This is a genomic window from Pelomonas candidula (assembly GCF_043555985.1).
GTDB classification, from domain to species: domain Bacteria; phylum Pseudomonadota; class Gammaproteobacteria; order Burkholderiales; family Burkholderiaceae_C; genus Pelomonas; species Pelomonas candidula.
In genome coordinates this window covers 1-54,044 of the sequence record NZ_JBIGIC010000019.1, presented here as the reverse complement: position 1 = coordinate 54,044, position 54,044 = coordinate 1, and the positions used below count along the sequence as shown (strand labels likewise).

The window sequence follows — 54,044 nt, the reverse complement described above, 5'->3', positions numbered from 1 at the left end:
CGGCCACATTGGCGCGCTGAAGAAGGCCGGCATGGAGATCGCGCAATGACTGCTCGCATCAACCTGCAATCGCACGCCCACTGGCTGCTGCTGGTCACCGTGCTGGTGCTATGGCAGAGCGTGTGCGGGCTGTTCGACGTGTCGGAGTTCCTCTTCCCCAGCCCGGCCCGCATCGCGCAACAGTTCTGGGAGCATCACGCCGTCATCCTGGCCCATGCCTGGCGCACCTGGTGGGTCACGATGCTGGGCTTCGCGATCTCCATCGTCGTCGGCGTGCTGCTGGGCTGCCTGATGGGCAGCTCACGGCTGGCCTACGCCGCCATGTACCCGCTGATGACAGGCTTCAACGCCCTGCCCAAGGCCGCCTTCGTGCCCATCCTCGTCGTGTGGTTCGGCATCGGCGTGGGCCCCGCGGTGCTGACGGCCTTCCTGATCAGCTTCTTCCCCATCATGGTCAACATCGCCACAGGCCTGGCCACGCTGGAACCGGAGCTGGAGGACGTGCTGCGCGTGCTCGGCGCCCGGCGCACCGACGTGCTGTGGAAGGTGGGCCTGCCACGCTCCATGCCCTACTTCTTCGGCGCGCTGAAGGTGTCCATCACGCTGGCCTTCGTCGGCACGACGGTGTCGGAGATGACGGCCGCCAACGAGGGCATCGGCTACCTGCTGATCTCGGCCGGCTCGTCCATGCAGATGGGCCTGGCCTTCGCCGGCCTGCTGGTGGTTGGCGCGATGGCCATGGCCATGTACGAGCTTTTCGCCCGGATGGAGCGACGGCTGACCGGGTGGGCGCACCGGGGGCAGGCATAAGGAAAGTAACCAGCGGCGTGCGACAGTTGTCCGCGCCCGCCCACCTTCCTGGACTCCGATGAACTTCCAAGCCAAACGCAAGGCCCCGAAGCCTGTCGCGCCGCTCGTGCTGGCGGGCGTGCGCTACGAGGCGCCGCTGGACATCCATCCTCTCGGCTACAGCGGGCATGGCGGCGTGATTGCCGCCTTCGATGACCTGACCGGTGCGCCCCTGTGGCACCTGCGCGTCTACCAGACCGTGTACGACCCGCATATGGAAGGCGATGTGCGGGACGTCTACATCACCCAAATCGCAGCGATCGACGGCGGCCAGGCTTTGCGCGTCACCAACGAGCGAAGCCGCAATTTCCGCGTGGATCTGGCAGATCGCTCGGCGCAGCCGCTGGACTGAGACCCGCATGACGCCGGCCACGACGGGACAGGTGTCGGCACGGCGATCAAGGCGACCTCACCGGCGCCTACCCGGACCTGGGTCTCGGCGCTGAAGCTGGCTGCCCCCGAGCACCTGGGCGACAAGGGCGGGCTCGATCAGCCCCCCGCGGCGCTGGCGGCTCGGCCTGCAGCCAGCGCGCCGTTGACGTGCGTGATGATGTCTTCGAGGCAGCCGCTCTCGCACCAGCCGGACATCGTCTTCGCGATCGTGCCGTCCCCGCGCACCACCACCGTGTAGGGCACGCCGTCGGCCTTGGCAAAGGCCTTGGCGCTCACGCCCTCCGGGTCGTAGAGGTGCAGCATCTGCATCTTGTCCGACAGCCCGCGGTGGAGCTTGCGGAAAATGTCCCGGTCCTCGACGTTGACGGCCACGACGCGCACGCGCTCCTTCCTGGCGGCGAGTTGCAGGCGCTCCAGCTGGGGCAGCTCGTTGCGGCAATGCGGGCACCACGAGGCCCAGAAGAACAGCACGACCGGTTTGCCCTCGAAGTCCGACAGGCGCAGGGTATTGCCATCCAGCGTGCGGCCCACCGGCACGTCCAGCGGCACACGTTCCAGCGGCGGCGGCGCGGGCTTGTCGTCGGCTTTCGCGGTGCCCGCCAGCGCGGCCAGGCAGGCCCAGGCCAGCAGGCGCCGGCGTTGCATCTCGTCGTTCTCTTTCATGAACTCTCCCTGGGGCTGGCGCGTCAGGCGCTTGACCTGCAGCAATCCTAGGCGACCCACCGGCCTCATAGAATCAAAAAGTGTCCCGCCTGACCCACGCCCGCGCGCGCCGCCACTCCTGGTGGCTGCTGGCCGTGCTGGTGCTGGGGCTGCTGGCGCCGGGCATCAGCGCGGCACTGGCGCATGCGCGCGGCGACTTCTCGGCCTGGCAGGACATCTGCCGCGCCCCCGGCGCCACCGGCAAGACCGCCGAGCCCAAGCCCATCGAGAAGGCGCTGGACCTGCTGGCGCACGGCCATTGCGCGGCCTGCCACATCACGGCGGCCAACGTCGCGCCGCCGCCAGCGGTGCCGTTCGTGTCCGTGAGGCTCGACCTGGGCTTCGAGGCACCCGAGCGCTTCTGGACCGCGCCGGTCACCGCCCACGCGTGGCGCCCGGCGAGCGCACGCGCGCCCCCCGTCGCGATCTGAGTCAACCGCTCCGCCACGCCCCACCGGCCTGGCGCCTGCCGTCGCACCTGCGTGCGGCGGCCCGACTTGGATTGCTGCCCTTTCATGAACAAGATGCCCCTAGCGCGCGCGGCTGCCGCCTGCGCCGCCCTGTCCAGCCTCGCGCTGGCCCACGCCCCTGCCCTCGCCTGTGAAGACTGTGACTGCGACGACGCCCCCGTGGCGGCCGTGGCGGCCGTCGCCAGCGCCACCACGCTCTCCACCGCGGCCACGCCTGCCGACGACACCCCCCCGGCCCCGCGCACGAAGCTGGGCCTGGTGCGGGTCCAGGGCGCCGCGCCCTCCTCGCTGCCGACCAACATCCCCACCACGCGCGAGACGGTCACGCGCGAGGACATCGAGCGCAACATCAACGCGACCGATGCCGAAGACGCGCTGAAGTACCTGCCCAGCCTGTTGGTGCGCAAGCGCTACATCGGCGACTACAACCACGCCATCCTGTCCAGCCGCGCCTCGGGCACCGGCAACAGCGCGCGCTCGGCGGTCTACGCAGACGGCATCCTGTTGTCCAACTACCTCGGCAACGGCGTGAGCGGCCTGTCCTTCCCGCCGCGCTGGGGCCTGGTGACGCCCGAGGAGATCGAGCGCGTGGACGTCATGTACGGTCCGTTCTCGGCCGCCTACCCGGGCAACTCGGTGGGCGCGGTGGTGGACTACCAGACCCGCATGCCGACCCGCTTCGAGGCCCACGCCAAGGTGGGGTTCAGCAGCCAGTCCTCGGAGCTCTACGGCCACAGCAACACCTACCGCGCTTGGGCAGCCAGCGCGTCAGTGGGCAGCCGCGAGGGGGCCTTCAGCTGGTGGCTCAACCTCAACCACACCGACAGCGACGGCCAGCCGCTGACCTTCGCGACCCGCGTGGCCAGCACCGGCACCGCCATCCCTTCGGGCAGCACCGCCACGCCAGCGACGGGCGCCGTCCTCGTGCCCAACAGCAGCAACGCGCCCTGGTACCTGCTCGGCGCCGGCACGCGCTACAGCACCGCACAGGACCACCTCAAGCTCAAGCTGGCCTACGACCTCAGCCCCACGGTGCGCGCCAGCTACGTGCTGGGCCTGTGGCGCAACGACTCGGACGGCAACTCCGAGAGCTGGCTGCGTGATGCGGCCGGCCAGCCGGTGTACTCGGGGCTCATCGCCATCGACGGCAAGCAGTTCACCAAGCTGACCGCGTCGGACTTCGCCGTCACCCGCGAGAAGCTGCAGCACGTGATGCACGGCGTCTCGGTGAAGAGCCACAGCGGCGGCGAATGGGACTGGGAGGTCGCCGCCAGCCTCTACGACTACCAGAAGGACAGCAAGCGCCAGAACGGCCTGACCGTGAACGGCGTACTGACCGACAACCCGCAGCCCGGCGCGCTGAGCGGCGGTGCCGGCACGCTGGCCGACGGCAGCGGCACCGGCTGGAACACGCTGGCCGCCAAGGGCATCTGGCGCCCCGCGGGTACCGATCACGTCGTGGACTTCGGCCTGCAGCAGGACAGCTACAAGCTCAGCTACCTGACCTCGGGCATCACCGGCAACTACCTGACGGACAGCCCGGGCGCCATGGTCAACAACGTCGCCGGCAAGACCCGGCTGCAGGCCGCCTACGCGCAGGACGCCTGGCTGCTGAACGCCGACTGGAAGGCCGTGCTGGGCCTGCGCGCCGAGCACTGGCAGGCTCGGGACGGCCGCACCGACTTCTCCGCCACGTCCGGCCAGGCCTACCCGTCGCGCAGCGAGAACTTCCTGTCGCCCAAGGCCGCGCTGTCCTGGCAGGCGGCACCCGAGACGGTGCTGAAGGCCTCGGTGGGTCGCGCGGTGCGCATGCCGACCGTGAGCGAGCTGTACGGCGCCACGTCGACGACCAACTCGCTGTACGTCAACGACCCCGACCTCAAGCCCGAGAAGTCGTGGACGGGCGAACTCAGTGCCGAGCAGGGCTGGGGCGCGCTGCAGTCCCGCGTGACGCTGTTCGCCGAGACCACACGCGACTCGCTGTACTCGCAGACTGTCGTCGACGCCGTGCTGAACAAGAACGTCACCCGCGTGCAGAACATCGACAGGATCGGCACCACCGGCCTCGAGGCCACGCTGGCCACGACCGACTGGGGGCTCAAGGGACTGGACCTGTCGGCCAGCGTCACCTACACGGACTCCAAGATCAAGGCCAACGCCGGCTTCGTCTCGACGGCGGGCGACACCGTCGGCAAGTGGCAGCCCAACATCCCGCGCTGGCGCGCCACCGCGCTGGCCGCCTACCGCCTCGACGAGCACTGGAGTGCCAGCCTCGCCGCGCGCTACAGCGGCCGCCAGTACCGCACGCTGAACAATGCCGACGTGAACGGCTTCGCCTACATGGGCGTCAGCAAGTACGCCACCGCCGACGTGCGCGTGCTGTGGAAGATCGACAGGCAATGGAGCGCCGCGTTCGGCATCGACAACCTGAACAACTATCAGTACTGGAACTTCCACAACTATCCGCAGCGCAGCTATTCCGCCGAGCTGAAATTCGACCTGTGAGGACTCACCCCATGAAAGCCATCACCCCTCTGCTGCTGTGCACGCTGGCCGGACTGGCCCAGGCCCACATCACGCTGGACCAGCCCGAAGCGCCGGCCGGCACCAGCTACCGCGCGGTCTTCAAGGTCGGCCACGGCTGCGAAGGCGGCGCGGCGACGAAGGAGATCGTCGTCACGCTGCCCGAGGGATTGCGCGGCGCCAAGCCCATGCCGCACGCCGGCTGGACGCTGACCACCAAGCGCCGCGCACTGAAGACGCCCTACGAGAGCCACGGCAAGCCCGTCACCGACGAGCTCGCCGAGGTGCGCTGGACGGCCAACGGCGAGGCCAACTATCTGGACGACGCCTGGTACGACGAGTTCGTTCTGCGCGCCTCGCTGCCGGCCGAGCCCGGCGAGCTGTGGTTCAAGGTGCGGCAGGTCTGCACGCAGGGCGAGTGGAACTGGGCGGACATCCCGGCCGCCGACAAGCCCGCCCCGCGCGCGCCGGCCGTGAAACTGACCGTCAAGCCGGCCGCCGCGACAGCCGGGCACATGCACTGAGCCGAACGGCGCATCCACCCCGTCTTTGCGCGCGCGGCGTCATCGCGTCGCGATGCAGCGAAAAAAGGGCCGCCGGCCCGCGCTGATCGTGGCTTTGTTCACGGCGGCCTGCACCGATGATTCATCCCGTCACCAGTGCACGGCCCCCGGCAACGTTGCGGCCCCTGGCGAGGCGGAACGCGAACCGCCCGCGACCATGAAAGCACGAAAGTTCCGGCCCGCCAGCAGCACTCCCGTGCCGCCCGCGATGCCTGCCTGCGCTGTGATGATCACCGCAGCCCCACGCACCCTCACCGGTGTGTCCCGGGCGGTGTGAAGCGCTCTTGCGCCCCGACGGCTCACGCCGTCCGGGGCGCTCTTGTTTTTCCGCGGCCGGTCATGGCCCGGCTCATGGTGCGGCTGTCGCACGGCGGTCAAACGCCGTCGCGATAGTGGCGGCCACACCACCGAGGCCAATCACCATGGGTCGTCCCAGCAAAGTCCAGCCCGCGCGCACCGGCAGCAGCCGCCGCGACTTCTTCAAGCGTTCCGGCGCCGGCGCTGCGGCCCTCGTCGCCGCACCGGCCCTGCTGCCGCTGGCCGCCGAGGCCGCGAGCACGGTGTTCCAGCACGGCGTTGCCAGCGGCGACCCGCTCGCCGACCGTGTCATCCTGTGGACACGCGTGACGCCCGCGACGGCCAGGCCCGCCGTCAGCGTGACCTACGTCGTCGCCACCGACCCGGCGCTGACGCAGGTCGTGCAGCGCGGCAGCGCCAAGACCAACCCGGGCCGCGACTACACGGTCAAGGTCGACGCCACCGGCCTGCAGCCCGCGACGACCTACTACTACCAGTTCACCGCGGAAGGCGCCACCAGCCCCGTCGGCCGCACGAAGACGCTGCCCACCACCGGCGCCAGCAGCCTGCGCATGGCTGTCGTCAGCTGCTCCAACCTGGCCGCCGGCTACTTCAACGCCTATGCCCGAATCGCCGCGCGCGCCGACCTGGACCTGGTCATGCACCTGGGCGACTACCTCTACGAGTACGGCACCGGCCAGTACGGCAGCGTGCGCACGCCCGAGCCGGCCAACGAGATCGTCACGCTGACCGACTACCGCCAGCGCCACGCCCAATACAAGCGCGACGCCGACGCCCAGGCCATGCACCGCCAGCACCCGCTGATCGCGATCTGGGACGACCACGAGACCGCCAACAACAGCTGGAAGGGCGGCGCCGAGAACCACCAGCCCGCCACCGAGGGCGACTGGAACGCCCGCGTCGTCGCCGCCCTGCAGGCCTACTACGAGTGGATGCCGGTGCGCCCCGTCGACGTGGCCAACCTGCGCGACAACCACCGCAGCTTCGCGTACGGCGACCTGGCCGAGCTGCTGATGCTGGAGGAGCGCATCAACGCACGCTCCGAGCAGCTGACGACGGCCGTGCACGCCACCGCCTTCGGCGCCGGCTTCGCGACGACCGACCCCGGCTACGGAGACCCGAGCCGCACGCTGCTGGGCGACGCCGAGGAGGCCTGGCTCGTCAAGCGCCTGCGCACGACGCCGGCGCAGTGGAAGCTGCTGGGCCAGGGCGTCATGTTCGCGCAGCTCAAGGCGCCGGGCAGCAACCAGGCGACGGACCCGGGCCTGTACTTCATCAACAGCGACCAATGGGACGGCTACGAGCCGGCGCGCAACCGCCTGTTCACGGCCATCAAGGGCGACGCGGCCAACGCGCAGGTCAACAACCTCGTCGTGCTGACCGGCGACATCCACAGCAGCTGGGCCGCCGACCTGAACCCCAACCCATACAGCCCCGCCAGCTACGACAAGACCACCGGCGCCGGCTCGCTGGGCGTGGAGTTCGTCGGCACGTCAGTCACGTCACCCGGCATCGACACCGACACGACCGGCGCCATCGCCGGTGCGATCAAGTTCTACAACCCGCACTTCAAGTACGTGCAGCTGACCCGCCGCGGCTACATGCTCGTCGACGTGAACCGCGACCGCGTCGTCGGCGAGTGGTGGTACGTGGACACGGTCGCCAGCCCGAGCAACGTGGAGGTCTTCGCCGCCGCGTTCGAGGTGCGCCAGGGCGAGAACCACCTGCGCCCGTCGGCCCAGACGCCGTCGCGTGCCAACCCGCCGCTGCCGGCCCCCTGACACCTGCAAGGACCCGTCATGAAGAAGCATCTCCTCGCGCTGGCCCTGCTGGCCACGCTCTCCGCGCTGCCGCTGGCCGCGCAGGCCGCCGACCTGAGCTTCTCCGGCCAGGCGGTCAACCACAACGACAAGATCGTCATCGACTTCCAGGTCGCCGCCGGCAGCACGGTCAGCCTGTGGACCGACTCCTGGCAGTCGGGCCTGAACTTCGACCCGCAGCTCTACGTGGCCAGGGGAGGTGTCATCGTCGACCACAACGACGACAACGAGATCGCCAGCCTCGCCAGCGCCGGTGCCGGCTACTACGACGCCGGCCTGCAGTTCACCGCCACGGCGCCGGGCGGCTACCGGCTGGTGCTGAGCGCCGCGTCCAACGACGCGCGCGGCACCACGCTGGCCCAGGGCTTCGCCTACGACGGCAGCACGCCGATCAAGCTCGCCGACTGGAACCAGCCCAGCTACGACGTCAACGCCAACGACCAGAAGGGCGGCTTCTGGCGCGTCAACCTCAGCGGCGTCGAAACCGCCACCGTGGTGCCCGAGCCGGGCCGCATCTCGCTGATGCTGGCGGGCCTGCTGAGCATCGCCCTCGTCGTACGCAAGCGGCAGGGCAAGCGATAGGGCGGCAACGGCGCACCAAACGGCGCGGCTGATCGACGCGATGCAGGCCCGAGACTTGGCCCGTCAACGTCGGCCGCTGACCTCGCGGCCCACACTGGCGATATACAGCTGCGCCGGCTCGACGTCGGGAGGGTCGAGCGTGAGCTGCACGCGACGGCCGTCAGCCCCCTCCCACCAGACGACACGATTGCTCCCGGCCTGCGACCACTCCTGCGCCGTGCCGAGCGAGCTCGCCAGTGCCGCACGCACCCGCGCGGCGTCGATCGCGTCTTCGGGGCTGAACATCAGCGTGATGTTCGTCAGCCGGGCGCTGCTGCGCTCGAAGTAGACCGCCGCCCGGCGGCCAACGGGCTGGAGATCGATGTAGAACGTGCGCAGCGCCACGCCGCCCGCCGCCAAGCCGCCTTGCTTGTCCTCTTTCAACCGACCGAACGGCGCCAGTTTGTCGGCAGCCGATTTCGGTGTCAGCGCGAAGATCTGCGGGTCTGCCAGCAGGCTGACGAGCGCGCGCTCCATGCCTGCGCCCTCGGCCGAACGCGCTGGCATGGAGACGACGCACAGGCTCACGACGGCGAGCAAGGCGATCAGTGCGCGGCGGTGCAGGTTGGCGAGAAATCGGGCGGCCACAACGGATGGTTGATTGGATATGGCAAGTGCGTTCATCGAGGGCCTCATGAAATTCAAAACAAGGTCGGGCTGTCAATTCAGCCGGGATATGCACCAGCACAGCTGAAATGGTGGAGCCTGACGTTGGAGCCGAAGCGCAGAAGCCGACTGGCCATGCGAGGCGCTGATGGAGCGCAGCGGAGGCTGTGGCGTGGTTTTATGCGGCAAAACGCCCAAGATAGGCGGCGCCAGAGCACCGCAGGTGCGGAGGGCACCAACACTGGCCATGACCATGCCGAAGGCATGGTCAGTTTTGGAATCCGCTTGACCGCCAAGTTAGTCCGCGCGGATGGAGAACGAATGCATTCGCTGGCATTCAAGCTACCAAGCTTTCTACCGCCTGCTTGGCCGCCCTGAGGGAAGTCTGGTGGACGTCTCGGTGGCAGCGAATGGCCTCAACCTTGTAGCCACTCTTCAGTAGGCGCATCACATCTGCATCTGAGGCTTGGCCCTGCTGCGGATAGATGCCCTGTTTGCGAAGTTGGTGGATGCGCAACGAGGCATAGGCCTGGGCGAGGACCACGCCTAGAACAAGCCCAGTAGCGACGATAAGTAGACCATTCATTTATCTATCCCCATCTTGCTTTGACGCTTGCCTGCGGAGCATAACGTCTAAGTTATGCGGGTGTCGAAGCCGTCCGCTGCAGCAAAAGTGGAGCTCACTCGCGTCCCCGCATGTTGACGACCTTAACAAGCCGTGTGACCGTCAAGATGCGCTCGCAGACCCCAAGGTTCCCGTAGTGCCCTTCTGGCCCTAACGTGCCCTCGACCACAACACGCGATGTTCCCCAACGATCCGGTCGTTCTGCGCGAGACATGTCGCCTTTGATGCACCACCGCTCGTCTATTCCATCAGGCGTCAGGTAGGCGAACTCAAAGTTGTAGAAATACTCGCCGGCATATGCGCTCTGGTCCTCCGCCGCAGCAACGGCCGTCGCGGCGAGAAAGATCGCAAGCACTCGGAAAGTACGAGAAGTAGTCACTGAGCGCCTCAACGAATGAAGGGCACGTCCCCGTCCCTAACCAGCTGCGCTGCGGCGAACGGCAACCAGGTGCCACGAGGGGAGGTGCGGTTTCTCATCGACTCATTCGGGAGGGCAAGCCGGGACCATTCTGGGCGTGGATATTGATCTCGCCAAGAACGTGTTTGCCCTGCATGGGGTCAACGAGCCCGGCAAGGCCGAGTCGATCCGTCCGGCGGTGGCGTCTTCCAGAGGCCACTCGGCGTTGCATCGCTGGCCGCATATCAATGCGAACGGCGCGCTGCGCCTGACTCCCCCGGCAGATGGCCTTCGCGACCTACTCCCGTGGCGCCACAAGCCCCGGCGCAAGCTCGTCGCCACACCACCCGCAGCTGGCAGCCGCATTGCCGGGCCTTGAGCTCACCGTGCGCGACTGCAGTCGCCCTCAACCGTTCACGCGCTGGCAGGTCGCGGGGGCCAACGCGCCCGACGGCCCCCGCGGGCGCGTGAGCGTGGGGTCGGCCTGGCACTGCAGCCGCGGGTTGCGGGCGCGGTAGTCGTCCTCCAGCGTCTGCAGCGCAGCCGACTCGGCCTCGGTCAGCGCGCGGTAGCCGCGGCCATAGGGCCAGGCGTAGCCCCAGCGGAACGGCGTGTTCAGTTGCGGGCCGCCGCCGGCGCGCACGCCGACGAACATGGTCTCGGCGAGCGCCTGGTTGCCGGTCTTGCGCGCGACGCAGGCGCGCAGCTCGCGGTCGGCATCCAGGCGCTGCGACTCGGTGCCACCGCGCCAGTAGGCGAGGTCATGGGCGAGGCAGCAGTCGCACCAGTCGGCGCTGCCGACGAGTGCGCGGTCGGGGAAGAGACTGCAGCCGTCCGTGGCGAACCGCGCCGGCTGGGTGGTCATGGACACGCAGGACGCCAGCAGCACCGGCGCGAGCAGTGCCGCCAGCATGCGGCGGAAGGGACGGGTCATCGGCGGGCCTGCGAGGTGGAGCGAGCCCGGCATTCTCGCCAGCCCGCAGCCCCGGCGACTCAGCCAGGCGACGGCCTCGCCGCTGGCGCACGGCGGCGCGCCAGGTTGGCCGCGCGGCTGCGCCGCCACCACAGCCACAACCCGGTGCCGAGCAGCAGTGCCGGCACCAGCCCGAAGGCGCTCCACAGCACGCGGGCTGCCAGGCCGAAGGCCTCGGCGCTGTGCAGCGGGAACAGCCAGTTCAGCACCACGTTGCCGGCCGGTGCGTGCAGCGGGTCGTAACGCTGCACGAGAGCGCCGGCCAGGGTCAGGCGCACGCGGGTGTTGCCGGTGTCGGCCCGCGGTTCGCCGGGCTGCAGCAGCCGCACTTCCACGGCGGCGCCGCCGCGCGGCAGCGTGAGGCGACTCCAGCGCGCTTGCGGGAACTGCCGCTCGGCCAGCGCGACCCACTCGTCCGGTGCGAGCGCCGGCCCGGCCGGGGCCAGCTCGGTGGCTGCAGCAGCGCGCGCCGCCTTGGGCAGGCGCTCCAGCGGCAGCACGGCCGACACCCAACTGCGCGCGGCGTCGCTGAACACCATGGCCGCGCCGGTCACGGTCATCAGCATCAGCAGCGGCGCCAGCCACAGGCCGACGGCGCGATGCACGTCGTACCAGCGCCGCGCCGGCGCGGCCCGCCACTGGATGCCCAGCACGCGCCGCCACGAGGCCAGGCGCCGGGCCTGGCGCGGCCAGGCCAGCACGACGCCGCTGAGGCTCAGGCCCAGCAGCACGAGGCCGCCCGCGCCGACGACCAGCGCGCCCGCTTCGCCCTGCCACAGGTAGCGGTGCAGCTCGTAGACGGTGGGCACGAGGTGGCGCGCATCCCAGGCCACGCGGCCGCGCTCGCGCATGCCCAGGTAGCGGCCGCAGGCGGCGTCGATGAAGTGCTCGCGCCGCAGGCCATCGGCATCGCGCCGCTCCCAGACCTGGTAGGCCGCGCCGGGCTGGTGGGGCGCCACGACGATGGCGGCCTGCCGGCCGGGTGCCTGCTGCTTCAGCACGGCCAGCACGCGGGCCACGGGCGGCTGTGCGGCGTCGTCACCGGCCGGAGCCTCGCAGGCGGGCAGCGGGCGGAACCAGTCGGGGTTGAGCGCCGCATCCAGCTCCGCCTGCCACACGAGCAGGCTGCCGCTGAGGCCCAGCACGGCCAGCAGCAGCCCGGCGATCAACGAGACCCAGCGGTGCAGCCAGGCGAGCACGCGGCGCGTCATCGTCGGCCTCAGAAGCTGCGGCGCCAGCTCAGCGTCACGGTGCGGCCGCGGCCGGCGTAATAGTCGTCGGCCGTGCCGGAGTAGTTGGCCTGCGCGTAGTAGGTCAGGTAGCTGCGGTCGAACAGGTTCTCCAGGCCGACACCCAGGCGCCCCCACGGCGACTCCCAGCTAGCGGCGAGGTCGGCGACGGTGTAGCCCTTGAAGTGCTCGTCCAGCGCCGTCTTGCCCGAGAACTTGCCGACGTTGGCGTCACGCGAGAAGTAGGCCGACTGCGTCCACTGCACCGACCACGCCGGCGCGGGCTGCCAGCGGGCGCCCAGCACGAGCTTGTCGGGGCCTTGCGAGCGGGCACCAAGGTCCAGGTCGAGGCTGCCGCCGGCCGCGCTGGCGGTGCGGCCCCGCGTGATCGCGTAGCTGCCGGTGAGCTGCCAGGCGGCGGCCGGGCGCCATTCGCCGCTGACCTCGACGCCGCGCACGGTAATGGGCACGCGCTGCAGCGAGCCGATGCCGTTGCTGACCACCAGCTGGCTGCCCAGGTCGGAGTGCGAGCGGTAGACCGAGGCCGAGACGCTGCCCCGCGCACCGCGCCAGGCCACGCCGACCTCACGGTTGTCGATGAGGATGGGCTGCAGGTCCACCAGTGTGCTGACCGAGCGGCCGGCCGTGTTGACGGCGCGCAGGATCAGCCCGACGTCCGGCGAGCCGAAGCCCTCGTTGTAGGCCACGAAGCTGGACCAGCCGCTGGACCCGAAGCGCCACACCGCGCCCAGGCTCTTCACCACCTTGCTGGCGCTGCGCTCGCCGCCCTGCACCGAGGGGCTGCCGTAATAGGCCAGCGTGCGGTAGTCGTCCACCTGCAGGCGGCTGCGCTCGTCGCGCAGGCCGCCGCGCACGGTCAGCGGGCCGGCTTCGTATTCCAGCTGCGCGAACGGCGCGAGACTGCGGTAGGTCATCGGCGGCACCCAGGTGCGGCCGGTCTGCGTGAGGCGCTGTTGCGACTCGTCGTCCAGGTAGTCGGCGCCCAGCGTCAGCTCCAGGCCCGGCGTCCAGACATCCGGCCGCACCCAGCTGGCGCGCAGTCCCCACTTGCGCGCCTTGATCTCGCTCTGGTCCACCAGCGTGCCGACCGGCGCGAGGCTGGCGTCCTGGAAGGTGGCGATGACGCCGCCGCTGTAGCGCGCGGAGAAGTCCTGCTTGAACAACTGCACCGAGGCCGAGCCCTGGGCCAGGTCGGCATGCGTCCACTCCAGGCTGGCCGAGCGCACCTCGTTGCGCGGCGCGTCGTAGGGCAGCTTGCCGGGTGCCGACGTGGTGGGCAGGCCCGTCGCACGGTTGCCGGAGACGTCGACGCGGTCGTCGAAGCCGTCGGCGTGATAGCGGTTGACCATCAGCTGCACGCGCTGGGCGCCGAAGTCCTTGCCGATCTTGAGGAAGCCGTCGGCCGCCTGGTGCAGCGACTCCGTGGCCAGCGGCCGGCCGGCGCCGTCCACGCCGATGTCCTGGCTGCGCAGGCCCACGTAGGCCAGCAGGTCGAAGTCGCTCTTGTGCTCCACCATGTAGCCGGTCTTCCAGCTGTCGCTGTCGCCGTGCAGCTGGCTGCCGTAGCGCAGCTCCACCGTCTGGCGCGTGCCCGGCTCGGTGGGCTTGCGGGTCAGCGTGTTGATGATGCCGCCGGTGGCGCCCAGGCCCTGCGCGGCTGACGCGCCGGATACGACCTCGATGCGAGACACGATCATCGGGTCGGCGAAATAGCCCTCGCGGCCGCCCAGCCGCAGCGGGTTGGTCTGCGGGATGCCGTCCAGCAGCAGCAGCGCGTTGCGGCCGCGCAGGCCCTCGCCGAAGTTGGTGAGCTTCTGCCGCGCCGGCGCGTAGCCCGGGATCTGCACGGCCAGCAGCGCGCTGGGGTCCTCGCTGACGAGGCCCTGCACCTCGATCTCGCGGGCGCTGATGACGCTGACCGCGCCGGGGATCTTCTCCAGCGCCTTGGCGCCGCGGGTCGCGGTGACGACCACCTGATCCAGCGACTGGCGCTCCTCGGAGGAGGCCGGCGCGGCGGTATCCGCCGGTTCGGCATGGGCGCAAAGGCTGAGCACGAGGCAGGCGCTGGCCTGTGCCAGCGCATGGAGACGAGGATGCATGAGGAGAGAAGACAGCGGGAGTGACGTCGAACGCCCGACGGGCGCTCAGGAAGCTTTGCATTCTATTTGCAAATGCGAATCACTCTCGTTATCAACAACTTCTCAAAACACCTCACCCTCGAAGCTAGGCCGCCAGCAACTGCTCCAGCCGCTGCTCCCGCAGCCCGTAGAAGCGCTTGATCTCGGCGATCTGCGCCAGCAGCTCGGGCCGGCGCGCGGCCAGCGCCTCGGCCGCGGCGCCCTGCGCCTTCACGGCCAGAATCATCTTGTTCTTGCTTGTGTGCTCCAGCGCGATGAACTCGAACACCTGCGTGCGGTAGCCCTGGCTCTCCAGCAGCAGGGCGCGCAACGAGTCGGTCACCATCTCGGCTTCCTGGCCCAGGTGGATGCCATGCTGAAGCATCGGCCGCAGCACGGCCGGCAGCGTCATCTGCGGGCGCAGCTCCTTGTGGCAGCAGGGTGAGCTCATGATGACCCTGGCACCCGACTGCAGGCCGACGTGCAACGCATGGTCGGTGGCGATGTCGCAGGCATGCAGCGCGATCATCACGTCCAGCGGCTGCACGGCCTGCGTACGCACATCGCCCTGGTCGAAGCGGATGCCGCTGAGCTGCTCGCCCTCGATGACGGCATTGCACAGCTTCACCATGTCGTCGCGCAGCTCGATGCCCGTCACGCGAGGCTGCAGGCCGTGGGCCAGCAGCCAGTCATGCACGGCAAAGGTCAGGTAGCCCTTGCCCGAACCGAAGTCGGCCACACGCACCGGGCCCTGCAGGCCGGCCTCGTCGACGGCCGACGACAGGATCTCGACGAAGCGGTTGATCTGCTTCCACTTGCGCGCCATCGCCGGCACCAGCGCCGCCTCGCCCTTGACGAGATGGGTCAGGCCCAGCGAGGACCACACCGGATGCGCCATGTCCAGCGGGCGCTGCTTGGCCTTGTCATGCGCGGCGGGTGCCTGGGCCTCTGCGCCGTCGACGCGCGTGACCCGCAACGTCTCCCGGCCCTTGCGGCTGACGGCGAACTGCACCTCCTCGGCGGCCGTGTGCAGGTGGGCATTGCGAAAACGCGCGCCCAGCAGCGTGGCGATCTCGGCCAGGCCGGCCTCGGGGGCGTGGTTCTTGGTCACGTCCTTCGTACGGTGCCGCCACAGAAAGCTCAGCGCCGGCTCGCCGCGCAGCTCGATGGCGCGCACGGTCAACCGCTCGACGTCCTCGTCGTCTCCCACCGGGCCGGACAGCAGCAGCTTGCCGAACTGGCCGCTGGCGAGAGCCAGGCGGACGAGATGCAGGAAGCGGTCGCGCGCGGGCGCCGTGGCGGCGGGGGGCGGGTTGACGAGGGAGGTGAAGAGGGGCGCGGACATCGGCGCGATTGTCGGACAGCGGCCCGCGCCCGCCGGAGCCCCCTCATTTCAGGGGAGCTTGTGGCTTGAATGCCCAATTCCACACGCTATGGGCCGTCGCCCCCCACGGCAGCGGGGATGCACAAACCGGGTCGGGCCGACAGACTCCCCCTAACTTGAAGTCGATCCACGACCTCCGGCCGACCACGAAGAAAGACCCATGTCAAAGTCCCTGTGCCTCATCGCCGCCTCGCTGCTGACCACGCTGGCCGCCGCCGCCCATGCCGACTACGTCACCACCAGCCAGGACGTGACGTTCACCTTCCATGTCGTGGACAGCAACACCTTCACGCTCGAGATCCTGAACGGCGACACGCCGAGCGGCAACTGGAGCACGGCCGGCTACCTGAGCTACCTGGGCTTCGACGGCCTGGGCGGCAAGCTGCCCGGCCTGACTGGTGTGAACGTCAGCGTCACCCCCTCCCCCAGCACGACGATCAGCTGGGCCTACTCGCACACCGAGCTGGCCGGTCAAGGCTGCAACAAGACCGGCAACTCCGGCGCCTTCTGTCTGGATGCCAACCCCAACATCCAGATGACCAGCGACATGGTGTTCACCATCGACTTGCTGGGCACCGGCATCGATCTGACAGGCGCCATCGCCCCCGCACTGAAGGTCGGCTTTACCGACAAGACGGGCAGCAAGCCGATTGGCGACCTGCTGTCGACCACGATGACCTACGTGCCCCCGACGGTCCTCGTGACCGACGTCGTGGACCCGCCGACGGCCGGACCTTCCGGCACCACGCGGGACCTGCCGGAACCCGCCTCGCTGGCTCTGGCCGGCTTGGCCCTGGCCGGCGTTGCTGCCGCCTCGCGCCGCCGCCGCTCGGCTTGACGCCGCGCCGGCACATCGGCCGGCCTCGCCAGAACTACTTGCAGCCCGCGGGCTCCGGGTCGGCCATGCGCCGCCGGAACCGCGGGCTGCCGCATTGCACGCGCCGGCGGCACGACCGTCGTCGCGACGCCTAAACCTTGACAACGCTGACAATTCAGCGCCATCCCCCCCAAATGAGTTAGCGCACTCGCGGCATACCGCCCAAGCGCCGTATCCCTAGACTGAAGTCGAGTTATTTCACTCGCTCGTGCTGGGAGTCCTTCATGGCCCTGCTTGCCGCCCTGGCCCTCTCGACGGCGTTGTCGCCCGCCGGAAGCTGCGAGTGGCATCGCGGTGGCCTCCCTGCACAGACCGGCGACCTGGGCGTGCAGGTCGAACGCCTCAAGGACCTGCCGGCCGAACACCGCGACCGGCTGGCCAGCAAGGTGCGGGCCCTGCGCTTCGACGACACCGTCGTCATCGCGCGCGACGGCATCACGGGTCAGCAGGCCTACGAGGCCACGCTGCTCGACATGAAGCTCGGCAACCGATTCTGTCCGGCGGTCAGCCGCAGCCGGTGGGCCGAGGACGACGCCGAGCGCGCCCTCGTGTTCTGCGAACAGGGCGACTGCGTGCTCGTCACGACGCAGGGGCGGCACCTGGCCCGCGTCAAACCGCTGGCGACCGACATGGTCGGGCAGGCCATCGCCGAGCTGGCCCACAAGCCGACGGGGGCCGGCGCGCAGGCCGTGTGGGCACCGAGGCGCGTGCTGGTCGGCGCGCGGGCCGGCCTGAGCGCCAAGGAGGTGAGCAAGATCGCCGCGGTGCACGGCGGCTCGGCGCGCCGCCTTGGGCCGCCGGGCGTCTACGTGTTCGACCTGCCGGCCACGGCATCCGAGAAGGCCGTGGCGGCCACGCTGGCCCGGCACCCGCACCTGAAGTTCGCCGAGCTCGACCAGCTCGCCGTGCCGGCGCTGACGCCAAACGATCCCTATGCCGGCAGCGAATGGCATCTGAACAAGCTGGGCCTGCCCACGGCCTGGGACACGACCCAGGGCCGCGGCGTGACGATCGCCGTGCTGGACACCGGGGTGGACGGCACGCACCCCGATCTCGCCGGCCACCTCGTGGCGGGCTGGAACTTCTACGACAACAACAGCAACACGGCCGACGTGAACGGCCATGGCACTGCGGTGGCCGGTGCCGCGGCGGCCTCGATCAACAACGGCGTGGGCGTGGCCGGCACGGCCGGGCAGTCGTTCATCATGCCGGTGCGCATCGCCGACCCGAACGCCTACGCCTACTGGAGCACCGTGGCGCAAGGCCTGAGCTGGGCCTCCGACAACGGCGCCCGCGTCGCCAACATCTCCTACGGCGGGGTCTCCGCCAGCAGCACCGTGCAGGCCTCGGCACAGTACATGCGGTCGCGCGGCGGCCTCGTCGTCGTGGCAGCCGGCAACAACGGCATCGACGAGGGCTACACGCCCACGACCACCATGATCGTCGTGTCCGCGACCGACGCCAACGACGTGAAGACCTCGTGGTCCAGCTACGGCAGCTACATCAGCATCGCGGCACCCGGGCAGGACATCTGGACCACGACCCTCGGTGGCGGCTACCAGACCTGGTGGGGCACGTCGCTGTCCAGCCCCCTGGTCGCAGGCGTGGTGGGACTCATGATGTCGGCCCGGCCGGACATGAGCAACACGCAGCTGGAAAGCCTGCTGTACAGCAGCAGTGTCGACCTGGGCGCCCCGGGCCGCGACAGCTATTACGGCTGGGGCCGCGTGAATGCCTCCGCGGCCGTGCAGGCCGCGCTGACCACCGCCATCCTCGACACCCAGGCGCCCAGCGCAAGCATCAGCTCGCCGGGGAACGGCAGCACGGTCAGCGGCCTGCTGGCCGTCAACGTCGGCGCCAGCGACAACATCGGCGTCACCCGCGTGGACCTGAAGGTCAACGGCAGCGTGTTCGCCTCGGACACCACGACGCCCTACGGCTTCAGCCTGGACACGACCCAACTGCCCAACGGCGGCGCCACGCTCGTCGCCGTGGCCTATGACGCGGCCGGCAATGCCGGCAGCTCGCCCGCGGTCTCGGTCACCGTCAACAACGCCGTCGCGGTCGCACCGGACACGACGCCGCCCGTCGTCGCCATCAGCTCGCCCGCCAACGGCGCCGTCGTCTCCGGCAACGTGACCGTCAGCGTCAGCGCCAGCGACAACATGGGCCCGGCGGGCCTGAAGCTGCAGTTGCTCATCAACGGCAGCCAGGTGGCAAGCGGCAGCGGCGCCAGCCTGAGCTTCAAGTGGAACACCACCAAGCTGGCGGCGGGCAGCTACACGCTGGAGGCCCGTGCAACCGATGCCGCGGGCAACCAGTCGTCCAGCACCGCCACGGTCAGGCGCTGATACCCGAACGAGACTTTATGGAGGACATCATGTTGCGTACATCGATACACCGGTTCTGCGTTGCCGCACTGACGTTGGCCTGCGCCTCGGCCCAGGCCAACTATCTGCTGTCGTCCCAAGGCGTCAGCTTCGAGTTCAACCAGCTCGACGCCGATTCCTTCACTTTCAAGATCACCAACGCCGACCAGGCGACGGGGAACTGGAGCACCGACACCAACCTCGGCTTCCTGGGCTTCAAGGATCTCGGGCCGCTGACCGGCATCACCGGCGCGACGGTCACGAACATTCTGCCGTCGTCCAGCAGCGTGTGGTCCTACTCGGCGCAGGAGCTGAACGGCAACGGCTGCCTGGGCGGCACCTCGGGCGGCATCTGCCTGGACGCCAACCCCGACATCCCCCTCGCCAGCGTCATGATGTTCCAGATCGATCTGCTGGGCACGACGCTGGCGATCGACCCGGCGGTGGGCCCGCACCTGAAGATCGGCTTCACCTACTGGGTGCCCGACAAGGGCGACCCGACCAAGAACAACTTCGTGCCCGGCCACTACGAGATCGGCGGCGACCTGCTGTCGCTGAACATGCAGTTCAGCGCCTGCACGACGTCCGACTGCGGCGGTGGCGGAGGTTCCGGCTCCGGGGGAGGTGGCGGCGGGGGCAACGTTCCCGAACCGGCCTCGCTGGCGCTGGCCGGCCTGGCGCTGGCCAGCGCCGTCGCCGCATCGCGCCGCCGCAACCGGGGCTGAGGGGCTGAGCGCCCACACGCACGCCGTTCAGGCGTGCGTGACCAGCCCGCGCGTCTCGGCCGTGTCCAGCTGCGGCAGCCCATTGAACGTGACGAGGTGATGCCGCTTCGGGTTGAACACGAACTCGGTCACCGCCGCGTTGCGCAGCCGCAGATTCAGCTCCACGACCGACTCGGGCGGACAGGCCAGCACCTGGCCCACGGCGGTCGAGATCGGGCCGCCGCTGGAGACGATGAGCACCTGCCGGCCGACGCCCAGCGCCAGCACGCGGCCGAGTGCGTCGGCCACGCCGGCGGAGAACTCCGCATACGAGGGCATGCCCGCCGGCGCCGTCTCACCGCGCATCCACGCCAGCAGGCCCTGGCGCAGCAGGCGGAAGTGCTGCTTGACGGCCTCAGGGTCGGTCGGCGCGCTCGCAGGCTCCGGATGGAGCGCGCGCACGACAGCCTCGCCGTCGTACTCATTCAGGCCAGGCAGCGCGACGGCAGATAGATCCTCGCCGTAGCCCTCCACAATGCCGGCCAGCGACTGCGCATGCCGCTTCAGCGTGCCCGTGAACACGGCGTCGAAGCGTTGGCCACGCTCGCGCCAGTAGGCGCCCAGCAGGCGGCACTGCTCGTGGCCGGTGGCGCTGAGCTGGTCGTAGTCGGCCGCGCCGAAGCTGGCCTGGCCATGGCGGACGAGGTAGAGGCTTCCCATGGCCCGCATCATCGACGGCGGCGAGGCCGCCGACTGTCGCGACAATGACGGCCATGCCGCTGAGACAAGCCACCCGTGACGACACCGCCGAGATCTGGCGCGTGCGCTACGCCGTCACCGAGAACACGCTGACACCGGGCCGCATCACCGACGCCGAGTTGCACGCCTACCTGGAAGACTTCGGCCGCGGCTGGGTCGTCGAGCTGGAACCCGGCCGCATTGCCGGCTTCTCCATTGGCGACGCCCGCGACGGCCACATCTGGGCCATGTTCGTGGACCCGGCACTGCACGGCCGGGGCTATGGCCGACAGCTGCACGACGTGATGGTGGACTGGCTGTTCGCGCAGGGCCACCAACGTCTGGACCTCGGCACGCAGCCCGGCTCGCGCGCCGAGGCCTTCTACCGACGCGCCGGCTGGCGGCCCCTGGCCGACGGCCTGGACGCCCACGGCGACAAGCTTTTTGAACTGCATCGCGAAGACTGGAAACCCCATGCTGCAAACCCATGAGATCGAGACCGGCCCCAACCCGCGCACGACGCTGATCGTGCTGCACGGCCTCGGTGCCGATGGTTATGACTTCGTGCCCATCTGCGGCGAGCTGGACCTGAGCGCCATCGGCCCCGTGCGGTATGTGTTCCCGCACGCGCCGCAACGGCCCGTCACGATCAACAACGGCTATGTGATGCGCGCCTGGTACGACATCCTCGTCACCGACCTCGTGCGCCGCGAAGACGAAGCCGGGCTGCGCGAGTCGCAGCAGCAGATCGCCGAGCTCATCGACCGCGAGCGCGAGCGCGGCATGCCGGCAGAGCGCATCGTCGTCATGGGCTTCAGCCAGGGCTGCGCGATGACGCTGATGACGGCGCTGCGCTACCCGCATCGCCTGGGCGGCGCGGTGGGCATGTCCGGCTACCTGCCGCTGGCCGCGACGACGGCGGCCGAGCGCTCGGCCGCCAACGCCGACCTGCCCATCTTCCTGGCCCACGGCACGCAGGACCCCATCGTCGCGCCGGCCCGCGGCATTGCCAGCCGCGACGCGCTGCGCGCGCTGGGCCATGACGTCGAGTGGCACGACTACCCGATGCCGCACTCGGTCTGCGCCGAGGAGGTCGAGGCGATCAACGCCTGGCTGCTGAAGCAACTGGGCTGAGTTCGGGTCGCTGTTCCGGCCGCCAACGCGCCGGCAGCTCGGAGAAGATCAAGCAGTCATGGAGCGCCTGCCCGAACAGATCGTCGACTGGCACAACCGCCATCCCCTCGCGCGCCGCATCGGCGTGGGTGATGTGCACACGGTCGGCGTCGTCGCCCTGCCCTTCGTGCGCGCGACGGCGCAGGCAGGCGGCGTGGTGGAGCCTGTGCTGACCGACGTGGTCAGCGCCTTCGACGACCTGCACGGCATGCCGCCCGTGTCGCGCTGGGCAGTCTGGTCGCAGAAGCTCAAGGGCCTGACCCGTCTCCTGCCCGGCCGGCCGCGGCAGCAGCAGTGGCGGGCCTTCAGCGAGAAGTTCCTGCCGGGCCTGAGCCCCAGCCGCATCGAGCGCTTCGCGCTGGCCCACGGCTATACCGAACCGCCGGCGACGCCGGAGTCGCAGCCCTGGCGCGTCATCGTCATCGACGAGAAGCTGGCCGCCACCCACAGCGGCTGGCCGTTCGAGCTCTACCTGATGAGCGCCGGCATCGACACCGGCAGTGCCCGCACCCGCGTGCTGTGCGGACGCGGCATCCCGTCGCAGATCGTTGGCCGACGCCTGTGGGACCCCATCCGCGCGGGTGGCGCCGCAGCCGCACTGGCACTGCTCGTCGCCATCGGGGCGTGGCTGCTGTGGCCTCACCCGGCCGCCGAGCCGGTCGCGCCGCCGGAAGTGGCGGCGTCCGCGCCCGAAGCGGTGGCGTCGGCGCCTGTGGAAGCACCGTCCGCCCCCGCCGGCACCGAACCCGCCGCGTCGGCGCCGCCGGTCGCGGCCTCCGGGCCTGCCGAGGCCGCCGCCTCCGCCGCCGAGCCGGCGGCCAGCCAGGCGGCCGACCAGCAGCCGGACATCCGCCCACACCTTGTCGAGCGCAACGACGGCATCAAGCGGCCACCGCTGCTGTCCAGCGGCAAGGCCGCAGTGCCCGACAAGCCTGCGGAAACGCCCACCGACAAAGCGATCGACAAGACACCCGAAAAGGCGTCAGGGAAGCCTGCCGACAAAGCGACCGAGCCCGCCAGCAAGGCCGAGCCGGCCGACCCACGCCTGGCACGCATGGCCGAGGCGCCGAACCAGGTTGCCGTCGCCCTGGTGGGCCCCGCAGGCAGCAAGGCCGACGCCGAGGCGCTGCTGAAGAAGATGAAGGAGGGCCTCAAGGGCGTGCACAGCAACCCCGACTCGCTGCAAGCCGACGTCATCCAGACGCCCGAAGGTTGGCGCGCCACGATCTGGCCCTTCCCGAGCCGGGAGCAGGCCCAACTCATCAACGCGACGCTGGTGGCGCGCGGGCTCAAGACCAAGGCCGTCAACTTCTAGGCGCGCGCTTGAAGCGCGCAGGCAGAGGGAAACCTGACAGCAGCAGCCGCGAGCGGGGCGGCGGGCTCAGGCGGTGGCAGGCCGGCGAATGACAAAGGCCCGCTTGTCGCCGCTGTCGAATCCGCAGCGTTCGTAGAACGCCCACACGGCCGGGTCCTTGCGGCTGGTCGTCAGCACGACCTTGTACGCACCTGCCGCCCATGCTTGCTCGATGGCGTGGCGGATGACCGCCTGGCCGTACCCCTGGCCGCGGTGATCGACGTGCGTGACGACGTTCTCGATGACGCCGTAGCTGCGGCCGCCGCGCGTCAGGTTGGGAATGACGGCGAGGTTGCAGCTCGCCGTCAGCACGTCGCCCACGAACAGGCCGAAATGGCACAGGCCCGGGTGGGCGAACACGGCCTTCACCGCCTCGGGTGAAGGCCGCGCATCGCCCGCGTTCAGGTGCTCGTAGAGCGCCAGCAGGGCGTCGACATCGCCGACGCCCAGGTCGCGGATCGCGACCTCCGCCATCACTTCACCTCGAGCTTCATCGTGTGGGCGATGAAGGCCAGGATGTCGCTGCGCTCCTCGATGATCTTCGAGGTCGGCTTGCCGGCACCGTGGCCGGCATTGGTCTCGATGCGGATCAGCTTGGGCGCCGGGCCGGTGTCGGCCGCCTGCAGCGTGGCGGTGTACTTGAAGCTGTGCGCCGGCACGACGCGATCGTCGTGGTCGCCCGTCGTCACCATCACGGCCGGGTACTTCGCGCCGCTCTTGATGTTGTGCAAAGGCGAGTAGGCGTACAGCGCCTTGAACATCTCCGGGCTGTCACTGCTCTTGCCGTAGTCGGTCGCCCAGGCCCAGCCGATCGTGAAGTTCTGGTAGCGCAGCATGTCCATGACGCCCACCTGCGGCACGGCCGCAGCGAACAGGTCGGGGCGCTGGTTCGTCACCGCGCCGACCAGCAGGCCGCCGTTGCTGCCACCGTTGATGGCCAGCGTCGCGGGGCTGGCGACCTTGTTCTTGACGAGCCATTCGCCGGCGGCGATGAAGTCGTCGAAGACGTTCTGCTTCTTCAGCTGCGTACCGGCCTCGTGCCAGGCGGAGCCGTACTCGCCGCCGCCACGGATGGAGGCCATGACGTACACGCCGCCCATCTTCAGCCATGCGGCCACCGTGACGCTGTAGGCCGGCGTCATGGCGATGTCGAAACCGCCATAGCCGTACAGCAGCGTCGGGTTCGTACCGTCCAGCTTCAGGCCCTTCTTCGCCGCGATGAAAACGGGCAGGCGCGTGCCGTCCTTGCTCGTGACGAACTCGCGGCGGGTCTCGAACTCATCGGCGTCGAAGGCGGTCTTGGGCTTCTTGAACAGCTCGGTCTTGCCGGTCTTCACGTCGAAGCGGTGGATCTCGGCCGGCGTCGTCAGGCTGGTGTAGCTGAAGAAGGTCTCGCTATCGCTCCAGCGCCCGCCGAAGCCGCTGGCAGTGCCGACACCGGGCAGCTTGACCTCGCTGAGACGCTTGCCATCGGCGCCGTGCACGCGCACCAGCGTCGCGGCGTCATGCAGGTAGCTCAGCAGCAGGCGGCCACCGACAGCCGAGGCGCCGGTCATCGCGTCCGGGCCCTCGGCGACGAGCGTCTTCCAGCCGGCGGGGGCGGGGTGCTTCAGGTCGATGCTGACCAGCTTGCCGCGCGGCGCGCCCTTGTCGGTCTTGACAATGAGCTGGCCGGCATGCGCGGCGACGGGAACGTACTGCGCGTCGAAATCCAGCGTGATGGGCTGGGGCTTGCCACCGGCGAAGGCGCCCTTGGGCAGCGGAAGCACCATCAGGCCGTTCTTGCTGCCGGCGCTCTTCCAGACGCTGATGAGCAGCAGCTGACCGTCGTCCGACACCTCGGTGCCAAAGCCCCACTCCTTGTCGTCACGGTTCTCGGCCACCAGCACGTCGTCGGCCTGGGCCGTGCCGAGGCGGTGGTAGTAGAGCTTCTGGAAGTAGTTGGCGCCCTTCAGCGCCTCGCCCTCCTTGGGCGCGTCGTAGCGGGCGTAGAAGAAGCCCTTGCTGTCGGCCGTCCACGAGGCGCTGCTGAACTTGATCCACTCGATCTTGTCGGCGAGATCCTGGCCGGTGGCGAGGTCACGCACCTTCCAGGTCTGCCAGTCCGAGCCGGCGCCGGCCACGCCGTAGGCCAGCAGCCTGCCGTCGCGCGACGGCGCCAGGCCGCTGAGCGCCACCGTGCCGTCCTTAGACAGGCCGTTGGGGTCCAGCGCCACCTGCGGGCTGTCCTTCAGCGACTTGGCCCAGTAGATGACGTTCTGCTGCTGCAGGCCGTCGTTGCGCGTCCAGAAGTAGCGATCGCCCTCGTGGAACGGGATGCCGATACGCTCGAAGTTGTAAAGCTCGGTGTAGATGCGCCGCGCCGGCAGGCGCTGCGGCATGGCTTCGAGGAACTTGTCGGTGACGGCGTTCTGCGCGGCGACCCAGGCCTTGGTCTCGGCGCTGTTGTCGTCTTCCAGCCAGCGGTAGGGGTCGGCGACCTTCGTGTCGAAGTAGGTGTCGACCTGGTCGACCTGGCGCGTGGCGGGGTAGCTGAGGCCTTGAGCCTGGGCGCTTGTGGCGAGCATGGCTGCGATGGCAAGGGTGGGCAGGGTGAGCTTCATCAGGCGGGGTGATCCTGAGTTCAAGAAGCCCGGGATTCTCGGCACCGCCGCGGGGCGGCGCCGATGGTCATGCGATAAAACCCTGTGAACGATCAGCTACGGTAGTCGGCGTTGATGCTGACGTAGTCGTGGCTGAGGTCGCAGGTCCAGACAGTGGCGCTGGCCGTGCCGCGGTTCAGGCCGACGCGGATCGTGATCTCGGCCTGCTTCATGACGCGCTGGCCGTCTTCCTCGCGGTATTCGGCCAGGCGCCCGCCCTGGCGCACGACGGCGACGTCGTCCAGGTCGAGATCGATGAGGCTCTGGTCCAGGTCGCCGATGCCGGCGTAGCCCACGGCGGCCAGGATGCGCCCCAGGTTCGGGTCGCTGGCGAAGAACGCCGTCTTGACCAGCGGCGAGTGCGCGATGGCGTAGGCCGCCAGCTTGCACTCGGCCTCGTCGCGGCCGCCCTCGATGGTGATGGCAATGAACTTGGTGGCGCCTTCGCCGTCACGCACGATGGCCTGGGCCAGTTCCTGCGCCAGCGAGATCAGCGCTTCGCGCAGCACCCGGGCGTCGGCGCTGTCCAGCGACGTGATCTCGGCGTGCGCGGCCTTGCGGCTGGCGATCAGCATGAAGCAATCGTTGGTGGACGTATCGCCGTCGATGGTGATGCGGTTGAAGGACGCGTCGGCGGCCTGCTTGACCAGCGGCTGCAGCAGCGCCGGCGCGATGTTGGCGTCGGTCGCGACGAAGCCCAGCATCGTCGCCATGTTGGGCCGGATCATGCCGGCGCCCTTGGAGATGCCCGACAGCGTGACGGGCACGCCGCCAATCGTCACGCGACGCGAGGCGGCCTTGGGGATCGTGTCCGTCGTCATGATGCCGGCGGCGGCCTCGGCCCAGTTGTCGGCCTTCAGCGCGGCCAGCGCGCCCGGGAGGCCGGCCACGATGCGGTCGACGGGCAGCGTCTCCATGATGACGCCGGTGGAGAACGGCAGCACCTGTTCCGGCGCGCAGCCGATCAGGCCGGCCAGCGCCTGGCAGGTCTCGCGCGCGCGGGCCAGGCCGTCGGCGCCGGTGCCGGCGTTGGCATTGCCGGTGTTGATGAGCAGTGCACGGATGGCCGAGCCGCCGGCCAGGTGCTCGCGGCAGACCTGCACGGGGGCGGCGCAGAAGCGGTTGGTCGTGAACACGCCGGCCACGGCCGCGCCCTCATCCAGGGCGATGACGCTGAGATCGCGCCGGTTGGCCTTGCGCACGCCGGCCATCGTCACGCCGAGGCGCACGCCCGGCACGGGCAACAGGGTGGCGGGATCGGGGGCGGAGAGATTGACGGGCATGGCGCGCTCGGTGGGTTCAGGGAAAGCGCGCGGATTGTAGGAAGCTAAAACGACAAAGGCTCCCGAAGGAGCCTTTGCAAGGAATGCGCGCCGATCAGCGCGGCAGCCGGCGGCGGGCGATCAAGCCGACAGCACCCAGGCCGGCCAGAAGCAGCGCGTAGGACTGGGGTTCCGGGACCGCAGCCGCGAGCGGCGTGGCGGTGATCAGATCCTGGAGGCCGCTGTTGGTCAGCTTGGTCAGCGCATAGCGATTCGGACCGGTGTACGCCAGCGCTTGGGCCAGGAAGGAATTCGCCAGCGACGACACGGTCGCATTGGCGGCGGCATCACCCAGCAACGTGAAGCTGCCGGTGTTCACGTTCAGCGAGTTGCCAGTCTCCAGGACCGTTTCCCACACGGCCAGTTGGAAGGCCGCCTTGTCGTTGTAGGTCGTCAGACCGGCGTAGGCCGTGGAGAACAAACCTTGCAGATGCTGTGCCTGCAGGCCGGTGAAGCTCTCGACGTTGTAGGTCTGCGTACGACCGATGCGGCCATTGCCTTCCGAGGGCTCGATGCAGTAAGCGATGAAACTGTCGCCGCCGACGTAGGAGTAGTTCAACGCCGTGGTGGCGTAATTGCTGGTGACCGGCACGCTGGCAGACGTGCTGGTGTCCATCGTGCTCAGCTTGACGCCCGCCGTGTCCACGCCATTCCACTTGATGTCGACAGTGCTGGCAGCAAAGGCTGCCTGGGAAGCGAGTGCGCCTGCAGCGATGAGGCTTGCAACGAGGATGTTCTTCATTGAAGTCTTTCCGTTCGTGTCAGGGGCTTAGGCCTTGCGGCGGCGGGCGCTCGCCAGGCCGGCGCCCGCGAGGGCCAGGGCGGCGAGGGCCACGCCGCCCGGCTCGGGCAGTTCGACGCTGGCGGTGTAGCCATTGGCCGTCTTGTCGGCGTAGCTGGTACCGATCACTTCGAGCTGCCACTGGCCGGCGGCAAGTTGCGTCGTGCCCAAGGCCCACTTCTCGATGCCGTAGTCGGCGACGTCCCAGTTGACGGCGACGGTCTGAATCCAGTCGGCTTGCGTGCCCAGTTGGCGGAACACGACCGAGCGGATGTCGATGGCCGGTTGGCCGGCGAGCAACGTGCCGGTCGTCAGCAGGCCGCCAACCCAGGTATCGGTGCTGAGGTTCAGTGTGTAGACGTCGTCGAAGTTCGCACCGGAACCGGTCAGGTCCTGGTGGGTGTAGTTGCTGAAGTTGACCGTACCGGCCGACGCGCTGGTGGCCAGGACGAATGCTGCGACGGCAAACAAGGTTTTCATGACGAGCTTTCTGGAACTTCTATCGGGCAAACCCCAGTGGCGGGGCTCTCTGGGACTGCACTCTAGGGGGGGCGACTGCCCCCGAGCACCCCCCATGCGCGTGGCGCAGGCTCCGGTTTGTGCGCAAAAGCACGGTTTGCCCCCTGGATGGGTGGGCGCCAGAAGCCGCCAGCCCAATGAAAACGGGCCGGCAGAGCCGGCCCGTGAGGGGTTTGCGCCTGAAGATCAGGCCAGCTTGCCGTGGCAGCTCTTGAACTTCTTGCCGCTGCCGCACGGGCAGGGGTCGTTGCGGCCGACGTGTCCGTACTGGGCCAGCAGTGTCTCGGGGTCGACCTCCTGGCTGACGGAGCCGTCCTCGTTGGGGTGCTGGTAGGTCACGTTGGACACGGCCTCGGCGCGGCGCTCGATGGCCTCGGCAGCGCGGTCGGCCTCTTCCTGGCTCTGGATGCGCACGTTCATCAGGATGCGCGTGACTTCCATCTTCACCATGTCCAGCAGCTGCGAGAACAGCTCGAAGGCTTCGCGCTTGTATTCCTGCTTGGGGTTCTTCTGGGCGTAACCGCGCAGGTGGATGCCCTGGCGCAGGTAGTCCAGCGCGGCCAGGTGCTCGCGCCAGCGCTGGTCGATGCTCTGCAGCAGCACCATGCGCATGAAGGGGTTGAACTGCTCGATGCCGACGCGGTCCAGCTTGTCCTGGAACTGCGCATCACCGGCCTTGACGACGGCCTCGACGATGTCCTCGTCGGTGATCGAGTCGCTCTTCTTGACCAGGTCGGTCAGCGACAGCTCGACCTGCCATTCGTCCTTCAGCACCTGCTCCAGCCCCGGCAGGTCCCACTGCTCCTCCACGCTCTCGGCCGGCACGTAGGTGCGCACGACATCGGTCAGCGTGGCCTCACGCAGCGACGCGATCTGCGCGACCAGGCCTTCGGCCTCCAGGATGTCGTTGCGCTGCTGGTAGATGACCTTGCGCTGGTCGTTCGACACGTCGTCGTACTCGAGCAGCTGCTTGCGGATGTCGAAGTTGCGGGCCTCGACCTTGCGCTGCGCGCCTTCGATGGAGCGCGTGACGATGCCGGCCTCGATGGCCTCGCCCTCAGGCATCTTGAGCCGGTCCATGATGGCGCGCACACGCTCGCCGGCGAAGATGCGCATCAGCTGGTCGTCCAGCGACAGATAGAAGCGCGACGAACCCGGGTCGCCCTGGCGGCCGGCACGGCCACGCAGCTGGTTGTCGATGCGGCGGCTCTCGTGGCGCTCGGTCGCGATGATGCGCAGGCCGCCCTCGGCCTTGACCTTGTCGTGCAGGCCCTGCCACTCGTCCTTGAGCTGCTGGATGCGCGCGGCCTTCTCGGCTTCCGGGATGGCCTCATCGGCCTCGATGAACTGGATCTGCTTCTCGACATTGCCGCCCAGCACGATGTCCGTGCCGCGACCGGCCATGTTGGTGGCGATGGTGATGACGCCGGGCCGGCCGGCCTGGGCGACGATCTGCGCCTCCTTCTCGTGCTGCTTGGCATTCAGCACGTTGTGCGGCAGCTTGGCCTGGTTCAGCAGCTTGGAGATCAGCTCCGAGTTCTCGATGGACGTCGTGCCCACCAGCACCGGCTGGCCACGCTCGTGGCAGGCGCGGATGTCGGCGATGACGGCCGTGTACTTTTCCTTGTCGGTCTTGTAGACCAGGTCCAGTTCGTCCTTGCGGATGGTCGGGCGATTCGGCGGGATGACGACGGTTTCGAGGCCGTAGATTTCCTGGAACTCGTAGGCCTCGGTGTCGGCCGTGCCCGTCATGCCGGACAGCTTGCCGTACATGCGGAAGTAGTTCTGGAAGGTGATCGAGGCCATCGTCTGGTTCTCGGCCTGGATCTGCACGCCTTCCTTGGCCTCGACAGCCTGGTGCAGGCCGTCGCTCCAGCGGCGCCCGCTCATCAGGCGGCCCGTGAACTCGTCGACGATGATGACCTCGCCGTTCTGCACGACGTAGCTCTGGTCCTTGTGATAGACGTGGTGAGCCCGCAGCGCTGCATTCAGGTGATGCATCAGCGTGATGTTGGCCGCGTCGTACAGGCTAGCGCCCTCGGCGATCAGGCCGGCCTGGCTCAGCAGGCGCTCGGCGTTCTCGTGGCCTTCCTCGGTCAGGTGGATCTGGTGCGACTTCTCGTCCACCGTGAAGTCACCCGGCTCGATGACGCCCTCGCCCGTGCGCGGGTCCAGCTCGCCGATCTGCTTCTTCAGACCCGGGACGACGGCGTTGATCTTCAGGTAGACGTCGGTGTGGTCGTCGGCCTGGCCCGAGATGATCAGCGGCGTGCGCGCCTCGTCGATGAGGATGGAGTCCACCTCGTCGACGATGGCATAGGCCAGGCCGCGCTGCACGCGGTCGGCCGTCTCGTAGACCATGTTGTCGCGCAGGTAGTCGAAGCCGTACTCGTTGTTCGTGCCGTAGGTGACGTCGGCAGCGTAAGCGGCCTGCTTCTGCTCGCGCGGCATCTGCGGCAGGTTGATGCCGACCGTCAGGCCCAGGAAGTTGTAGAGCCGGGCCATCCATTCGGCATCGCGGCGAGCGAGGTAGTCGTTCACCGTGACGACGTGGACACCCTTGCCCGTCAGCGCGTTCAGGTAGACCGGCAGCGTCGCCATCAGCGTCTTGCCCTCGCCGGTGCGCATTTCGGCCACCTTGCCGGCGTTCAGCACCATGCCGCCGATCAACTGCACGTCGAAGTGGCGCATCTTCAGCGCGCGCTTGCCGCCTTCGCGGCAGACGGCGAAGGCCTCGGGCAGGATGTCGTCGACCGTCTCGCCGGCGGCGATGCGCTGCTTGAACGACTCGGTCTGCGCGCGCAGCTCGTCGTCGCTCAGCGCCTCGTACTTCGGCTCCAGCGCGTTGATCTGCTGCACGGTGCGGCGATAGCCTTTGAGCAGACGCTCGTTGCGGCTACCGAAAATCGAGGTGAGAAGCTTGGGCAACATGCTGCGGAATGGGAGCTTGGCGGGAGCCGGCTGAGCCGGCCCGGCGCGTTGGAAGGCGCGAATCTGGGGGCGGGGCGAAGCAATGCAAGGCGGGTTTGCCTGGCCGCGCAAAGCGGCGCAGTTTAGCAGCGGGCTTTTTGGCGATTCCTGTCGCCGACCCGCCTGACTACACTGGCTCCATGTCCCTGCCCCGGTATCTCGCCCCGCGCCCGCGCGCCAGCGTGCCCGACCCCATGCCGGTCGCGCAGGCACTGCGCGCGCACGAGAGCCTCGTGCGGCTGGGCGAACGGCTGGAGGGATCACGGCGCCGGCTGCGCATCATTGCGCCCGCGCTGCCGGGCAACCTGATCGCCAGCATCCAGCCCGGCCCGCTGGACGAGGCCGGCTGGAGCCTGCTGGTCGCCAACGCGGCCGTCGCCGCCAAGCTGCGCCACCTGCTGCCGCGGCTGGAGGGCCTGCTGGCCCAGGCCGGCCTGCCCGGGCGCATCCGCATCAAGCTGGCCCAGAAGTAGAAAACCCACTGCTGTGAAGCAGTGGGTTCTCTTTATGGTGCCGGCTATCGGATTCGAACTGATGACCTACCGCTTACAAGGCGGTTGCTCTACCAACTGAGCTAAGCCGGCGAAGGCGCGGATTCTAGCCCGTCACTTCACGCGCTTGAGCGCGGGCCGCGGAGCACCACCGGGTGCATCGGGCGGCGGCGTATCGTCACCGCCCTCGTCAGCACCAGGCTCGCCGGTCTCGCTGGCCAGGCGCAGGCCGCTGCGACGCGGCTCGGCTGCCACGGGAGCAGCAGGCACCGGCGCACCCTCGGGCAGCGGCTCGGGCGCGGGGAAGGCCATGCCCTGGCCGTTCTCGCGGGCGTAGATGGCCACGACGTGGTCGACCGGCACGATGATTTCGCGCGCGACGCCGCCGAAGCGGGCCTTGAACTGGATGAACTCGTTGCCGAGGTCCAGGCCACTGGTCGCATCGAAGCCGATGTTCAGCACGATCTCGTTGTTGGACACGTACTCCATCGGCACCTGCACCGAGCGGTCGACGTGGACCGCGATGTAGGGCGTGAAGCCATTGTCCGTGCACCAGTCGTGCAGCGCGCGGACGAGGTACGGCCGGGTGGACGTGCCGTTGCCCGCACCGGATGCCGGAGTCTGCTCCATCAGCGGCGCATGACCTTTTCGGACGGCGTCAGCGCCTCGATGTAAGCCGGGCGGCTGAAGATGCGCTCGGCGTACTTCAGCAGCGGCAGCGCGTTCTTGGACATGTCGATGCCGTAGTAGTCCAGGCGCCACAGCAGCGGGGCGATGGCCACGTCGAGCATCGAGAAGTCGTCGCCCAGCATGTACTTGTTCTTCAGGAAGATCGGGGCGAGCTGGGTCAGGCGGTCGCGGATCTGCGAGCGGGCCTTCTCCAGTTGCTTGTCCGTTGCCTTGACGGTCGTGCCGCGGCCTTCGAGGACGTTCACGTGGGCGAACAGCTCCTTCTCGAAGTTCAGCAGGAACAGGCGCACGCGGGCGCGAGCCACCGGGTCCCCGGGCATCAGCTGCGGGTGCGGGAAGCGCTCGTCGATGTACTCGTTGATGATGTGCGATTCGTACAGGATGAGGTCGCGCTCGACGAGGATGGGCACCTCGTTGTACGGATTCATCAGAGCAATGTCTTCAGGCTTCGCGAACAGGTCAACGTCACGGATTTCGAAGTCCATGCCTTTCTCGAACAGCACGAAACGGCAGCGGTGCGAGTAGGGGTCGGTGGTTCCAGAGTAGAGGACCATCATGGCTTGGGCTCCCGAGGGGTCAGTCAATCAAAACGCGCGGTGGTGGCCGCGCTGAAAAAGCAAACGCAGTGGGTGGCCGAAGCGCGCCCCACTGCGTGGTTCGGCGCCGCCGCGAGGCAGCACCGGGATGGACGGTTTTACTTCACGTCCTTCCAGAACGCGGCGTTCAAACGCCACGCGAACACGGTGAGGAAGCTGAGGAAAATCAGCACGATGACACCGAGCTGGAATCGCTGGCCCTGCGCGGGCTCACCCATCCATTGTAGATAAGCCACAAGATCGGCCACGGCCTCGTCATATTGACGCTCGGTCAGCGTCCCCGGCGTCAGCTGCTCGTAGCCAGCAAAGACGTGGGTCTTCTTCTCGTGGTCGTGGGGGTCGGCGACCTCCTCGAACTTGGCGGTGCGCTGGCCTTGCAGCTCCCACAGCACATGCGGCATCGCGACGCTGGGGAAGGCCATGTTGTTCCAGCCCGTCGCCTTGGTGTCGTCGCGGTAGAAGCTCCGCATGTAGGTGTAGAGATAGTCGGCTCCCGAACCCTTGGCACCGTCGGCACGCGAGCGGGCGATGACGCTCAGGTCGGGCGGGTTGGCACCAAAGAAGGCTTTGGCCTCCTTCGCATCCATGCTGACCTTCATCGTGTCGCCGACCTTGTCGGCTGCGAACAGCAGGTTGTTCTTGATGTCAGCGTCGGTCAGGCCGATGTCATGCATGCGGTTGTAGCGCATGTAGGCCGCGGCATGGCAGTTCAGGCAGTAGTTGACGAACAGCTTCGCGCCATGCTGCAGCGAAGCCATGTCCGACATCTTGTCCTTGGGGAACTTGTCCCACTCGATGCCACCGGTGTTGGCCTGCACGGCGCCGGCCAAGCCCAGGGTGGCCAGCAGGAGAGCGATCAGCTTTTTCATTGGTGTTCTTGCTCCGCGGCTCAGTGGGCGTGGAAGGTCACACGGTCGGGCACGGCCTTGGGCGTGCCGAGGCGGCTCCACCACGGCATCAGCAGGAAGAAGCCGAAGTAGAACAGCGTGCCCACCTGCGACACGATGGTGCCGCCGGCGCTGGGCGGCTGAACGCCAAGGTAGCCCAGGATCAGGAAGAAGATGACGAACACCACGTAGACGTAGAGGTGGCCGTCGGGGCGGTAGCGGATGGACTTGACCGGGCTGTCGTCCAGCCAGGGCAGGAAGGCCATGATCAGCACCGAGCCCCCCATGACGACCACGCCCCAGAACTTGGCATCCAGCCCGTGCAGGCCGGTCGGAATCTTCATGCCCAGCCAGCCCAGCACGACGCCATGGACATCGAACAGGAAGAGGAGCGCGGCCAGCAGGCCCCAGTAACCGACCTTCAGGACGGCCGGCAGGTTGGGCGAACGACGCACGGTCACGACACCGACGAGGCCCAGGAAGCCCCACAGGAACGGCATGAAGTCCGACGTCGTTGCGCGCAGCATCGAGTAGAACGGCGTGAAGTACCAGACCGGCGCGATGTGCGGCGGCGTCTTCAGCGGGTCGGCCGGGATGAAGTTGTTGTACTCCAGGAAGTAGCCGCCGAATTCGGGCGAGAAGAACAGGATGGCGGTGAAGACCATCAGGAACAAGCACACGCCGTAGATGTCGTGCACCGTGTAGAACGGATGGAAGGGCACGCCGTCCAGCGGCTTGCCGGTCTTCGCGTCCTTCGGACCCTTCTTGATCTCAACGCCATCGGGGTTGTTGGAGCCGACGTCGTGCAGCGCCAGCAGGTGGGCGACGACCAAGCCCAGCAGCACCAGCGGCACGGCGATGACGTGGAAGCTGAAGAAGCGGTTCAGCGTCGCGTCGCCGACGACGAAGTCGCCGCGGATCAGCGTCGACAGCTCGTCACCGACAAACGGGATGGCGGCGAACAGGTTGATGATGACCTGGGCACCCCAGTAGGACATCTGGCCCCACGGCAGCAGGTAGCCCATGAAGGCCTCGGCCATCAGGCACAGGAAGATCGCGCAGCCGAAGATCCAGACCAGCTCGCGCGGCTGGCGGTAGCTGCCGTAGATCAGGCCGCGGAACATGTGCAGGTAGACGACGACGAAGAAGGCCGACGCGCCGGTGCTGTGCATGTAGCGGATCAACCAGCCCCAGGGCACGTCGCGCATGATGTACTCGACCGACGCGAAGGCGAGGCTCGCGTCAGGCTTGTAGTGCATCACGAGGAAGATGCCGGTGACGATCTGGATCACCAGGACCAGCAGCGCCAGCGAGCCGAAGATGTACCACCAGTTGAAGTTCTTCGGCGCGTAGTACTCCGACATGTGGACCTTGTAGGCGTCGAACGCGGTCGGGAACCGGTTCTCAAGCCAGGTCATGGTCTTCACGCCAACCGAGGCGCCTGCAGGCGCTTCCTTGAATTCAGCCATGTCTCGTCGTCCCGTTTGTTCTTGTCAGGCCTTCTTGGCCTCGCCGATCAGCAGCTTGGCGTCGGAGAGGTACTGGTGAGGCGGCACTTCGAGGTTGTCAGGCGCCGGCTTGCTCTTGAAGACGCGACCGGCCATGTCGAAGGTGGAGCCGTGGCAGGGGCACAGGAAGCCGCCGTTCCAGTCGTCCGGCAGCGAGGGCTGCGGGCCGGCGGTGAACCGGTCGCTGGGCGAGCAGCCCAGGTGCGAGCAGATGCCGACGACGACGAGGTATTCGGGCTTGATCGAGCGAGTTTCCCTATCGACGTACTCGGGCAGCGGGAACGCCTTGCGCTCGGACGCCGGGTCAGCGAGCTGGCTGTCGTTCTTCTTGAGGGCCGCGACCTGCTCGGGCGTGCGACGCACGATCCAGACCGGCTTGCCGCGCCATTCGACCGTGAGCTTCTCGCCCGGCTTGATGCCGGAGATGTCCACCTCGACCGGAGCGCCGGCAGCCTTGGCACGCTCGCTCGGTGCAAAAGTGCTGACGAAGGGCACGGCCGTCGCGACACCGCCCACGGCACCCGCGCAACCGGTTGCGATCAACCAGGTTCGCTTGCCTTGGTCCACTTGCTGGTCACTCATGAGGGTCCTCTAAAGAGACTTCTGATCAGGGGCAGCCGGGGATTCTAGCGGACGGCAATTCGCGCTCCGGCCCTGCGACACTGGGGAAAGAACGCAGGTTTACCCGCCTTTTGACGCAGGTCAGATAGCGTCAAATGCGGACACACCCAGGACAACCCCAACGTTTCAGGAGCCGTGCATGAGTTTCTTCTCCGAGTTCAAGGAGTTCGCCGTCAAAGGCAATGTCATCGACCTGGCGGTCGGTGTGATCATCGGCGGCGCCTTCGGCAAGATCGTCGACTCCCTGGTGGGAGACGTCATCATGCCCGTCGTCAGCAAGATCTTCGGCGGGCTGGACTTCAGCAACTACTTCATCCCGCTGGCCGGCCAGACGGCCGAGACGCTGGCCGAGGCCAAGAAGCATGGCGCCGTGCTGGCCTACGGCAGCTTCATTACCGTTTCGCTGAACTTCATCATCCTGGCCTTCGTCATCTTCCTGATGATCAAGCAGATCAACCGCCTCAAGCGCGAGCCCGAGCCCGCCGCGGCGCCGGCCGAACCGCCGCCGACGCCGGAAGACATCCAGTTGCTGCGCGAGATCCGCGACTCGCTGAAGCGCTGACGCCTTTTTCCGCACCCCGGCTCGGTAAGGAATGGTTACCGAGCTTTTTTTTGCCACGAAATTGACGACTGGCTGGAAACCCCGGCTTGTCGCAGGCGCGATACTTTCGGCGCAGCTCGTGCCACTTTGTAGATGAACGCGCCTGAGATCCGCCTGAATCCGCACCTGGAAGCTTCGCTGACCCGCATCCGCCTGGCGGGTGAGCAGGCGGCTGAGCGCTGCGCGGAAGGTTTGGGCCTGTCAGCGCTGTCCGCCGGGCAGATCAAGAAGCGCGACGCGCTGCTCGCGGCACAGTTTGTGTTCCGCCAGCAGCAGGGCGTGTTCTCGCAGCGCTTCCTGCAGAGCCTGCGCAAGCAGGTCTCGGCCGAGCAGTCCGACACCCGGCCGGCGGCAGCGCCCGCGGCCAAGAAGGATTGGGGCGAGCTGTCGCTGATGGACGACGACCAGGTCAACAACCTCGTCGCGGCCGACCGCATCGGCCTGGCCATCGGCCACCACAGCGAGTGGGAACTGCGCGAAGTCGAGTCCTACATCGCCGGCATCCAGGTCGGCGAGCGCAACCCGCTTCGACCGGAGCTGGTCGGCCAGGCGCTGCTGGACGCTGTGCAGTCCATCACCGACGACCCGGTGACCCGTCAGACGCTGACCGACGAGCTGACCCGCGCGCTGGCACAGGAAATGCGCGGCTGCTATGCCGACATCGCCGAGCTGCTGCGCTCGCGCGGCCTGCGCCCCCAGGACTTGCGCGTGCGCGCGACGCCGGACGGTGCCGCCTCACGCTACGGCGGGCTGGGCGGCGCCAGCCAGCACGGCGAGCTGGACTCCGGTCACGGCGGCATGTCCACGCGCGGCGGCTACGGTGGGTCTACCCACGGCGGCCTGGGCCAGGCCAGCGGTCGCGGCGGCTTTGGAGGTGGGGGCGGCTTCGGCGGTGGCTTTGGCGGCCGCGGGGGCGGCGGTGGCATTGGCCGCGTCGACCCTCAGATGATGGACCTGCTGCGCCGCCTCTCCCAGGCGCCTGCGGCCGCCTACGACGGCACGGACAGCGGCCACTCCTCCGGCCGCATGGGCCTGGACACGCTCTCCGGCGAGCCCAGCGCCTGGGGGCAGATGCCCCTGCCGACCAACCTGATCAACCTGCACCGCGACGAGCTGCGCCAGGCCTCCACGGGCCGGCTGGACCACATGGTCATCGACGTCGTCAGCAGCCTGTTCGACCAGATCCTGTCCGACCCCAAGGTACCGCCGCAGATGGCCCGCCTGCTCGCGCGGCTGCAGCTGCCGGTGTTGCGCGTGGCGCTGGGCGACGAAACCTTCTTCTCGTCGCGCCGCCATCCGGTGCGCCAGTTCGTCAACCGGCTGGCCTCGCTGGCCTGCGCGTTCGACGACTTCAGTGACGACCCGGGCCGCGCCTTCCTGTCGCACGTGCGCGACCTCGTGCAGGACGTGGCCCAGGGCGATTTCGACCGCATGGACGTCTACACGGCCAAGCTGGATGCGCTCGAAGCCTTCATCACCGAACAGACACGCAACACGCTGAAGGCCTCGGGCGACGCCGCCGCCGTCGTCGAGCGCCGCGAGACAGACTTGCGCCTGCAGCAACGCTACGCGCTGCAGCTGCAGCAGCAGCTCGCCAAGGTGCCGATGCAGGAGTTCCTGCGCAGCTTCCTGGCTGGCGTCTGGAGCCAGGCCATCGTGCTGGCCTCGCGCGAAGGCGCACCCGAGCGTGCACTGCGCCTGCGCACACTGGGCCGCAGCCTGGTGATGAGCGTGCAGCCCAAGGGCGGCACGGCGGCACGCGCCGACTTCCTGCGCGAGCTGCCCAACCTGATGCGCACCCTCAACGAGGGGCTGGACCTGATCCGCTGGCCCGACGGTCCGCGCAAGGACTTCTTCGGGGCGCTGCTGCCGGCGCATGCCGAGTCGCTGAAGGGCCAGGCGCCCAGCGCGCTGGACACCAACCTGCTCATCAAGCAACTGGACCAGATCTTCGGCGTGCCGCCGCCGGCCGAGGCCGACCTCGCCAAGCCGATGGCCGGCGAGACGCTGCCCGCCGAGCTGGACGCCAGCCAGCGCCTGACGCCGGCCGAAGCCAAGAGCCTGGGCCTCGTCGAGGACGCCGGCGTCGACTGGAACGGCGAGCTGGACCTGGACCTGTCCGGCAACGACGCCGCCGCCGCGGCCGAGCCGCTGCAGGCCGTGGACATCTCCATCGACGGCCTGCCCGCTGCCGAGAGTGCGTCTGAGCCCAGCAGCGGCGCGCTGCTGATGGACAACATGCAGCTGGGCTTCGCCTACCAGATGCACACCGGCGAGGAGTGGCAGAAGGTGCGCCTGGCCCACATCAGCGGCGGCCGCAGCTTCTTCATCTTCACGCACGGCAGCCGCCACCAGGAGACGGTGACGATGACGGCCCGCATGCTGAGGAAGCTCTGCGAGGCAGGCCGCATGCGCGCCTACGAGCAGGCCTACCTGCTGGAACGCGCCACGGCCCGGGCACGCGCCCAGCTCGCCGCGCTCACGCCGGCGCGCTGAAGCGAAGCCCTCATCCAGCCTCGCCACGCTGAACGCGTGCGAGTCTGACCGGTCCCCCTGGGGGACGGCGATGCATGCGGCGTCGAGCCGCATGCACATCGCCTTCGCGGGCCGGCTTGGGAGCGGCCCGGCGCTCTGCCCGAAGAATCTAACCTGCCAGCCGCCGCGCCATCGCCAGCGCTGCCCCCAGGCTGGCAGGGTCGGCGATGCCCTTCCCCGCGATGTCGAAGGCCGTACCGTGGTCGGGGCTGGTGCGCACGAAGGGCAGGCCCAGCGTCACGTTGACGCCCTGCTCCACGCCGAGGTACTTCACCGGGATCAGCCCGTGGTCATGCGTCATCGCGACAACGACGTCGAACTCGCCGCGCCGGGCGCGCATGAAGATGGTGTCCGGCGCGTAGGGGCCGGTCGCGTCCCAGCCCTCCGCACGGGCGTCGGCGATGGCCGGCGCGATGTGCCGGATCTCTTCGTCGCCGAACAGGCCGCCCTCGCCGGCATGCGGGTTCAGCCCGGCCACCGCGATGCGCGGCGCCGCCATGCCCATCAGCTTCAGCGCTGCACCCGTGATGCGCAGCGTCTCGAGCACGTTGTCGCGCGTGACACGCTCGATGGCATCACGCAACGAGCAGTGGATGGTGACCAGCACCGTGCGCAGCTCCTCGTTGGCCAGCATCATGCGCACCGGCCGAATTTGCCCATCCCTGCCGGCCAGCGCCTGCAGCATCTCCGTGTGCCCCGGGTAGGGCGAGCCGGCTGCATGCAAGGCCTCCTTGTGGATGGGCGCCGTGACGAGGGCGCGCGCCTGCCCCGCCTGGATCAAGCCGACAGCCGCCTCGATGCAGAGCGCGGCCGCCGCGCCGGCACGGGCGTCGACCTGTCCCAACGGCACGTCGGCCAACCCCTCCGGCAAGCCCTCGGGCTGCCAGACCGGCAGGCAGCGCGGCGGTACACGGCCAAGTTCGTCGGGTGACTGCAACTGCGCGACCGCCAGGCCGCCACCGGTGGCCGCAACGGCGCGGCGCATCACGCCGACATCACCCACGACCAGCGCGTCACGCGGCGCCTCGAGCCGCCACAGGCTGGCAATGATCTCGGGGCCGATGCCGCAGGCATCTCCCATGCTGATGACGAACGGACAGGCAACGGTCATGCGGCATTCTTTCATCACACCCAGCGTGCGACTGGCAGACTTGCGCGCCATGCAAGCCCAAAGCACTCCCTATCCCATCGGCACACCCGGCCAGCGCTGGGGCGCGGCGGAGGTTGCCGCCTGGCGCGCCACCGTCGTCAGGCAGCGCAGTTACGCGAACGACGTGCTGAGCGCCATCGAGCCGCTGCGCCGCGACTTCGACGTCAGCGAGTACGGCGCGCTGGACTACGACGGCCAGCACTTCCCGCTGCTCGCCGTCCGCAGCCGCGGCTGGCGCGACGAGCTGCCGACGCTGGTCGTCACCGGCGGCGTGCACGGCTACGAGACCAGCGGCGTGCTGGGCGCGCTGCAGTTCCTGCGCGCCCATGGGCTGGAGACCGCCGGACGCGCCAACCTGCTGGTCGCGCCCTGCGTGAGCCCCTGGGCCTGGGAGCGCATCCAGCGCTGGAATCGCGACGCGCTGGACCCCAACCGCAACTTCCGCGCAGGCAGCCCGGCCGGCGAATCGGCGGCGCTGGTGTCGCTGCTGGCGCCGCTGCGCGGCCGCACGCTGATGCACATCGACCTGCACGAGACGACCGACAGCGACGAGTCCGAGTTCCGCCCCGCGCTGGCCGCACGCGACGGCGAGGCCTTCGTGCCAGACGTCGTGCCCGACGGCTTCTACCTCGTCGACGACGCGGACAGCCCGCAGCCCGACTTCCAGCGCGCCGTCATCGACGCCGTGGCCCGGGTCACCCACATTGCGCCGCCCGACGCCAACGGCCACATCATCGGCTGCCCGCTGCAGTCGCCCGGCGTCATCAGCTTCGCCGTCGCGAAGAAAGGCTTGTGCGCGGCCATCACGGCGGCGCGCTTCGCCACGACGACCGAGGTCTACCCGGACAGCCCGCGCATGACGCCGCAGCAATGCGTCGAGGCCCAGGTCACCGCCGTGCGCGCGGCCATCGCCTACGCGCTGGCCCAGTCCTAAGCCGGATTCGGCACGTCGATGAAGCGGTAGTCCAGCCCCAGCTCCGCAGCTACCCGCTCACCCACGCCCTGCACGCCGTAGCGCTCGGTCGCATGATGGCCGGCGGCGATGAAGGCCACGCCCGTCTCGCGGGCGTAGTGGGCTTGGGGCTCGGAGATCTCGCCGGTGACGAAGACATCGGCGCCGGCCGCAATCGCCGACTCGAAATACCCCTGCGCGCCGCCCGAGCACCAGGCCACGCGGCGCAGCGGCCGGCCGTCGCCCGCCACGCTGGTCACTTCACGGCCGGTCAGCCCGCGCAGTTGCGTGTTCACGGCCTCCAGCGTCGTCGGCTCGACAGCCGCCGTGAAGCCCAGGTCCTGCTCGCCGAAGCGGCCATCCGCCGCCCAGCCCAGCCGCTTGCCGAGCTGCGCGTTGTTGCCCAGCTCGGGATGCGCGTCCAGCGGCAGGTGGTACGCAAACAGGTTGATGTCGTGCTGGATGAGACGAGCCAGGCGCTGCTTCATCCAGCCGGTCACGCGGCCGTCCTGGCCGCGCCAGAACAGGCCGTGGTGGACGAGGATGGCGTCGGCCCCGGCATCAATGGCAGCGTCGATCAGCGCGAGGCTGGCGGTGACCCCGCAGACCAGCCGGTTGACCTCGGCGCGGCCCTCGACCTGCAGACCATTCGGCCCATAATCTTTGAACCGCGAAGGCTCCAGCCATTGGTTGAGCTGGCGTTCCAGCGCGGCGCGATCGGTCATGGCTTGTGAGGTGATGGGGTGTTGAAGCGGCTCTGGCTGATTTTCGCGCAGGCGGTCACGGTGGTGCTGGCCGCCGTCTTCGTCATCTCGACGTTGAAGCCGCAGTGGCTGCAGCCCGCGCGGCCGCGGCAGGCGACCATCGCCCAGACCGCCCACCAGATCGCCCTGCCCCCGACGCCGCCGGCCTCCGCCATGCGTGCCGGCTTCGCGCCGGCCGCGCGGGCGGCGGCGCCCGCCGTCGTCAGCATCACCGCGAGCAAGGCCTCGCCGCGCTCGGACGCGCGGACGCGCGACTCGTTCTTCGGCTTTCCCTTCGGCCCGCGAGCGCCCCAGGGCGGCACGCAGCAAGGGCTGGGTTCGGGCGTCATCATCTCGGCCGACGGCGTGCTGCTGACGAACAACCACGTCGTCGAAGGCGCGTCCGACATCGAGGTGCAGCTCAGCGACGGCCGCCAGGCCCGCGCCACGCTGGTCGGCACCGACCCCGAGACCGACATCGCCGTGTTGAAGATCGAGCTGCCCGACCTGCCCGCCATCGGCCTGGGTGACGCGGCCAGCCTGCAGGTCGGCGACGCAGTGCTGGCCATCGGCAACCCGTTCAATGTCGGCCAGACGGTCACGTCGGGCATCGTCTCGGCGCTGGGGCGCAGCCAGCTGGGCATCAACACCTTCGAGAACTTCATCCAGACCGACGCGGCCATCAACCCGGGCAATTCGGGTGGCGCGCTGGTGGATGCCGACGGGCGCCTCGTGGGCATCAACACCGCCATCTTCTCGCGCAGCGGCGGCTCGCTGGGCATCGGCTTCGCCATCCCCGTCGACGTCGCCCGCCAGGTGGCCGCGGCCATCCTGAAGGACGGCGCGGTGGAGCGCGGCTGGATCGGCGTGCAGACGCGCGAGCTGACGCCGGAACTGGCGGAGGCGCTGAAGCTGGGCGATGCCAAGGGCGTGCTGGTCGGCGGCGTCGTCAACGACGCGCCGGCGGCCAAGGCCGGCATCAAGCCGGGTGACGTGCTGACCCGCATCGGCCCCCACACGGTCGCCACGCCGGCCGATCTGCTGGCCAGCGTCGCGGCGCTGAAGCCGAAAAGTCAGGTCGAGGTGAGCGTGCAGCGTGCCGGCAAGGCGATGAGCTTCTCGCTCGACGTGGGCCAGCGGCCCCGGCCTCAGCGCTCCTCGGAAGACGACTGATCGCCGCCGTCGGCCGGCTTGGCGCCGCGACTGGTGTAGCTCGCGGCCAGCAGGCCCAGCTCGTAGAGCAGGCACATCGGGATGGCCAGTGCGAGCTGCGAGACGATGTCCGGCGGCGTGATGACGGCCGCGACGATGAAGGCGACGACGATGAAGTAGCCGCGCCACTCGCGCAGCTTCTCCACCGACACGACGCCGATGCGCGCCAGCACGACGACGATGACCGGCACCTCGAAGGCCGCGCCAAAGGCGATGAACATGTTCATCACGAAGCCAAGGTAGGCCTCGATGTCCGGCGCCGCCGTGATGCTCTTGGGCGCGAAGCTCTGGATGAACTTGAAGACCTGGCCGAAGACGAAGAAGTAGCAGAACGCCACGCCGGCGAAGAACAGCAGCGTGCTGGACACCACCAGCGGCAGCACCAGCCGCTTCTCGTGCGAGTACAGGCCCGGCGCGACGAAGGCCCAGGCCTGGTACAGCACCACCGGCAGCGCCAGCAGGAAACCGGCCAGCATCGTGATCTTGATGGGCACGAAGAACGGCGCGATGACGTTGGTCGCGATCATCTTCGTGCCTTCGGGCAGGTGCGCCACCAACGGCGCGGCCAGCAGATCGTAGAGATGGCCCGGACCGGGATACAGGCACAGCGCGCCGAAGCAGACGGCGATGGCGATGACGGCGCGCAGCAGCCGGTCGCGCAGCTCCATCAGGTGGGCGACGAAGGGCTGCTCGGTGCCGGCCAGTTCGTCGTGGTCGGGGTTCTGGAAGGAGCTCATCAACGGTCCGTGCAGGGCCGCCCCAAACGGACCGACACCCCCGCGGGGGGCAGCGCGCGGAGCGTGCGTGGGGGCATCATGATCGGCCGGGCGGGCGGAAACGCGCGACGCGGGCGGCGCCGGACTGGGTGTGGCGCTTCACGCCGGCCTTCTGCTTGAACCACAGCGGCGTGGCACCGCGCTTCAGGCGCCAGTTCTTCTTCGGGTGCCGGTACTCGGGCGGCGGCGGGGCGATGCTGTCATAGCGGCCGCCGCTGCCGTCGCTGGTCACGTCGCTCCAGGTCTGGTTCAGCGCCTGCGTCGCGGAGTCGACCTCCTGGCGCACGCTCTGCTCGACGTCGTTCACCGCCGTCTGGAACTGGGTCTTCATCTTCTGAAGCTCTTCCAGCTCGATGGAGCGGTTGACCTCGGCCTTGACGTCCGCCACGTAGCGCTGCGCCTTGCCCAGCAAGGTGCCGACCGTGCGGGCGACGCGCGGCAGCTTCTCGGGGCCGACGACGATCAGCGCGACCGCGCCGATCAGCGCGATCTTGTCAAAGCCGAAGTCGAGCACTTAGGACTTGGTCTTGGCGTCGACGTCGACGGTGTTGGGGTCGTTGGCCTTGCTGGCCGTGACCTGCTGCTGCGGTGCAGCCGGCGCGTCCGAGGCGCCATCCTTCATGCCGTCCTTGAAACCCTTGACGGCGGCGCCCAGGTCGGAACCGACGTTGCGCAGCTTCTTGGTGCCGAAGATGGCGATGACGACGACCAGCACGATCAGCCAGTGCCAGATGCTGAATGAACCCATGATGCTTACTCCTTGAGGACTGGCTCAAATTCTAGGTGAGGGGCCACCCTCAACCTTTCAACCAGGGGCGAGGACCGCCCATGACGTGCAGATGCAGGTGATACACCTCCTGCCCGCCGTCCGGCCCGGTGTTGATGACGTGGCGGAAACCGTTGGTGACGCCCAGTTCCTTCATCAGCTTCGGGCCCAGCGCCGTCATCCTGCCCAGCAGCGCCGCCTCGGCCTCGGTCACGTCGGCCATGGAGGCGATGTGGCGCTTGGGGATGATGAGCACGTGGACCGGCGCCCAGGGGTTGATGTCGTGGAAGGCCAGCAGGTCTTCGTCCTCATAGGCCTTCTTGCTCGGGATCTGGCCGGCGACGATCTTGCAAAAGATGCAGTTCTGATCGGAATGGCTCACGGCGTGTTTCCTCTTTGGGCGAATTCGGCCAGGCCCGACAGGCCTTCGCGGCGGGCCAGTTCATTCAGCACGTCCTCGGGCTTCAGCCCGAAGTGGGCCAGCGCGACCATGCTGTGGAACCACAGGTCGGCCACTTCGTAGACAACCTTCTTCGGGTCGCCATCCTTGGCGGCCATGACGGTCTCGGTGGCTTCCTCGCCGACCTTCTTCAGGATGCTGTCCAGGCCCTTGTCGAAGAGCTTGGCGACGTAGCTGGTGGCCGGGTCGGCGCCCTTGCGGCTTTCGATGACCGCGCCGACGCGGGAGAGGATGTCGTCACTCATAGATCTTGTGCGGGTCCTTCAGCACCGGTTCGGTGGTGCTCCAGACGCCGTTCTCCAGCTTCTGGAAGAAGCAGCTGTGCCGACCGGTGTGGCAGGCGATGCCGGGCTCGTGCCCCAGCTGCGTGATGGTCAGCAGCACGACGTCGTTGTCGCAGTCCATGCGGATGCTGTGCACTTGCTGGAAGTGGCCGCTCTCCTCGCCCTTGTGCCACAGCTTGCTGCGCGAGCGGCTCCAGTAAACGGCCTGGCTACGCTCGGCCGTCAAAGCCAGCGCCTCGCGGTTCATCCACGCGAACATCAGCACATCACCCGTGCCCTGCTCCTGGGCGATGACGGGCACCAGCCCCTTGTCGTCCCACTTCACTTCATCAAGCCAACTGCTCATGTGCTTCAGTCTAGGTGAGTCGGGCCGGCATGGCCGCGCTCTTCGGCGAACCACTGCAGCACGGGGATGGTGCCGGGCAGCACGGGCTGGACCTGCACCGGCAAGTCGGCCCAGGCCATCTGCTGGTTCTCCAGCATCTGGAACTCGCCCGTCCAGTCGAACACCTTGCAGAAGTTCAGCCGCACGCGGGCGTGGGGATAGTCCATGACCAGCGTCTGCCACGGATGAGCGGCGCCGATGCGGATGCCGATTTCCTCGTGCAGCTCGCGGGCCAGCGCCTGCTCGATGGTCTCACCGGCCTCGACTTTGCCGCCCGGAAATTCCCAGTAGCCGGCGTAGACCTTGCCCTCGGGGCGTGAGGTCAGAAGGAAGCGCCCTTCCCGCCCGGCCACATCGCGCTCGACGAGCACGCCCACGGCCACCTCGACCGGCACGCGTTCCGTGTCAGACATGGTCGAGGCCTTCCGGCGCCTGACCGTAGTCGCGGATGCGCAGCGCCGGCTCGTCGCTGCCCACGGCGCCACGCCCGGCGTGGTCACGCGCGAACTGGAAGGCCACCCGGCCCGACCGCGAGCCGCGCTCCAGCGCCCAGATCAACGCCGGCTGGCGCGCAGCCTCGATGGCCGCCTCGTCGACGCCGAAGTGGCGCAGCCACTGGGCCACGATGGTGAGGTACTCGGCCTGGCTGAACGGGTAGAAGCTGATCCACAGGCCGAAGCGCTCGGACAGCGAGATCTTTTCCTCCACGGCCTCGCCGGGGTGGATCTCGCCATGCTCGCCGTGCGTGCCGGCAAGGTTGTCGACCATCTTCTCGGGCAGCAGGTGGCGGCGGTTGCTGGTGGCATAGATCAGCACGTTGTCGCTGGCGGCGGCCACCGACCCGTCGAGCACGCTCTTCAGCGCCTTGTAGCTGGCCTCGCCTTCGTCAAAGCTGAGGTCATCGCAAAAAACCACGAAGCGTTCCGGACGCTCGGCGACCTGCTCGACGAGGTCCGGCAGGTCCACGAGGTCGGCCTTGTCGACCTCGATGAGGCGCAGTCCCTGGTCCGAGAACTCGTTCAGCACGGCCTTGATGAGCGAGCTTTTCCCCGTGCCCTTGGCGCCGGTCAGCAGCACATTGTTGGCCGGTCGGCCGGCGACAAACTGGGCCGTGTTGCGCAACAGGCGATCCTTCTGCGGTGCCACTTCCTGCAGGTCCGACAAGCGGATGCGGCTGACGGCGCGCACCGGCTCCAGGCACAGCGCGCCATGCCGCCGGCGGGCACGGAAGGCCGTGGACGCGGCCCAGTCGGGCGGCGTCGCAGCATGGGGCATCACGGCTTCCAGCCGGGTCAGCAGGCCCTCGGCGCGGGCGAGGAAGGATTCAAGAGCAGCGGACATGCCGCCAGTGTAGGAGCCGACGTCGAATGGGTCGCCAGCGGAACGCGATTCTCAGCACCGGGCGCATCGCGGCGTTGCAAATCCTCGCCATAGCCGAGCTATGGCTGTGGTTTGCGCCTTGCGCTGCATCCCGCTACTGAGCCCGCGCATCCGCCGCGGCCCATCCGACGCCGCCCGCCTCAGCCAATGGCCTTGAGGGATGCTTCCAGCTGCTCGGTCGGCAGCCGCTTGAAGCCTGAGCGCGCGTAGCGCTGCAGCCGGCCGATGATGAAGCTGACCCACACCGACGCCTGCGCGTTGGCCTGTACGGTGGGCGTGAGCGAGCCCTGCGCCTCCGCCGCCGTGCGCAGCACCTGGCGCAGCGACGACTCGATGCGGTCGAAGAACTGGTTGATGCGAGCCGTCAGCCGCTCGTTCTCGTAGACCAGCGCGTCACCCACCATGACGCGGGCCATGCCGGGGTTCTTCTCGCCGAACTGCAGGATCAGCGCGGCGATGCGCGCGGCTTGGCCCGGCATGGGCTGGGGCACATCGACGACCTGATGGACCAGCCCGAACACGCTGCTCTCGATGAAGTCGATGAGCGCCTCGAACATCTGCGCCTTGCTGGCGAAGTGGCGGTACAGCGCCGCCTCGCTGACATCAAGCTTGGCCGCCAAAGCGGCGGTGGTGATGCGATCGGCGCCAGGCTGCTCCAGCATGCCGGCCAGCACCTGCAGGATCTGCGTGCGGCGCTCGCCGGGCTTGGGGCGCTTCTTGGGGGTGACGGGGGTGGCGGCAGCGGGCTGGTCGGCGTCCATGCCGCGGATGCTAATCGCGCAGCCAGCCCAGCCGGCGCGCCTCGTAGATCGCCTCGACCTTGGAGCGCACATGCAGCTTGCGATAGACGCGCTTCACATACGTCATGACCGTGTGCGGCGACACCTGCATGAACTGCGCGATCTCGTCGAAGGTGAAGCCCTTGGCGGCCAGGTGCAGCACGCGTGATTCCTGCTCGGACAGCGCGACGACCTCCTCGTCGGCCATCGCTGCGGCCATGGCCTCGGGCGACGGGCCGGAAGACGCCTGGCTGCCGGGCGCCAGGCGCACCAGCAGCCGGCGGGCGATGACGGGGCTGATCGGGCTGCCACCGGCGCGCAGCGAGCGCAGTTGGCCGGGCAGGTCCAGCGCCAGGCTGTCCTTGAGCAGATAGCCGGTCGCGCCGGCCTCGATGCTGGCGACGACGTGCTGCTCGTCGCCGAACACCGAGATGACCATGACCTCGCACTGCGGGCGCGTCTGCGCCGCGTGGCGGATCAACTCGATGCCGCTGCCACCGGGCAGGTCGAGGTCGACGAGCAGTACGTCGGGCTGGAGCTGGTCGAACATGCGCCGGCCCTGAGGCAGGTCAGGCGCGATGCCCAGCAGTTCGATGTCGGGCACGCTGCCCAGCGCGTGGGTGAAGGCCTCCCGGAAGCGGGCCTGGTCTTCGACGATAAGGACCGAGAACGGGGTCATTGACTCTTGGGGTTCTTCAAAGGCACAAAACCGACATTGTCGCGGTCAGGATAACCCTTCGCGATTCAGAACTGGGGGAATCGTGCCAGCGCCGCCAGCGAGCGCACGCGCCGGCTCACGTAGGCCGGGCGGTGCTGCAGGCGCCGGCCGTCGGCGGCCTTGCGCAGCCAGCGCTGCATCCAGACGGTCTTCAACCCCAGGCTGCGGGCCGCTTTCTGGTGGATCAGGGTGTCCTCGACGAGGACGCAATGCTCGGGACGCAGCTTCAGCCGCGCCAGCACGACGCGGAACATCCGCGTGTCTGGCTTGGGGCGGGAGTGGCCGAACAGCTGCATGTCCTCGACGCAGATCAGCCGCTCGAAGGCGTGCGACAGGCCGATGGCCTTCAGCACGCGCTCGGCGTAGCTGCGCGGCGCGTTGGTCATCAACAGCTTGCGGCCCTTCAAGCGATCCAGCGCGGCCAGGTCGTGCGCGTGGCCGTGCAGGTGCGCCTCCAGCCCGGGCAGCTGATGGGTCTCGCGCAGGAAGTGCGTCGGCTTGACGCCATGGTGGCGTTGCAGCCCCGTCAGCGTCGCGCCGTAACGCTGCCAGTAGCGGTTGCGCAGCGCCGCGGCCTCCTCTTCGGTCAGGCCGAGGTAGGTGACCATGTAGGCCGACATCGACGCGTTCAGCTCCTTGAACGCACGGTGCGACGCGTTGTGCAGCGTGTCGTCGAGGTCGAACAGCCAGATCCGAGGCATCAGCGGGAGGAAATCATCGTGCCGTAAGCCTGATCCGTCAGCACCTCCAGCAGCATCGCGTGCGGCACACGGCCGTCGATGATGTGGACGGCGTTGACGCCGCTCTTGGCCGCGTCGATGGCGCCGGCGATCTTGGGGATCATGCCGCCGCTGATCGTGCCGTCTTCCACCAGCTCGTCGATGCGACGTGGCGTCAGCTCGGTCAGCAGCTCACCCTGCTTGTCCAGCACGCCGCGGATGTTGGTCAGCATCAGCAGCTTCTCGGCCTGCAGCACGGTGGCCAGCTTGGCGGCCACGACGTCGGCATTGATGTTGTAGCTCTCGTTGGCCTCGCCGAAGCCGATGGGACTGACGACGGGGATGAACTGGTCGTCCTGCAGCGCCTTCACGACGGATGGGTCGATGGAGACGATGTCGCCGACCTGGCCGATGTCGTGCTCCTTGCTGGGATCGTCCTTGTCCAGCATCTTCAACTGCTTCGCGCGGATCATGCCGCCGTCGCGGCCGGTCAGGCCCACGGCCTTGCCGCCGGCGGCGTTGATCAACCCCACGATGTCCTGCTGCACCTCGCCGGCCAGCACCCATTCGACGACACCCATGGTCTCGGCATCGGTGACGCGCATGCCCTGGATGAAATGGCCCTTCTTGCCCAGCTTGTTCAGCGCATCCTCGATCTGCGGGCCGCCGCCATGCACGACGACCGGGTTCAAGCCGACGAGCTTGAGCAGCACCACGTCTTCGGCGAAGTCCTGCTGCAGCTCCGGGTCGGTCATGGCGTTGCCACCGTACTTGATGACGATGGTCTTGCCGTGGAACTTGCGGATATAGGGCAGGGCCTGGGACAGGATCTCGGCCTTGTCGCGAGGCGCGATGTGGGAGACGTCGGTGGTGTGGGGGCTGGTCATGCGGGGAGCTCCGGGGAGATTTCGGCGCCATTCTAGGAAGAGCCATCACGGGCAATACGACGGACCTGACGACAATAGCCAGATGCAAGCCGGCGCTCACTTGAAACTCCCCATCGCCACGTCCGTGGCCACCATCGCACTGAAGACGGCGACCGGGTGGTGGGCCGGGGCGATCAGCCCGACAGCGGACGCGCTGGAGTCGCTCGTCAACCGGGCCGGCGCGGCACGCTGGCAGCACCGCTTCGTCGACTTGCACATGCACATGCCAGCCCGATGGACGCTGGGCCAGGCGGCCCAGCAGCGCTCGGCGGTCGAGCGGTCGCTGATGCAGGCCGTTCCGGGCCTGCGCGCCACCATCCAGCTGCTGCCCATGGACGTGAAAGCCCACTTCGACGACGCCAAGGATCTCGCGTGATTGCCGTGCTGCAGCGGGTGCGCGAGGCGCGCGTGGAGGTGGGCGGCGCGGTGGTCGGCGCCATCGGCCAGGGTTTCCTGATGCTGGTCTGCGCCGAGCCGGGCGACACCGAGGCCACGGCCGAGAAGCTGGTCACCAAGGTGCTGAAACTGCGCGTCTTCAGCGACGACGCCGGCAAGATGAACCGCAGCCTGCAGGACGTGGGCGGCGGGCTGCTCGTCGTCAGCCAGTTCACGCTGGCGGCCGACACCAGCGCGGGAAACCGGCCAAGCTTCACCGGCGCGGCGCCGGCCGAACAAGGCAGGCGGCTGTACGAACACGCGCTGACGTTCGCGCGCCGCCAGCACCCGGTCGTGGCCAGCGGCGAGTTCGGCGCGGACATGCAGGTGCACCTCGTCAACGACGGGCCCGTGACCATCCCGATGCGGATGGGCTGAATGATGATGCCCCTCGTCCATGCCCGCGCCGCTGAACGCGGGCGGTCCCGGCCGGTCCCCCGAGGGGACGGCGATGCTCGCGGCATCGAGCCGCGAACACATCGCCAGCGCGGGCCGGCTTGGGAGCGGCCCAGCGCTCGGCCCGCAGGGTGACCACGAGCATGCGCAGGGCCTACTTATGGTCGACGCTGTGCACCGCCGTGCTGCTGCCGCTGCTGGCCGTGCTGGCGGTGCAGGCCGTGCAGGAGCCCGAGCCGGCCGGCATGGGCGTGATCGTGCTGCGTGAGGCCCGCGCGCTGGTGTCCGACGCAACCACGCCGCCGGCCGGGCTCGCCAGCGCGCCGCTGCGCCGGCTGCCCCTGAGCCGCCAGGCCGGCGAGTCGTCGGCGATCTGGCTGGCCTTCACCCTGCCGCCCGCCACCGACCGGCCCGAAAGCCTGGCGCTGGCCTACAAGCCGGGGCTGTCCGCGTATCTGGATGGCGTCGCGCTGGCCGCCGGGCCGGGCGACTCGGCCGGTACTCAAGAGCACTTCGTGCTGGGCCACCAGCGCTGGGTGCTGGAGCTGCTGCCCGGCCTGCACCGCCAATCTCCCGCCCAGGTGCTGCAGCTGCGCCTGGCCGCGCCGGGGCCCAGCGGCGCGGGGCTGGAGGCGCCGCTGCTCGGGCCGCCGGATGCCGTCCAGGCCCTGGACGCCGGGCGCCGCCACTGGCAGCTGCTGCGCGCCGCGACGGCCCTGGGCGGCGTGCTCGTCGCCGCCTTCCTGGCGCTGGTGGCGCGCACGCGGCGCGACGAGCCCATCTACGCCCTCAGCGCGCTGCACGTGGCCCTGCTGGCCCTGCTGCTCAGCCCCTACGTGCTGCCCGACCAGCCGCTGCCCTCGCCCTGGTGGCGCATGCTGCTCGACGCCGCCGACCTCGGCGCCAAGCTGCTGCTGGTCGTCATCTGCGCTCGCCTCGCGAATGCCTGGTCGCCCTGGCTGCGCAGGCTGCTGTGGACCGTGGCCGCGGTGGGCCTGCCGTTGGACCTGCTGGCTGCGGCGCTGGGCTGGTCCTGGGGCCGCTTCGATCAGCCCTGGCCTTGGTGGGCGCTGGGGTCGCGGGCGCTGCTGTTCGCGCTGGCCTGGAGCCTGGCGCTGCGGGCGCTGCGCGAGCGCGGCACCGCGGCCACCTGGGGCACGGCGCTGCTCGTGGGCTTCTCGGCCAGCACCTGGGCCTGGGTCAGCCTGAGCGTGCTGGTGCTGGACCGCCCCGTCGTGGACGCCAACGCGCTGGCCCACGCCGGCTGGGTGGCCTGGGTGGCGCTGCTGCTGCTGCGCCATTTCAACGACGGTGCTCGGCGCGAGCGCCAGCTGCGCGAGCGCCTGGCGCAGGAGCTGGAACAACGCCGCCGCGAGCTGGAGGCCGTGTTCGCCGCACACGCCCAGGCCGAGCGCGAACGCGCCGCCAGCGAGCAGCGCCGCCGCCTGCTGCAGGATCTGCACGACGGCCTGGGCGCACGCCTGCTGAGCGTGCGCCTGCGCGCGCCCCAGCTCGACGCCACGGCGCTGGCCGAGGCCCTGGACGAATGCCTGCTGGAGATGCGCCTGTCCGTCGACACGCTGGCGCAGGACGACGGGGACCTCGGCGTGCTGCTGGGCAGCTGGCGCCAGCGCATCGACCCCGTGCTGCGCAGCGCCGGCTGCGCGATGGACTGGCGCGTGGTCCACGCCCCGCAGCTGCGCTGCCTGCTGGGCGGTGGCGCGCTGGAGCTGGTGCGCGGCCTGCAGGAGCTGACCAGCAACGCGCTGCGCCACGGTGGCGCGCAGCACCTCATCGTTGCCACCGAAGCGAGCGACCAGGCCGTGACGGTGTGGCTGCTGGACGACGGCCGCGGCATGCCGGCGGACGCTCACCTGGGCCAGGGCCGGCGCAGCGTCATGCAGCGCGCCGAACGCCTGGGCGGTGCGGTCAGCTGGCATTCGCCGGCACCGCCGCACTGGGCACTGGCGGGCCCGGGCACGGCGGTGGCCTGGCGGCTGCCGCTCAGCTGATCAGGCCCAGCCGGCGCGCCTGCGCAAGGGCCTGGGTCTTGGAGTGCGCCTGCAGCTTGCGGTAGCAGCGCTTGACGTGGGTGGACACGGTGTTCAGGCTGACGGCCAGCTGGCCGGCGATCTCCTCGTAGCGGTAGCCACGCGCCACGGCTTCCAGGATCTGGATCTCGCGCGCCGTCAGGCTGACGTCCGCCCCCACGGGCTGCAGCGGCGCCGGCGGCGCCGAGGGCGGCACGGGCGTGAGCCGGCGCAGCAGCTGGCGGGCCAGCACCGGGCTCAGCGGCGCACCACCTTCGCGCAGACTCTGCAACTGCTCGACGAGCCGGTAGGCCTGGCCCTGCTTGAGCAGGTAGCCGACGGCGCCGGCGGCCAGCGCGGCCAGCACGGTGTCCTCGTCGCCCAGCGTCGTGACGACGACGACCTCGGTCCCGGGCAACTCGGCCGCTGCCGCCTCGATGAGGTGCAGCCCACTGCCCGACGGCAGCTGCAGGTCCACCAGCAGCAGCTGCGGCTCCACTCGGCGCATCAGCTGCAGGCCGTCCGGCAGGTCGGCCGCGGTGCCAACAAGCTCGAAGCCGTCGGCCTGCATGACGGCCGAAGCCAGCGCGGCACGGAAGGCGGCCTCGTCCTCGACCAGGGCAGTGCGCAGCGGCGTCGACATGGCCTGGATTGTGAAGCGCGCACCACCGCCCCAGCGGCCGCCTCACCTGAATCGGTGACCGCTGGGGGGGGTGCCACAACGCCGTGAGAAGGACAGGTCAGGAGATCAACGTTGATCCAGCCATGACGAACGGTGTGAGCGACTGTTCGGTCAGGCCGACTGGGAGGGAAGGGTTCGGCCAGGAGCAGAAGTTCGTGAACGACAGCTTTCAAGTCGCACGTACAGTCGTGGACACTTTGAAGGTCGTTTGCGCCCATGACAAACTCACCAGAGCGATCGGAGATTTTTTCGGCTGTCTTGT

Annotated in this window: 57 protein-coding genes, 1 tRNA gene and 1 pseudogene (1 of these 59 running past the window's edge); 23 read left to right on the top strand and 36 right to left on the bottom strand. The window is 68.9% G+C overall.

Features of this window, described 5'->3' with window-relative positions:
• The 3 genes in view from ACG04R_RS26185 to ACG04R_RS26175 are tightly spaced (at most 58 nt apart) and all read left to right on the top strand, a layout consistent with a single transcriptional unit that may run on beyond the window.
• Nucleotides 1-49: the end of an ABC transporter ATP-binding protein gene (locus ACG04R_RS26185; RefSeq protein ID WP_394417010.1), read on the top strand. It extends 770 nt beyond the left edge of the window; only the last 49 of its 819 coding nucleotides appear in the window; its start codon lies off the left edge, out of view; it ends in the stop codon at nt 47-49.
• Nucleotides 46-810: an ABC transporter permease gene (locus ACG04R_RS26180; protein ID WP_394417008.1), complete on the top strand. Its 765-nt coding sequence runs from the start codon at nt 46-48 to the stop codon at nt 808-810. The genes ACG04R_RS26185 and ACG04R_RS26180 overlap by 4 nt, the downstream gene beginning before the upstream one ends.
• Nucleotides 811-868: 58 nt before the next feature.
• Entirely contained in the window at nt 869-1,201 is a 333-nt protein-coding gene (locus ACG04R_RS26175) for a hypothetical protein (protein WP_394417006.1), read from the top strand.
• Between the two features lie 137 nt (nt 1,202-1,338).
• Here the strand turns inward: ACG04R_RS26175 and ACG04R_RS26170 are convergent, their stop codons facing one another.
• A complete protein-coding gene (locus ACG04R_RS26170) occupies nt 1,339-1,905 on the bottom strand; it encodes a TlpA disulfide reductase family protein (RefSeq protein ID WP_394417004.1) in 567 nt (188 codons plus the stop codon).
• 80 nt (nt 1,906-1,985) lie between these two features.
• Between ACG04R_RS26170 and ACG04R_RS26165 the strand changes: the two genes are divergently transcribed.
• The 5 genes from ACG04R_RS26165 to ACG04R_RS26145 all read left to right on the top strand — a co-directional run bounded on the left by ACG04R_RS26165 (nt 1,986) and on the right by ACG04R_RS26145 (nt 8,220).
• Entirely contained in the window at nt 1,986-2,375 is a 390-nt protein-coding gene (locus ACG04R_RS26165; RefSeq protein WP_394417002.1) for a DUF2946 family protein, read from the top strand.
• Nucleotides 2,376-2,459: 84 nt separating this feature from the next.
• The gene (locus tag ACG04R_RS26160; protein ID WP_394417000.1) at nt 2,460-4,919 is read left to right on the top strand and encodes a TonB-dependent receptor; all 2,460 of its coding nucleotides are present in this window, start codon (nt 2,460-2,462) and stop codon (nt 4,917-4,919) included.
• Between the two features lie 11 nt (nt 4,920-4,930).
• On the top strand, nt 4,931-5,461 hold the full coding sequence (locus ACG04R_RS26155) for a YcnI family copper-binding membrane protein (RefSeq protein WP_394416998.1): 531 nt from the start codon (nt 4,931-4,933) through the stop codon (nt 5,459-5,461).
• Between the two features lie 461 nt (nt 5,462-5,922).
• Nucleotides 5,923-7,599 (top strand): alkaline phosphatase D family protein, encoded by a 1,677-nt coding sequence (locus ACG04R_RS26150; RefSeq protein WP_394416996.1) that lies wholly within the window; start codon nt 5,923-5,925, stop codon nt 7,597-7,599.
• Nucleotides 7,600-7,617: 18 nt separating this feature from the next.
• Nucleotides 7,618-8,220, top strand: a complete 603-nt coding sequence (locus tag ACG04R_RS26145) for a DVUA0089 family protein (protein ID WP_394416994.1) — start codon at nt 7,618-7,620, stop codon at nt 8,218-8,220.
• 63 nt (nt 8,221-8,283) lie between these two features.
• Here the strand turns inward: ACG04R_RS26145 and ACG04R_RS26140 are convergent, their stop codons facing one another.
• The 3 genes from ACG04R_RS26140 to ACG04R_RS26130 all read right to left on the bottom strand — a co-directional run bounded on the left by ACG04R_RS26140 (nt 8,284) and on the right by ACG04R_RS26130 (nt 9,845).
• Complete coding sequence (locus ACG04R_RS26140) at nt 8,284-8,883, bottom strand: hypothetical protein (protein ID WP_394416993.1); 600 nt, start codon at nt 8,881-8,883, stop codon at nt 8,284-8,286.
• Between the two features lie 319 nt (nt 8,884-9,202).
• Nucleotides 9,203-9,451: a hypothetical protein gene (locus ACG04R_RS26135; protein WP_394416991.1), complete on the bottom strand. Its 249-nt coding sequence runs from the start codon at nt 9,449-9,451 to the stop codon at nt 9,203-9,205.
• 94 nt (nt 9,452-9,545) lie between these two features.
• Nucleotides 9,546-9,845 (bottom strand): hypothetical protein, encoded by a 300-nt coding sequence (locus tag ACG04R_RS26130; RefSeq protein WP_394416989.1) that lies wholly within the window; start codon nt 9,843-9,845, stop codon nt 9,546-9,548.
• A 160-nt stretch (nt 9,846-10,005) separates the two neighbouring features.
• Here ACG04R_RS26130 and ACG04R_RS26125 point away from each other — a divergent pair, with 160 nt between their 5' ends.
• Nucleotides 10,006-10,266 (top strand): hypothetical protein, encoded by a 261-nt coding sequence (locus ACG04R_RS26125; protein WP_394416987.1) that lies wholly within the window; start codon nt 10,006-10,008, stop codon nt 10,264-10,266.
• 27 nt (nt 10,267-10,293) lie between these two features.
• Here ACG04R_RS26125 and ACG04R_RS26120 read toward each other — a convergent pair whose 3' ends face one another.
• The 4 genes from ACG04R_RS26120 to ACG04R_RS26105 all read right to left on the bottom strand — a co-directional run bounded on the left by ACG04R_RS26120 (nt 10,294) and on the right by ACG04R_RS26105 (nt 15,572).
• Nucleotides 10,294-10,821 (bottom strand): hypothetical protein, encoded by a 528-nt coding sequence (locus ACG04R_RS26120; RefSeq protein ID WP_394416985.1) that lies wholly within the window; start codon nt 10,819-10,821, stop codon nt 10,294-10,296.
• Between the two features lie 59 nt (nt 10,822-10,880).
• On the bottom strand, nt 10,881-12,071 hold the full coding sequence (locus ACG04R_RS26115) for a PepSY-associated TM helix domain-containing protein (protein WP_394416983.1): 1,191 nt from the start codon (nt 12,069-12,071) through the stop codon (nt 10,881-10,883).
• An 8-nt stretch (nt 12,072-12,079) separates the two neighbouring features.
• Nucleotides 12,080-14,209, bottom strand: coding sequence for a TonB-dependent receptor (locus ACG04R_RS26110; RefSeq protein WP_394416981.1), 2,130 nt, complete (start codon nt 14,207-14,209; stop codon nt 12,080-12,082).
• A gap of 124 nt (nt 14,210-14,333) precedes the next feature.
• Nucleotides 14,334-15,572 (bottom strand): class I SAM-dependent methyltransferase, encoded by a 1,239-nt coding sequence (locus ACG04R_RS26105; RefSeq protein ID WP_394416979.1) that lies wholly within the window; start codon nt 15,570-15,572, stop codon nt 14,334-14,336.
• Nucleotides 15,573-15,771: 199 nt separating this feature from the next.
• Here ACG04R_RS26105 and ACG04R_RS26100 point away from each other — a divergent pair, with 199 nt between their 5' ends.
• The 3 genes from ACG04R_RS26100 (at nt 15,772) to ACG04R_RS26090 (ending at nt 19,582) form a co-directional block, all read left to right on the top strand.
• Nucleotides 15,772-16,449: a PEP-CTERM sorting domain-containing protein gene (locus tag ACG04R_RS26100; RefSeq protein ID WP_394416977.1), complete on the top strand. Its 678-nt coding sequence runs from the start codon at nt 15,772-15,774 to the stop codon at nt 16,447-16,449.
• Between the two features lie 263 nt (nt 16,450-16,712).
• Nucleotides 16,713-18,839 carry an MHFG family PEP-CTERM protein gene (locus ACG04R_RS26095; RefSeq protein ID WP_394416975.1) on the top strand — a complete coding sequence of 709 codons (2,127 nt, stop codon included), beginning with the start codon at nt 16,713-16,715 and terminating at the stop codon, nt 18,837-18,839.
• Between the two features lie 29 nt (nt 18,840-18,868).
• Nucleotides 18,869-19,582 (top strand): PEP-CTERM sorting domain-containing protein, encoded by a 714-nt coding sequence (locus ACG04R_RS26090; protein ID WP_394416973.1) that lies wholly within the window; start codon nt 18,869-18,871, stop codon nt 19,580-19,582.
• A 27-nt stretch (nt 19,583-19,609) separates the two neighbouring features.
• On the opposite strand, the gene ACG04R_RS26085 is transcribed toward ACG04R_RS26090, so the two are convergent.
• On the bottom strand, nt 19,610-20,281 hold the full coding sequence (locus ACG04R_RS26085) for a histidine phosphatase family protein (RefSeq protein WP_394416971.1): 672 nt from the start codon (nt 20,279-20,281) through the stop codon (nt 19,610-19,612).
• Between the two features lie 53 nt (nt 20,282-20,334).
• Between ACG04R_RS26085 and ACG04R_RS26080 the strand changes: the two genes are divergently transcribed.
• Genes ACG04R_RS26080 through ACG04R_RS26070 form a run of 3 tightly spaced genes read left to right on the top strand, consistent with a single transcriptional unit; the run spans nt 20,335 to nt 22,787 of the window.
• Nucleotides 20,335-20,790, top strand: a complete 456-nt coding sequence (locus ACG04R_RS26080; RefSeq protein ID WP_394416969.1) for a GNAT family N-acetyltransferase — start codon at nt 20,335-20,337, stop codon at nt 20,788-20,790.
• A complete protein-coding gene (locus tag ACG04R_RS26075; protein ID WP_394416967.1) occupies nt 20,774-21,433 on the top strand; it encodes an alpha/beta hydrolase in 660 nt (219 codons plus the stop codon). The genes ACG04R_RS26080 and ACG04R_RS26075 overlap by 17 nt, the downstream gene beginning before the upstream one ends.
• A 58-nt stretch (nt 21,434-21,491) precedes the next feature.
• Complete coding sequence (locus ACG04R_RS26070; RefSeq protein ID WP_394416965.1) at nt 21,492-22,787, top strand: hypothetical protein; 1,296 nt, start codon at nt 21,492-21,494, stop codon at nt 22,785-22,787.
• Nucleotides 22,788-22,853: 66 nt separating this feature from the next.
• On the opposite strand, the gene ACG04R_RS26065 is transcribed toward ACG04R_RS26070, so the two are convergent.
• The 6 genes from ACG04R_RS26065 to secA form a co-directional block, all read right to left on the bottom strand.
• Entirely contained in the window at nt 22,854-23,300 is a 447-nt protein-coding gene (locus ACG04R_RS26065) for a GNAT family N-acetyltransferase (protein ID WP_394416963.1), read from the bottom strand.
• Nucleotides 23,300-25,429, bottom strand: a complete 2,130-nt coding sequence (locus ACG04R_RS26060; protein ID WP_394416961.1) for a prolyl oligopeptidase family serine peptidase — start codon at nt 25,427-25,429, stop codon at nt 23,300-23,302. The genes ACG04R_RS26065 and ACG04R_RS26060 overlap by 1 nt, the downstream gene beginning before the upstream one ends.
• Nucleotides 25,430-25,521: 92 nt before the next feature.
• Nucleotides 25,522-26,751: a bifunctional glutamate N-acetyltransferase/amino-acid acetyltransferase ArgJ gene (argJ, locus tag ACG04R_RS26055; RefSeq protein ID WP_394416959.1), complete on the bottom strand. Its 1,230-nt coding sequence runs from the start codon at nt 26,749-26,751 to the stop codon at nt 25,522-25,524.
• A 94-nt stretch (nt 26,752-26,845) separates the two neighbouring features.
• Entirely contained in the window at nt 26,846-27,532 is a 687-nt protein-coding gene (locus tag ACG04R_RS26050; RefSeq protein ID WP_394416957.1) for a PEP-CTERM sorting domain-containing protein, read from the bottom strand.
• Between the two features lie 27 nt (nt 27,533-27,559).
• Complete coding sequence (locus ACG04R_RS26045; RefSeq protein WP_394416955.1) at nt 27,560-28,051, bottom strand: hypothetical protein; 492 nt, start codon at nt 28,049-28,051, stop codon at nt 27,560-27,562.
• Nucleotides 28,052-28,276: 225 nt separating this feature from the next.
• Entirely contained in the window at nt 28,277-31,021 is a 2,745-nt protein-coding gene (gene secA / locus ACG04R_RS26040) for a preprotein translocase subunit SecA (RefSeq protein WP_394416953.1), read from the bottom strand.
• Between the two features lie 179 nt (nt 31,022-31,200).
• Here secA and ACG04R_RS26035 point away from each other — a divergent pair, with 179 nt between their 5' ends.
• Entirely contained in the window at nt 31,201-31,533 is a 333-nt protein-coding gene (locus ACG04R_RS26035) for a hypothetical protein (RefSeq protein ID WP_394416951.1), read from the top strand.
• A gap of 35 nt (nt 31,534-31,568) precedes the next feature.
• On the opposite strand, the gene ACG04R_RS26030 is transcribed toward ACG04R_RS26035, so the two are convergent.
• From ACG04R_RS26030 to petA, 6 genes are all read right to left on the bottom strand, one after another.
• Nucleotides 31,569-31,644 (bottom strand) — tRNA-Thr (locus ACG04R_RS26030).
• A gap of 21 nt (nt 31,645-31,665) precedes the next feature.
• A complete protein-coding gene (locus ACG04R_RS26025) occupies nt 31,666-32,181 on the bottom strand; it encodes a ClpXP protease specificity-enhancing factor (protein ID WP_394416949.1) in 516 nt (171 codons plus the stop codon).
• Nucleotides 32,181-32,798 carry a glutathione S-transferase N-terminal domain-containing protein gene (locus ACG04R_RS26020; RefSeq protein WP_310329329.1) on the bottom strand — a complete coding sequence of 206 codons (618 nt, stop codon included), beginning with the start codon at nt 32,796-32,798 and terminating at the stop codon, nt 32,181-32,183. The genes ACG04R_RS26025 and ACG04R_RS26020 overlap by 1 nt, the downstream gene beginning before the upstream one ends.
• Nucleotides 32,799-32,935: 137 nt before the next feature.
• Complete coding sequence (locus ACG04R_RS26015; RefSeq protein ID WP_394416946.1) at nt 32,936-33,706, bottom strand: cytochrome c1; 771 nt, start codon at nt 33,704-33,706, stop codon at nt 32,936-32,938.
• 20 nt (nt 33,707-33,726) lie between these two features.
• Nucleotides 33,727-35,193, bottom strand: coding sequence for a cytochrome b (locus tag ACG04R_RS26010; RefSeq protein WP_394416944.1), 1,467 nt, complete (start codon nt 35,191-35,193; stop codon nt 33,727-33,729).
• Nucleotides 35,194-35,217: 24 nt separating this feature from the next.
• Nucleotides 35,218-35,814, bottom strand: coding sequence for a ubiquinol-cytochrome c reductase iron-sulfur subunit (petA, locus tag ACG04R_RS26005; RefSeq protein WP_394416942.1), 597 nt, complete (start codon nt 35,812-35,814; stop codon nt 35,218-35,220).
• 178 nt (nt 35,815-35,992) lie between these two features.
• Here petA and mscL point away from each other — a divergent pair, with 178 nt between their 5' ends.
• Nucleotides 35,993-36,415, top strand: coding sequence for a large conductance mechanosensitive channel protein MscL (mscL, locus tag ACG04R_RS26000; protein WP_394416940.1), 423 nt, complete (start codon nt 35,993-35,995; stop codon nt 36,413-36,415).
• Between the two features lie 132 nt (nt 36,416-36,547).
• Nucleotides 36,548-38,950 carry a DUF1631 family protein gene (locus tag ACG04R_RS25995; protein WP_394416938.1) on the top strand — a complete coding sequence of 801 codons (2,403 nt, stop codon included), beginning with the start codon at nt 36,548-36,550 and terminating at the stop codon, nt 38,948-38,950.
• A gap of 148 nt (nt 38,951-39,098) precedes the next feature.
• On the opposite strand, the gene pdxA is transcribed toward ACG04R_RS25995, so the two are convergent.
• On the bottom strand, nt 39,099-40,100 hold the full coding sequence (gene pdxA / locus ACG04R_RS25990; RefSeq protein WP_394416936.1) for a 4-hydroxythreonine-4-phosphate dehydrogenase PdxA: 1,002 nt from the start codon (nt 40,098-40,100) through the stop codon (nt 39,099-39,101).
• A gap of 49 nt (nt 40,101-40,149) precedes the next feature.
• Here pdxA and ACG04R_RS25985 point away from each other — a divergent pair, with 49 nt between their 5' ends.
• Nucleotides 40,150-41,073 (top strand): M14 family metallopeptidase, encoded by a 924-nt coding sequence (locus tag ACG04R_RS25985; RefSeq protein ID WP_394416934.1) that lies wholly within the window; start codon nt 40,150-40,152, stop codon nt 41,071-41,073.
• On the opposite strand, the gene ACG04R_RS25980 is transcribed toward ACG04R_RS25985, so the two are convergent.
• Nucleotides 41,070-41,816 (bottom strand): Nif3-like dinuclear metal center hexameric protein, encoded by a 747-nt coding sequence (locus ACG04R_RS25980; RefSeq protein WP_394416932.1) that lies wholly within the window; start codon nt 41,814-41,816, stop codon nt 41,070-41,072. The two genes, ACG04R_RS25985 and ACG04R_RS25980, sit on opposite strands and share 4 nt — an antisense overlap.
• Nucleotides 41,817-41,834: 18 nt before the next feature.
• Between ACG04R_RS25980 and ACG04R_RS25975 the strand changes: the two genes are divergently transcribed.
• Nucleotides 41,835-43,007, top strand: a complete 1,173-nt coding sequence (locus ACG04R_RS25975) for a S1C family serine protease (RefSeq protein ID WP_394416930.1) — start codon at nt 41,835-41,837, stop codon at nt 43,005-43,007.
• On the opposite strand, the gene tatC is transcribed toward ACG04R_RS25975, so the two are convergent.
• The 12 genes from tatC to argB form a co-directional block, all read right to left on the bottom strand.
• A complete protein-coding gene (tatC, locus tag ACG04R_RS25970) occupies nt 42,983-43,783 on the bottom strand; it encodes a twin-arginine translocase subunit TatC (protein ID WP_394416929.1) in 801 nt (266 codons plus the stop codon). The genes ACG04R_RS25975 and tatC overlap by 25 nt on opposite strands.
• A gap of 76 nt (nt 43,784-43,859) precedes the next feature.
• Nucleotides 43,860-44,336, bottom strand: coding sequence for a Sec-independent protein translocase protein TatB (tatB, locus tag ACG04R_RS25965; protein ID WP_394416927.1), 477 nt, complete (start codon nt 44,334-44,336; stop codon nt 43,860-43,862).
• A complete protein-coding gene (gene tatA, locus ACG04R_RS25960) occupies nt 44,337-44,570 on the bottom strand; it encodes a Sec-independent protein translocase subunit TatA (protein ID WP_394416925.1) in 234 nt (77 codons plus the stop codon). It lies immediately after the preceding gene.
• A gap of 49 nt (nt 44,571-44,619) precedes the next feature.
• Entirely contained in the window at nt 44,620-44,970 is a 351-nt protein-coding gene (locus tag ACG04R_RS25955) for a histidine triad nucleotide-binding protein (RefSeq protein WP_394416923.1), read from the bottom strand.
• The gene (locus ACG04R_RS25950) at nt 44,967-45,293 is read right to left on the bottom strand and encodes a phosphoribosyl-ATP diphosphatase (protein ID WP_394416921.1); all 327 of its coding nucleotides are present in this window, start codon (nt 45,291-45,293) and stop codon (nt 44,967-44,969) included. The genes ACG04R_RS25955 and ACG04R_RS25950 overlap by 4 nt, the downstream gene beginning before the upstream one ends.
• On the bottom strand, nt 45,286-45,678 hold the full coding sequence (hisI, locus tag ACG04R_RS25945; RefSeq protein WP_394416919.1) for a phosphoribosyl-AMP cyclohydrolase: 393 nt from the start codon (nt 45,676-45,678) through the stop codon (nt 45,286-45,288). The genes ACG04R_RS25950 and hisI overlap by 8 nt, the downstream gene beginning before the upstream one ends.
• A gap of 5 nt (nt 45,679-45,683) precedes the next feature.
• Nucleotides 45,684-46,130: an NUDIX domain-containing protein gene (locus tag ACG04R_RS25940; RefSeq protein ID WP_394416917.1), complete on the bottom strand. Its 447-nt coding sequence runs from the start codon at nt 46,128-46,130 to the stop codon at nt 45,684-45,686.
• A complete protein-coding gene (locus ACG04R_RS25935) occupies nt 46,123-47,058 on the bottom strand; it encodes an ATP-binding protein (RefSeq protein WP_394416915.1) in 936 nt (311 codons plus the stop codon). Before ACG04R_RS25935 ends, ACG04R_RS25940 begins: the two co-directional genes overlap by 8 nt.
• A gap of 179 nt (nt 47,059-47,237) precedes the next feature.
• Entirely contained in the window at nt 47,238-47,858 is a 621-nt protein-coding gene (slmA, locus tag ACG04R_RS25930) for a nucleoid occlusion factor SlmA (protein WP_394416913.1), read from the bottom strand.
• 10 nt (nt 47,859-47,868) lie between these two features.
• The gene (locus ACG04R_RS25925) at nt 47,869-48,555 is read right to left on the bottom strand and encodes a response regulator (protein ID WP_394416911.1); all 687 of its coding nucleotides are present in this window, start codon (nt 48,553-48,555) and stop codon (nt 47,869-47,871) included.
• Nucleotides 48,556-48,620: 65 nt separating this feature from the next.
• Nucleotides 48,621-49,295: a pyrimidine 5'-nucleotidase gene (locus ACG04R_RS25920; protein ID WP_394416909.1), complete on the bottom strand. Its 675-nt coding sequence runs from the start codon at nt 49,293-49,295 to the stop codon at nt 48,621-48,623.
• A complete protein-coding gene (argB, locus tag ACG04R_RS25915) occupies nt 49,295-50,200 on the bottom strand; it encodes an acetylglutamate kinase (protein WP_394416907.1) in 906 nt (301 codons plus the stop codon). The genes ACG04R_RS25920 and argB overlap by 1 nt, the downstream gene beginning before the upstream one ends.
• A gap of 232 nt (nt 50,201-50,432) precedes the next feature.
• Here argB and ACG04R_RS25910 point away from each other — a divergent pair.
• The 3 genes and pseudogenes from ACG04R_RS25910 to ACG04R_RS25900 all read left to right on the top strand — a co-directional run.
• Nucleotides 50,433-50,615 (top strand): annotated as a pseudogene (locus ACG04R_RS25910) (cation transporter dimerization domain-containing protein); the annotation flags it as partial.
• Nucleotides 50,612-51,052 (top strand): D-aminoacyl-tRNA deacylase, encoded by a 441-nt coding sequence (gene dtd / locus ACG04R_RS25905; protein WP_394416905.1) that lies wholly within the window; start codon nt 50,612-50,614, stop codon nt 51,050-51,052. The pseudogene ACG04R_RS25910 and the gene dtd, both read left to right, overlap by 4 nt.
• A gap of 161 nt (nt 51,053-51,213) precedes the next feature.
• Nucleotides 51,214-53,082, top strand: a complete 1,869-nt coding sequence (locus ACG04R_RS25900) for a sensor histidine kinase (protein WP_394416903.1) — start codon at nt 51,214-51,216, stop codon at nt 53,080-53,082.
• Here the strand turns inward: ACG04R_RS25900 and ACG04R_RS25895 are convergent.
• Complete coding sequence (locus tag ACG04R_RS25895) at nt 53,075-53,743, bottom strand: response regulator (RefSeq protein WP_394416901.1); 669 nt, start codon at nt 53,741-53,743, stop codon at nt 53,075-53,077. The two genes, ACG04R_RS25900 and ACG04R_RS25895, sit on opposite strands and share 8 nt — an antisense overlap.
• Nucleotides 53,744-54,044 lie beyond the last annotated feature (301 nt).

Excerpts from the sequence above, each read along its gene's own strand:
- ACG04R_RS26170 (WP_394417004.1), bottom strand. The coding sequence starts at position 1,905 with ATGAAAGAGAACGACGAGATGCAACGCCGGCGCCTGCTGGCCTGGGCC.
- ACG04R_RS25895 (WP_394416901.1), bottom strand. The coding sequence starts at position 53,743 with ATGTCGACGCCGCTGCGCACTGCCCTGGTCGAGGACGAGGCCGCCTTC.
- argB (WP_394416907.1), bottom strand. The coding sequence starts at position 50,200 with ATGACCAGCCCCCACACCACCGACGTCTCCCACATCGCGCCTCGCGAC.
- ACG04R_RS26025 (WP_394416949.1), bottom strand. The coding sequence starts at position 32,181 with ATGGAGCAGACTCCGGCATCCGGTGCGGGCAACGGCACGTCCACCCGG.
- ACG04R_RS26090 (WP_394416973.1), top strand. The coding sequence starts at position 18,869 with ATGTTGCGTACATCGATACACCGGTTCTGCGTTGCCGCACTGACGTTG.
- petA (WP_394416942.1), bottom strand. The coding sequence starts at position 35,814 with ATGAGTGACCAGCAAGTGGACCAAGGCAAGCGAACCTGGTTGATCGCA.
- ACG04R_RS26145 (WP_394416994.1), top strand. The coding sequence starts at position 7,618 with ATGAAGAAGCATCTCCTCGCGCTGGCCCTGCTGGCCACGCTCTCCGCG.
- ACG04R_RS25995 (WP_394416938.1), top strand. The coding sequence starts at position 36,548 with ATGAACGCGCCTGAGATCCGCCTGAATCCGCACCTGGAAGCTTCGCTG.
- ACG04R_RS26110 (WP_394416981.1), bottom strand. The coding sequence starts at position 14,209 with ATGCATCCTCGTCTCCATGCGCTGGCACAGGCCAGCGCCTGCCTCGTG.
- ACG04R_RS25940 (WP_394416917.1), bottom strand. The coding sequence starts at position 46,130 with ATGTCTGACACGGAACGCGTGCCGGTCGAGGTGGCCGTGGGCGTGCTC.
- ACG04R_RS25935 (WP_394416915.1), bottom strand. The coding sequence starts at position 47,058 with ATGTCCGCTGCTCTTGAATCCTTCCTCGCCCGCGCCGAGGGCCTGCTG.
- ACG04R_RS26100 (WP_394416977.1), top strand. The coding sequence starts at position 15,772 with ATGTCAAAGTCCCTGTGCCTCATCGCCGCCTCGCTGCTGACCACGCTG.
- ACG04R_RS26080 (WP_394416969.1), top strand. The coding sequence starts at position 20,335 with ATGCCGCTGAGACAAGCCACCCGTGACGACACCGCCGAGATCTGGCGC.
- tatC (WP_394416929.1), bottom strand. The coding sequence starts at position 43,783 with ATGAGCTCCTTCCAGAACCCCGACCACGACGAACTGGCCGGCACCGAG.
- ACG04R_RS26045 (WP_394416955.1), bottom strand. The coding sequence starts at position 28,051 with ATGAAAACCTTGTTTGCCGTCGCAGCATTCGTCCTGGCCACCAGCGCG.
- ACG04R_RS26155 (WP_394416998.1), top strand. The coding sequence starts at position 4,931 with ATGAAAGCCATCACCCCTCTGCTGCTGTGCACGCTGGCCGGACTGGCC.
- ACG04R_RS25950 (WP_394416921.1), bottom strand. The coding sequence starts at position 45,293 with ATGAGTGACGACATCCTCTCCCGCGTCGGCGCGGTCATCGAAAGCCGC.
- argJ (WP_394416959.1), bottom strand. The coding sequence starts at position 26,751 with ATGCCCGTCAATCTCTCCGCCCCCGATCCCGCCACCCTGTTGCCCGTG.
- ACG04R_RS26050 (WP_394416957.1), bottom strand. The coding sequence starts at position 27,532 with ATGAAGAACATCCTCGTTGCAAGCCTCATCGCTGCAGGCGCACTCGCT.
- ACG04R_RS26160 (WP_394417000.1), top strand. The coding sequence starts at position 2,460 with ATGAACAAGATGCCCCTAGCGCGCGCGGCTGCCGCCTGCGCCGCCCTG.
- ACG04R_RS26105 (WP_394416979.1), bottom strand. The coding sequence starts at position 15,572 with ATGTCCGCGCCCCTCTTCACCTCCCTCGTCAACCCGCCCCCCGCCGCC.
- ACG04R_RS26065 (WP_394416963.1), bottom strand. The coding sequence starts at position 23,300 with ATGGCGGAGGTCGCGATCCGCGACCTGGGCGTCGGCGATGTCGACGCC.
- ACG04R_RS26075 (WP_394416967.1), top strand. The coding sequence starts at position 20,774 with ATGCTGCAAACCCATGAGATCGAGACCGGCCCCAACCCGCGCACGACG.
- ACG04R_RS26020 (WP_310329329.1), bottom strand. The coding sequence starts at position 32,798 with ATGATGGTCCTCTACTCTGGAACCACCGACCCCTACTCGCACCGCTGC.
- ACG04R_RS26180 (WP_394417008.1), top strand. The coding sequence starts at position 46 with ATGACTGCTCGCATCAACCTGCAATCGCACGCCCACTGGCTGCTGCTG.
- ACG04R_RS26085 (WP_394416971.1), bottom strand. The coding sequence starts at position 20,281 with ATGGGAAGCCTCTACCTCGTCCGCCATGGCCAGGCCAGCTTCGGCGCG.
- ACG04R_RS26095 (WP_394416975.1), top strand. The coding sequence starts at position 16,713 with ATGGCCCTGCTTGCCGCCCTGGCCCTCTCGACGGCGTTGTCGCCCGCC.
- ACG04R_RS26120 (WP_394416985.1), bottom strand. The coding sequence starts at position 10,821 with ATGACCCGTCCCTTCCGCCGCATGCTGGCGGCACTGCTCGCGCCGGTG.
- ACG04R_RS25985 (WP_394416934.1), top strand. The coding sequence starts at position 40,150 with ATGCAAGCCCAAAGCACTCCCTATCCCATCGGCACACCCGGCCAGCGC.
- hisI (WP_394416919.1), bottom strand. The coding sequence starts at position 45,678 with ATGAGCAGTTGGCTTGATGAAGTGAAGTGGGACGACAAGGGGCTGGTG.
- ACG04R_RS26135 (WP_394416991.1), bottom strand. The coding sequence starts at position 9,451 with ATGAATGGTCTACTTATCGTCGCTACTGGGCTTGTTCTAGGCGTGGTC.
- ACG04R_RS26140 (WP_394416993.1), bottom strand. The coding sequence starts at position 8,883 with ATGAACGCACTTGCCATATCCAATCAACCATCCGTTGTGGCCGCCCGA.
- ACG04R_RS26035 (WP_394416951.1), top strand. The coding sequence starts at position 31,201 with ATGTCCCTGCCCCGGTATCTCGCCCCGCGCCCGCGCGCCAGCGTGCCC.
- mscL (WP_394416940.1), top strand. The coding sequence starts at position 35,993 with ATGAGTTTCTTCTCCGAGTTCAAGGAGTTCGCCGTCAAAGGCAATGTC.
- ACG04R_RS25980 (WP_394416932.1), bottom strand. The coding sequence starts at position 41,816 with ATGACCGATCGCGCCGCGCTGGAACGCCAGCTCAACCAATGGCTGGAG.
- ACG04R_RS26115 (WP_394416983.1), bottom strand. The coding sequence starts at position 12,071 with ATGACGCGCCGCGTGCTCGCCTGGCTGCACCGCTGGGTCTCGTTGATC.
- ACG04R_RS26175 (WP_394417006.1), top strand. The coding sequence starts at position 869 with ATGAACTTCCAAGCCAAACGCAAGGCCCCGAAGCCTGTCGCGCCGCTC.
- ACG04R_RS25925 (WP_394416911.1), bottom strand. The coding sequence starts at position 48,555 with ATGACCCCGTTCTCGGTCCTTATCGTCGAAGACCAGGCCCGCTTCCGG.
- tatA (WP_394416925.1), bottom strand. The coding sequence starts at position 44,570 with ATGGGTTCATTCAGCATCTGGCACTGGCTGATCGTGCTGGTCGTCGTC.
- secA (WP_394416953.1), bottom strand. The coding sequence starts at position 31,021 with ATGTTGCCCAAGCTTCTCACCTCGATTTTCGGTAGCCGCAACGAGCGT.
- ACG04R_RS26070 (WP_394416965.1), top strand. The coding sequence starts at position 21,492 with ATGGAGCGCCTGCCCGAACAGATCGTCGACTGGCACAACCGCCATCCC.
- ACG04R_RS26060 (WP_394416961.1), bottom strand. The coding sequence starts at position 25,429 with ATGAAGCTCACCCTGCCCACCCTTGCCATCGCAGCCATGCTCGCCACA.
- ACG04R_RS26015 (WP_394416946.1), bottom strand. The coding sequence starts at position 33,706 with ATGAAAAAGCTGATCGCTCTCCTGCTGGCCACCCTGGGCTTGGCCGGC.
- slmA (WP_394416913.1), bottom strand. The coding sequence starts at position 47,858 with ATGGACGCCGACCAGCCCGCTGCCGCCACCCCCGTCACCCCCAAGAAG.
- pdxA (WP_394416936.1), bottom strand. The coding sequence starts at position 40,100 with ATGACCGTTGCCTGTCCGTTCGTCATCAGCATGGGAGATGCCTGCGGC.
- ACG04R_RS26150 (WP_394416996.1), top strand. The coding sequence starts at position 5,923 with ATGGGTCGTCCCAGCAAAGTCCAGCCCGCGCGCACCGGCAGCAGCCGC.
- ACG04R_RS25900 (WP_394416903.1), top strand. The coding sequence starts at position 51,214 with ATGCGCAGGGCCTACTTATGGTCGACGCTGTGCACCGCCGTGCTGCTG.
- ACG04R_RS26010 (WP_394416944.1), bottom strand. The coding sequence starts at position 35,193 with ATGGCTGAATTCAAGGAAGCGCCTGCAGGCGCCTCGGTTGGCGTGAAG.
- ACG04R_RS25920 (WP_394416909.1), bottom strand. The coding sequence starts at position 49,295 with ATGCCTCGGATCTGGCTGTTCGACCTCGACGACACGCTGCACAACGCG.